Origin of the sequence: Paenibacillus sp. BGI2013 (assembly GCF_002843485.1) — a bacterium.
Classification (GTDB): domain Bacteria; phylum Bacillota; class Bacilli; order Paenibacillales; family Paenibacillaceae; genus Paenibacillus; species Paenibacillus amylolyticus.
Genome location: NZ_PJFA01000001.1, coordinates 692,056 through 749,726 on the forward strand (window position 1 = coordinate 692,056; position 57,671 = coordinate 749,726).

The 57,671-nt window shown below is 46.1% G+C and carries 52 protein-coding genes (2 of these 52 only partly in view); all 52 read left to right on the forward strand.

Annotated features, from left to right (window positions below; translation table 11 throughout):
- Window positions 1-288: the 3' portion of an RIP metalloprotease RseP gene (rseP, locus tag CXK86_RS03095; protein WP_076249806.1), read on the forward strand. 984 nt of this gene lie to the left of the window's left edge; the window shows 288 of its 1,272 coding nt (coding positions 985-1,272); the start codon falls outside the window, past its left edge; its stop codon occupies window positions 286-288.
- 62 nt (window positions 289-350) lie between these two features.
- Complete coding sequence (gene proS, locus CXK86_RS03100; RefSeq protein WP_036670387.1) at window positions 351-1,805, forward strand: proline--tRNA ligase; 1,455 nt, start codon at window positions 351-353, stop codon at window positions 1,803-1,805.
- A gap of 382 nt (window positions 1,806-2,187) precedes the next feature.
- Window positions 2,188-6,507 carry a PolC-type DNA polymerase III gene (locus CXK86_RS03105; RefSeq protein WP_076249805.1) on the forward strand — a complete coding sequence of 1,440 codons (4,320 nt, stop codon included), beginning with the start codon at window positions 2,188-2,190 and terminating at the stop codon, window positions 6,505-6,507.
- A 257-nt stretch (window positions 6,508-6,764) separates the two neighbouring features.
- Window positions 6,765-7,226 carry a ribosome maturation factor RimP gene (rimP, locus tag CXK86_RS03110; protein WP_036609311.1) on the forward strand — a complete coding sequence of 154 codons (462 nt, stop codon included), beginning with the start codon at window positions 6,765-6,767 and terminating at the stop codon, window positions 7,224-7,226.
- A gap of 123 nt (window positions 7,227-7,349) precedes the next feature.
- Complete coding sequence (nusA, locus tag CXK86_RS03115; RefSeq protein WP_036609309.1) at window positions 7,350-8,447, forward strand: transcription termination factor NusA; 1,098 nt, start codon at window positions 7,350-7,352, stop codon at window positions 8,445-8,447.
- A gap of 25 nt (window positions 8,448-8,472) precedes the next feature.
- Window positions 8,473-8,778 (forward strand): RNase P modulator RnpM, encoded by a 306-nt coding sequence (rnpM, locus tag CXK86_RS03120; RefSeq protein WP_036609307.1) that lies wholly within the window; start codon window positions 8,473-8,475, stop codon window positions 8,776-8,778.
- Entirely contained in the window at window positions 8,771-9,100 is a 330-nt protein-coding gene (locus CXK86_RS03125) for a L7Ae/L30e/S12e/Gadd45 family ribosomal protein (protein WP_017689142.1), read from the forward strand. Before rnpM ends, CXK86_RS03125 begins: the two co-directional genes overlap by 8 nt.
- Window positions 9,093-11,681, forward strand: coding sequence for a translation initiation factor IF-2 (gene infB, locus CXK86_RS03130; RefSeq protein WP_036609305.1), 2,589 nt, complete (start codon window positions 9,093-9,095; stop codon window positions 11,679-11,681). Before CXK86_RS03125 ends, infB begins: the two co-directional genes overlap by 8 nt.
- 25 nt (window positions 11,682-11,706) lie before the next feature.
- Entirely contained in the window at window positions 11,707-12,066 is a 360-nt protein-coding gene (gene rbfA, locus CXK86_RS03135) for a 30S ribosome-binding factor RbfA (protein ID WP_017689140.1), read from the forward strand.
- A 19-nt stretch (window positions 12,067-12,085) separates the two neighbouring features.
- Entirely contained in the window at window positions 12,086-13,063 is a 978-nt protein-coding gene (locus tag CXK86_RS03140) for a DHH family phosphoesterase (protein ID WP_076249804.1), read from the forward strand.
- Window positions 13,057-13,980 carry a tRNA pseudouridine(55) synthase TruB gene (gene truB / locus CXK86_RS03145; protein ID WP_076249803.1) on the forward strand — a complete coding sequence of 308 codons (924 nt, stop codon included), beginning with the start codon at window positions 13,057-13,059 and terminating at the stop codon, window positions 13,978-13,980. Before CXK86_RS03140 ends, truB begins: the two co-directional genes overlap by 7 nt.
- Before the next feature lie 70 nt (window positions 13,981-14,050).
- Window positions 14,051-14,989, forward strand: coding sequence for a bifunctional riboflavin kinase/FAD synthetase (locus CXK86_RS03150; RefSeq protein ID WP_036609299.1), 939 nt, complete (start codon window positions 14,051-14,053; stop codon window positions 14,987-14,989).
- A gap of 159 nt (window positions 14,990-15,148) precedes the next feature.
- On the forward strand, window positions 15,149-15,418 hold the full coding sequence (gene rpsO / locus CXK86_RS03155; RefSeq protein ID WP_017689136.1) for a 30S ribosomal protein S15: 270 nt from the start codon (window positions 15,149-15,151) through the stop codon (window positions 15,416-15,418).
- Window positions 15,419-15,677: 259 nt separating this feature from the next.
- The gene (pnp, locus tag CXK86_RS03160; protein ID WP_101313440.1) at window positions 15,678-17,780 is read left to right on the forward strand and encodes a polyribonucleotide nucleotidyltransferase; all 2,103 of its coding nucleotides are present in this window, start codon (window positions 15,678-15,680) and stop codon (window positions 17,778-17,780) included.
- A 175-nt stretch (window positions 17,781-17,955) separates the two neighbouring features.
- Window positions 17,956-18,951: a polysaccharide deacetylase family protein gene (locus tag CXK86_RS03165; protein ID WP_076249801.1), complete on the forward strand. Its 996-nt coding sequence runs from the start codon at window positions 17,956-17,958 to the stop codon at window positions 18,949-18,951.
- Window positions 18,952-19,050: 99 nt separating this feature from the next.
- Complete coding sequence (locus tag CXK86_RS03170; protein WP_076249800.1) at window positions 19,051-20,334, forward strand: M16 family metallopeptidase; 1,284 nt, start codon at window positions 19,051-19,053, stop codon at window positions 20,332-20,334.
- Window positions 20,294-20,740, forward strand: coding sequence for a dUTP diphosphatase (gene dut / locus CXK86_RS03175; RefSeq protein WP_179087829.1), 447 nt, complete (start codon window positions 20,294-20,296; stop codon window positions 20,738-20,740). Before CXK86_RS03170 ends, dut begins: the two co-directional genes overlap by 41 nt.
- A gap of 157 nt (window positions 20,741-20,897) precedes the next feature.
- A complete protein-coding gene (dpsA, locus tag CXK86_RS03180; protein WP_076249799.1) occupies window positions 20,898-21,797 on the forward strand; it encodes a dipicolinate synthase subunit DpsA in 900 nt (299 codons plus the stop codon).
- Complete coding sequence (locus tag CXK86_RS03185) at window positions 21,794-22,390, forward strand: dipicolinate synthase subunit B (RefSeq protein ID WP_062833836.1); 597 nt, start codon at window positions 21,794-21,796, stop codon at window positions 22,388-22,390. Before dpsA ends, CXK86_RS03185 begins: the two co-directional genes overlap by 4 nt.
- Window positions 22,391-22,767: 377 nt before the next feature.
- Window positions 22,768-23,988: an aspartate kinase gene (dapG, locus tag CXK86_RS03190; RefSeq protein WP_036670402.1), complete on the forward strand. Its 1,221-nt coding sequence runs from the start codon at window positions 22,768-22,770 to the stop codon at window positions 23,986-23,988.
- A 47-nt stretch (window positions 23,989-24,035) separates the two neighbouring features.
- Complete coding sequence (dapA, locus tag CXK86_RS03195) at window positions 24,036-24,914, forward strand: 4-hydroxy-tetrahydrodipicolinate synthase (protein ID WP_036670403.1); 879 nt, start codon at window positions 24,036-24,038, stop codon at window positions 24,912-24,914.
- Window positions 24,915-25,390: 476 nt separating this feature from the next.
- On the forward strand, window positions 25,391-27,070 hold the full coding sequence (locus CXK86_RS03200) for a ribonuclease J (RefSeq protein WP_036609284.1): 1,680 nt from the start codon (window positions 25,391-25,393) through the stop codon (window positions 27,068-27,070).
- Window positions 27,071-27,302: 232 nt separating this feature from the next.
- Window positions 27,303-28,064, forward strand: coding sequence for a ClpP family protease (locus tag CXK86_RS03205; RefSeq protein WP_036609439.1), 762 nt, complete (start codon window positions 27,303-27,305; stop codon window positions 28,062-28,064).
- Complete coding sequence (locus CXK86_RS03210) at window positions 28,061-28,291, forward strand: YlzJ-like family protein (RefSeq protein WP_017689125.1); 231 nt, start codon at window positions 28,061-28,063, stop codon at window positions 28,289-28,291. Before CXK86_RS03205 ends, CXK86_RS03210 begins: the two co-directional genes overlap by 4 nt.
- Before the next feature lie 90 nt (window positions 28,292-28,381).
- Window positions 28,382-31,120, forward strand: coding sequence for an FtsK/SpoIIIE family DNA translocase (locus tag CXK86_RS03215; protein ID WP_076249798.1), 2,739 nt, complete (start codon window positions 28,382-28,384; stop codon window positions 31,118-31,120).
- Window positions 31,121-31,315: 195 nt separating this feature from the next.
- Complete coding sequence (gene sleB, locus CXK86_RS03220; RefSeq protein ID WP_076249797.1) at window positions 31,316-32,143, forward strand: spore cortex-lytic enzyme; 828 nt, start codon at window positions 31,316-31,318, stop codon at window positions 32,141-32,143.
- Window positions 32,144-32,269: 126 nt separating this feature from the next.
- Complete coding sequence (gene yfmF, locus CXK86_RS03225) at window positions 32,270-33,550, forward strand: EF-P 5-aminopentanol modification-associated protein YfmF (protein WP_076249796.1); 1,281 nt, start codon at window positions 32,270-32,272, stop codon at window positions 33,548-33,550.
- Between the two features lie 3 nt (window positions 33,551-33,553).
- Complete coding sequence (gene yfmH, locus CXK86_RS03230; RefSeq protein ID WP_076249795.1) at window positions 33,554-34,834, forward strand: EF-P 5-aminopentanol modification-associated protein YfmH; 1,281 nt, start codon at window positions 33,554-33,556, stop codon at window positions 34,832-34,834.
- A 1-nt stretch (window position 34,835) separates the two neighbouring features.
- A complete protein-coding gene (gene ymfI / locus CXK86_RS03235; protein WP_076249794.1) occupies window positions 34,836-35,606 on the forward strand; it encodes an elongation factor P 5-aminopentanone reductase in 771 nt (256 codons plus the stop codon).
- A gap of 165 nt (window positions 35,607-35,771) precedes the next feature.
- Window positions 35,772-36,035, forward strand: a complete 264-nt coding sequence (locus CXK86_RS03240; protein WP_017689119.1) for a DUF3243 domain-containing protein — start codon at window positions 35,772-35,774, stop codon at window positions 36,033-36,035.
- A gap of 197 nt (window positions 36,036-36,232) precedes the next feature.
- On the forward strand, window positions 36,233-37,000 hold the full coding sequence (locus CXK86_RS03245) for a DUF3388 domain-containing protein (RefSeq protein WP_036609270.1): 768 nt from the start codon (window positions 36,233-36,235) through the stop codon (window positions 36,998-37,000).
- 66 nt (window positions 37,001-37,066) lie between these two features.
- Entirely contained in the window at window positions 37,067-38,113 is a 1,047-nt protein-coding gene (locus CXK86_RS03250; protein ID WP_076249793.1) for a helix-turn-helix domain-containing protein, read from the forward strand.
- A gap of 73 nt (window positions 38,114-38,186) precedes the next feature.
- On the forward strand, window positions 38,187-38,351 hold the full coding sequence (locus CXK86_RS31950) for a hypothetical protein (RefSeq protein WP_167350848.1): 165 nt from the start codon (window positions 38,187-38,189) through the stop codon (window positions 38,349-38,351).
- Window positions 38,352-38,506: 155 nt separating this feature from the next.
- On the forward strand, window positions 38,507-38,998 hold the full coding sequence (locus tag CXK86_RS03255; protein ID WP_036609266.1) for a YajQ family cyclic di-GMP-binding protein: 492 nt from the start codon (window positions 38,507-38,509) through the stop codon (window positions 38,996-38,998).
- Window positions 38,999-39,317: 319 nt separating this feature from the next.
- Window positions 39,318-39,905 (forward strand): CDP-diacylglycerol--glycerol-3-phosphate 3-phosphatidyltransferase, encoded by a 588-nt coding sequence (pgsA, locus tag CXK86_RS03260; RefSeq protein WP_017689114.1) that lies wholly within the window; start codon window positions 39,318-39,320, stop codon window positions 39,903-39,905.
- Window positions 39,906-40,012: 107 nt separating this feature from the next.
- Window positions 40,013-41,269: a competence/damage-inducible protein A gene (locus tag CXK86_RS03265; protein ID WP_076249792.1), complete on the forward strand. Its 1,257-nt coding sequence runs from the start codon at window positions 40,013-40,015 to the stop codon at window positions 41,267-41,269.
- A gap of 243 nt (window positions 41,270-41,512) precedes the next feature.
- Complete coding sequence (gene recA, locus CXK86_RS03270; RefSeq protein ID WP_036609261.1) at window positions 41,513-42,577, forward strand: recombinase RecA; 1,065 nt, start codon at window positions 41,513-41,515, stop codon at window positions 42,575-42,577.
- Window positions 42,578-42,860: 283 nt separating this feature from the next.
- Complete coding sequence (locus CXK86_RS03275) at window positions 42,861-43,598, forward strand: regulatory protein RecX (RefSeq protein WP_074094594.1); 738 nt, start codon at window positions 42,861-42,863, stop codon at window positions 43,596-43,598.
- 310 nt (window positions 43,599-43,908) lie between these two features.
- Window positions 43,909-45,450 (forward strand): ribonuclease Y, encoded by a 1,542-nt coding sequence (rny, locus tag CXK86_RS03280; protein WP_036670418.1) that lies wholly within the window; start codon window positions 43,909-43,911, stop codon window positions 45,448-45,450.
- A gap of 153 nt (window positions 45,451-45,603) precedes the next feature.
- Entirely contained in the window at window positions 45,604-46,398 is a 795-nt protein-coding gene (locus CXK86_RS03285) for a TIGR00282 family metallophosphoesterase (protein ID WP_101313441.1), read from the forward strand.
- A gap of 117 nt (window positions 46,399-46,515) precedes the next feature.
- Complete coding sequence (locus tag CXK86_RS03290) at window positions 46,516-46,776, forward strand: stage V sporulation protein S (RefSeq protein ID WP_007430104.1); 261 nt, start codon at window positions 46,516-46,518, stop codon at window positions 46,774-46,776.
- Window positions 46,777-46,860: 84 nt separating this feature from the next.
- On the forward strand, window positions 46,861-47,862 hold the full coding sequence (locus CXK86_RS03295) for a dipeptidase (RefSeq protein WP_370511404.1): 1,002 nt from the start codon (window positions 46,861-46,863) through the stop codon (window positions 47,860-47,862).
- Window positions 47,863-48,055: 193 nt separating this feature from the next.
- Window positions 48,056-48,628 carry a phosphate propanoyltransferase gene (pduL, locus tag CXK86_RS03300; protein ID WP_017689107.1) on the forward strand — a complete coding sequence of 191 codons (573 nt, stop codon included), beginning with the start codon at window positions 48,056-48,058 and terminating at the stop codon, window positions 48,626-48,628.
- Between the two features lie 312 nt (window positions 48,629-48,940).
- Complete coding sequence (miaB, locus tag CXK86_RS03305) at window positions 48,941-50,497, forward strand: tRNA (N6-isopentenyl adenosine(37)-C2)-methylthiotransferase MiaB (RefSeq protein WP_036609253.1); 1,557 nt, start codon at window positions 48,941-48,943, stop codon at window positions 50,495-50,497.
- Between the two features lie 302 nt (window positions 50,498-50,799).
- Entirely contained in the window at window positions 50,800-51,213 is a 414-nt protein-coding gene (locus CXK86_RS03310) for a YlbF/YmcA family competence regulator (RefSeq protein ID WP_197997748.1), read from the forward strand.
- 209 nt (window positions 51,214-51,422) lie between these two features.
- Window positions 51,423-51,827 (forward strand): PaaI family thioesterase, encoded by a 405-nt coding sequence (locus CXK86_RS03315; RefSeq protein ID WP_036609249.1) that lies wholly within the window; start codon window positions 51,423-51,425, stop codon window positions 51,825-51,827.
- 78 nt (window positions 51,828-51,905) lie between these two features.
- The gene (locus CXK86_RS03320; protein WP_036609248.1) at window positions 51,906-52,709 is read left to right on the forward strand and encodes an NUDIX hydrolase; all 804 of its coding nucleotides are present in this window, start codon (window positions 51,906-51,908) and stop codon (window positions 52,707-52,709) included.
- Window positions 52,710-52,776: 67 nt separating this feature from the next.
- Window positions 52,777-53,334, forward strand: coding sequence for a cysteine hydrolase family protein (locus tag CXK86_RS03325; protein ID WP_036670420.1), 558 nt, complete (start codon window positions 52,777-52,779; stop codon window positions 53,332-53,334).
- A gap of 197 nt (window positions 53,335-53,531) precedes the next feature.
- Window positions 53,532-54,986, forward strand: coding sequence for a nicotinate phosphoribosyltransferase (locus CXK86_RS03330; RefSeq protein ID WP_036609243.1), 1,455 nt, complete (start codon window positions 53,532-53,534; stop codon window positions 54,984-54,986).
- Between the two features lie 397 nt (window positions 54,987-55,383).
- Window positions 55,384-56,037: a hypothetical protein gene (locus tag CXK86_RS03335; RefSeq protein ID WP_036670421.1), complete on the forward strand. Its 654-nt coding sequence runs from the start codon at window positions 55,384-55,386 to the stop codon at window positions 56,035-56,037.
- 111 nt (window positions 56,038-56,148) lie between these two features.
- A complete protein-coding gene (locus CXK86_RS03340) occupies window positions 56,149-57,168 on the forward strand; it encodes an acrylyl-CoA reductase family protein (protein ID WP_036670422.1) in 1,020 nt (339 codons plus the stop codon).
- Window positions 57,169-57,242: 74 nt separating this feature from the next.
- Window positions 57,243-57,671 carry the 5' portion of a hypothetical protein gene (locus CXK86_RS03345; protein WP_076249791.1) on the forward strand. Its footprint extends 126 nt past the window's final position, so only the first 429 of its 555 coding nucleotides appear in the window; it begins with the start codon at window positions 57,243-57,245; its stop codon lies beyond the right edge, outside the window.

Below are 57,671 nucleotides of genomic sequence, written 5' to 3' on the forward strand. Positions count from 1 at the left end.
GGTGGTCCAGTTCGCACATTTGAAGTGACAGGACAAATTGCTAAACAAGGGATTGAGCAGTTAACGAGATGGGCAGCAATTTTGAGTCTATACCTTGGGATTTTCAACTTGCTACCAATACCTGCATTGGACGGCAGCCGTCTGGTATTTTTGGGAATTGAAGCGCTGCGCGGCAGACCTGTTGATCCCAATCGCGAAGGCATGGTGCATTTCGTCGGATTTGCGATGTTGTTTGTGTTGATGCTGGCAGTAACTTACAATGATATATTACGTTTAATTAACGGATAATTACGGTTGGACTACGCTCTGGACATTCAGAGATAGTCGTTATGGGAGGACGCTGGAGTCTTATGTCAAAGGAAAATGATAAACAGTTCGTGACTGAAATCACACCACAGGGTGAGGATTTCTCACGCTGGTACATTGATGTTATCAAAAAAGCTGATCTCATGGACTATGCACCCGTACGCGGTTGTATTGTGTTCAAACCAGACGGCTTTGAAATCTGGGAACATATTAAGGATGAGTTGGATCGTCGTTTCCGGGAAACGGGTCATCGCAATGCGTACTTCCCGATGTTCATTCCTGAGAGCTTCTTTCAAAAGGAAAAAGAGCACGTGGAAGGTTTTAACCCTGAATTACCATGGGTTACGGAAGCTGGCGGAGAGAAGCTGGAAGAACGTCTGGCAATCCGTCCTACATCCGAAACGATTATTGGTCACATGTATTCCAAGTGGATTCAGTCTTATCGGGATCTTCCGGTACTGATCAACCAGTGGGCTAACGTAGTTCGTTGGGAAAAAAGAACGTTGCCTTTCCTTCGCACAAGTGAGTTCCTGTGGCAGGAAGGTCATACAGCGCATGAGACGGAAGAAGAAGCACGTGAAGAAACGATGAAAATGCTTCAGATTTATCGTGAAGTGGTTGAGGAATACTTGGCTATTCCTGTAATTGTGGGTCAGAAAACCAAGTCCGAGAAGTTTGCGGGTGCGGTGGATACCTACTCGATCGAAGCCATGATGAAGGATGGACGTGCAGTACAAGCAGGTACATCTCACTACATGGGGACGAACTTTGCAAAAGCATTTGAAATCCAGTATCTTAGCCGGAATAATGTGCTGGAGCTGGCTTACACTACTTCATGGGGAGTAAGCACACGTTTGATCGGTGCATTAATTATGGTTCATGGAGATGACCGTGGTCTCGTACTTCCTCCTAAAGTCGCACCGACTCAAGTGGTCATGATTCCAATTGGACCTCCGAAAACACGTGATGCTGTTGTTGGGCGTGCAGATGAGTTGTTCACTGAGTTGAAAAAAGCTGGAGTCCGTGTGAAAATGGATGATCGCAGCGATGTTCGCCCAGGTTGGAAATTCAATGAATACGAGATGCGCGGTGTTCCGATTCGTCTAGAGATTGGTCCACGTGATATGGAAAATGGCGTTTGTGTACTCGTATCACGGATCACAGGTGAGAAGAAAGTGGTAGAACAAGCAAACCTGGTAGAAGAGATCCAGGCTATGCTGACACAGATCCAGGTAGATATGTTAGAGCGTGCTCGCACATTTATGTCGGATAACTTCTACTCCGTGGATACACTCGATGAGATGAAAGAACTGATGGAAAATAAACGCGGGTTTACACTGGCCGGATGGTGCGGTTCGGAAACTTGCGAAGATAAAGTAAGAGAAGTCACAGGTGCAACAAGCCGGAACATTCCGTTCCAGCCTGCGGAAGAAAAGCATACGTGCCTGGCTTGTGGTGAACAGGCAGAACACACGGTTGTGTTTGCAAGAGCATACTAAGTCAGGGTCACATGACTATATACATTGAACTAAACATTTACATGAGAACGTAGAGAACAGAAATAACCTGAAGAAGCGGAGCTAAAAGCTTTCTGAAAGAAAGCTACATCGGAAGCATACACTGCGCCTTTATCCCCGGATTTTCCCCTTTGTAAATGGGAATCAAAAAATCTGGGGGTAACAGCGATCGGAAGGTTGTTCTGTTATCGGAGTGGTAAGTGTAAATATCTTTTTGTTCAATGTATATAATGGCACGTACGGACTGTAAGAGTAATGAATGGAGAGCTTCTGTCGGATAAAATGAGTCGGTGCGAGTTCGGATCGGTGACATTTTTGAATGCAGGGGCTTTTCATGCTTTAAGGGGGTACAAGGAGGAACACGATGAGCGGATTCGAGGAGAAAAGAAAACGGTTTGAGTTGTTGATGAAACAGGCAGAGCTTCCGGCTGGTCTGTTAGAGCCCTATTTTTTGGATGGATGGATTGAACAAGTAGAGACCAATCGAAGTAATCGGGATTGGAATATTCTGATTGCAAAGGATACGTTGGTACCCGCTCCAATCTATCGCACATTTTGCCTGCATATCCAAGAGAAAATGAATCATATCGCCAAAATTTCATTTGGCTTCAAATACACGGACCAAGTACAAAATGGTGATATCGTCAGTGAATATTGGAATCTCTTTCTGGAGTGGGTTACCCGTGAGATTCCATCTGTAAATGGTTGGATGAACCGGACAACCTTTGAATGTGAAGAGGATCTCCTACAACTGACAATGAGTGATGCAACGTCGATGGAATTGGCTCGTAAGAAACAGATAGATCAGGCTATTACGAAATTCTATGAAAAATACTTTCATCTACCTCTTCGCATCAAGATGCAAGTGGGTGAAGTGGGAAGCAATAAAGAGGCCATGGAACAGTTCCAAGCCCAAAAACGTGTAGAAGAACTTGAGGTCATCGAGAAGATGATGAGTGAAGTGGACACAGAAATCCCGGTGGATGAGGAGCAGGGTGATCTGCGTTTGCAAATGGGTTATGACATCAAGGAACCTGCAGTACCTATGCAGGAAATCCAGGATGAAGAGAAAAAGGTCACGCTTCAAGGTTCGGTGTTTGGACTGGATCGTAAAGAACTGCGAAACGGAAATACGTTGTTTACCTTCTACCTGACCGACTTCACGGACTCCATGCAAATGAAGATGTTTGCCAAAACAAAAGAGGATGTTAAAATTCTCAGTTTGTTGGCTAACGGTAAATGGGTAAAAGTGCGTGGTCGTGTAGAATATGACCGGTTTATGCAAATTCCTGAACTGGCCATGATTCCATCGGATTTGATTGAAGTTAAAGCACCGCCGTCTCGCAAAGATAATGCACCAGAGAAACGGGTGGAGTTCCATTTGCACTCTACGATGAGTACGATGGATGCTGTAACTTCAATCGACAAATACGTGAAAATGGCAGCAGAGTGGGGACATAAGGCGATTGCAGTCACTGATCATGGTGGGGTGCAGGTATATCCCGAGGCTTCCAAGGCTGCTAAGAAAAACGGGATTAAAATGATCTACGGCCTCGAGGCCAATGTCGTGAATGACTCTGTTGCCGTTGTAATGGCTCCTCAGCCATTGGATCTCCAAACAGCAACATACATCGTATTTGATATCGAGACCACAGGTTTGTCGGTAACACAGAACAAAATCATTGAGATTGCAGCCGTGAAGATGCAAGATGGTAAAGAAATCGACCGGTTTGCAACGTTTGTGAATCCGCATGAACGCATTCCCTACAACATTCAGCAGTTGACCAATATTAATGATGACATGGTAAAAGACGCACCTGAGCTGGAGCCTGTCATTCGTGAGTTTGTGCAGTTTGCTGGTGATGGTGTGCTTGTTGCGCATAATGCACGTTTTGATATGGGCTTTATCCAGGCTTCGCTGAAGCAAATTGGAATGCCAGAGCTTCCTAACCCTGTCCTTGACACGTTGGAACTGGCGCGATTGTTATTTCCAAAAAATAAGAACCACCGTCTGAATACGATGGCAGATAAATATAAGGTTGGACTTGAAAGTCATCACCGTGCCATTGATGATACGATTGCACTCGCGGGTATACTGATCGGATTATTAAATGATGCTGCTCAGATGAAAGGGTTAACGAGGCTTGATCGCTTGAACGATTATGTAGGTGTCGACTTGTCGAATACAAGACCTTTCCATTGTGGAATCTATGCATTGAATGATGTCGGTAAGAAAAATCTATACAAGCTGGTATCTCTCTCTCATACGGAACATTTCAAGCGGGTACCGTGCATTCCCAAATCAAAACTGATTAATTTGCGTGAAGGGCTTGTTATTATATCGGGCTGTGAAAAAGGGGAGTTTTTCGAAGCGGTGCTTAACAAATCGCTCGAAGAAGCGGAAGAGATCGCTGAGTTCTATGACATACTGGAGATCCAACCACTTACCATGTATATGCATTTGGTGGATAAAGGGTTGGTGGCTACACCCGAAGAAATCAAAACAGCGATCCGTAAAGTCATCGATATAGGTGTAAAATTTAATAAACCAGTCATAGCCACAGGTAACGTGCACTATTTGGAACCGCGTGACAAGTTATATCGGGATATTACCATTCACGGAATTACAGGTTTTAGTCCACTCAAAGATCAACGTAAACCGGATGCACATTTCAGAACGACAGAGGAAATGCTGGAAGAGTTCCAGTTCCTGGGCCAAGATAAAGCTTACGAAGTCGTTGTTACAAATACGGTAGAGTTATCTGACCGCTTTGAGGAAATTAAGTTATTCCCGGACAAATTGTTTACTCCAATTCTGGAAGGTGCGGACGAAGAAATCCGTAATACCTGCTATGACACTGCCAAGTCTATCTATGGCGAGGAATTACCAGAAGTAATAGTTGCACGACTAGAGAAAGAGCTCATTCCAATTATTAAATACGGTTTTTCTGCCAACTATCTGATCTCGGAACGCTTGGTTAAAAAATCGAATCAGGATGGTTACCTCGTAGGTTCGCGGGGATCGGTTGGCTCCTCTGTTGTTGCTACATTCCTGGGTATATCCGAGGTTAATCCACTACCTGCTCATTATATTTGTGTGAATTCAGAATGCAAACACAGCGAGTGGTTCCTGGACGGCAGTGTTCGGAGTGGATTTGACCTTCCAGAGAAAGAGTGTCCGGATTGTGGTGGCACACTTAAAGGAGAAGGCCAGGATATTCCGTTTGAGACCTTCCTTGGATTTAAAGGAGATAAAGTTCCCGATATTGACTTGAACTTCTCTGGTGATTATCAGCCTCATGCTCATAACTATACGAAAGTACTATTTAGTGAGAAGAGTGTTTTCCGTGCGGGGACCATCGGTACGGTGGCTGAGAAAACAGCATTTGGTTTTGCCAAGAAGTACGAGGAACATCATCAGAAGAAATGGCGTGGAGCTGAATTGAATCGTTTGGCCTCTGGCTGTACTGGGGTGAAACGGAGTACTGGTCAGCATCCCGGTGGTATTGTCGTAGTACCTGATTATATCGAGGTCGAAGACGTTACACCTGTTCAGTTTCCGGCTGACGACGTTAATGCGGAGTGGAAAACGACACACTTTGATTATCATGCTTTTGAAGAAAACTTGCTGAAACTTGATATTCTGGGGCACGATGATCCAACTATGATGCGGATGTTGCAGGATTTGACAGGGGTCGATCCAACGACCATTCCGATGAATGATCCGAAAGTCATGAGCATGTTTAACTCAACCGAAGCTTTGGGTGTTACACCGGAACAGATTAGGTCGCCAGTCGCGACGTTTGGCGTGCCGGAGATGGGAACGAAGTTTGTACGTCAGATGCTTGTTGAATCCCAGCCGACGTCTTTTGCCGATTTACTGCAGATTTCCGGATTGTCCCATGGTACAGGGGTATGGCTTGGAAACGCTCAGGATCTGATTAAGAACGGAACGTGTAACATTAAGACGGTAATTGGTTGTCGGGATGATATCATGTTATTTCTGATCTATAAAACGGGAATGGACGCAAGTCTGGCATTTAAGATTACCGAGAGTGTTCGTAAAGGACGGGGTCTGCCACAGGAATGGATTGACGAGATGAAGAATTGTAAAGTGCCTCAATGGTACATTGATTCATGCCTCAAAATCCAGTACATGTTCCCGAAGGCTCACGCGGCCGCTTATGTTATTTCGGCAGTACGTACGGCGTTTTTCAAGCTGTATCATCCGATTGAATATTACGCAACTTACTTTACCGTTCGTGCGGATGAGATTGATATCGAACTGATGTGTCAGGGATATGACGCGATCTATCGCAAAATTACGGAAATTGAGCAATTAGGTTTCCAGGCACCTCCAAAAGAGAAAAACATGTTACCTGTCCTGGAAATGGGTCTGGAAATGGCAGCACGCGGATTCTCGCTGAAATCCATTGACTTATACCGTTCAGAAGCGACAAAGTTCATCGTTGACGGAAAAACACTAATCCCTCCATTTTCAGCTTTGGCAGGAATCGGGGATAATGCAGCTCGCAATATTGCTGCGGCAAGAGATCATGGTGAATTCCTGTCGGTGGAAGACTTCCAGCAGAAGTCGAAAGCAAGTAAGACCATTGTTGAACTCCTGTCGAATATGGGATGTTTCCGTGGCTTGCCAGAGAGCAATCAGCTTTCCCTTTTCTAGGATTGAATTTGGATCTAACCATAGCGATTGTTGAGGGAACGTAATTTTTCCTTCATTAGTAAGTAAACTGCCTGAAGCATCGCTTACTTGTCACTATTACCAGACTATGTTATAATTTTTGAAGTGAACGAGATAGTACGAATTTCTAAAGAGTGGGGAAACCCACTCTTTAGTCTTTGGTATACAAGAATCTTGGGTATTGAATAATCTGCCAGTGCTTTTTTTGCTGGTGTAACCTAAGTTGGAGGTTATTGGTTTTGAGCACAACGAACATTAAATCTACCGTGGAAGAAATGATCCAACCCTACTTGAACGAACAAGGCTTCGAGCTGGTTGACATCGAATACGTCAAAGAAGGCAGCAACTGGTTTTTACGGGTGTATGTCGACAAAGAGGGTGGCATCGACATCGACGATTGTGTCTTGATCAGCGAAAAGCTGAGCGCCAAGCTGGATGAGAACGATCCGATTCCAACCATCTATTTCCTTGAAGTGTCTTCTCCCGGTGCGGAGCGTCCACTGAAAAAACCTGAGGACGTTACCAAAGCTGTAGGCAAAAATGTTTTTGTTACAACCTACGAGCCGGTGAACGGATTGAAGGAATTTGAAGGCAAGCTGCTTTCCTTTGATGACGATGAACTCGTGATCGAAGCAGGCAAAAAACAGCATGCCATTTCTTATGATAAGGTTGCCAGTGCGCGCCTAGCTATTTTGTTTTAAGTGCCTTGTTCACTTTATTAATGAAAAAGACACATCTCACGATAACGGCAAGGTGCTCATGAGTTCAGAGCCTTTCGCCGTTTTACGTATGAGATGCCATGTTTGAAAGGGGGATCAACATTCATGAGTACGGATTTTATTGAAGCAATGAATGAATTGGAACGGGAAAAAGGGATCAGCAAGGATGTGCTGTTTGAAGCGATCGAGGCTGCACTAATTTCCAGCTACAAGCGGAATTTCAACACGGCCCAGAATGTGCGTGTTGACATGAACCGTAATACGGGAGTTATTCGGGTGTATGCCCGTAAATTGATCGTGGAAGAAGTCCTGGATTCACGTACCGAAATTTCATTGCCTGCTGCACGAGAAATCAACCCACACTTCCAGCTGGAAGATATTGCGGAGATTGAAGTTACGCCGCGTGATTTCGGACGTATCGCGGCACAAACTGCCAAACAGGTAGTGACCCAGCGGATTCGTGAAGCCGAACGCGGCCTGATCTACAACGCTTTCGTAGATAAGGAAGAAGATATCGTTACGGGAGTGGTGCAGCGTCAGGATTTGCGCAATATCTACATCGATCTGGGCAAAATCGAAGCGGCTTTACCGCTGACCGAATTGATGCCGAACGAGAAGTTTGTTCATGGTGACCGTATTAAGGCGTATATCACCAAGGTCGAGAATACGACGAAAGGGCCGCAAATCATTTTGTCCCGTACCCATCCGGGCCTCTTGAAACGTCTCTTTGAACTGGAAGTGCCTGAGATCTTTGACGGTGTAGTTGAAATTCGCTCCGTCGCTCGCGAAGCAGGGTTCCGCTCCAAGATTGCCGTTCATTCCCGCAACGAGGAAGTTGATCCAGTTGGATCTTGTGTAGGTCCTAGGGGAATGCGCGTGCAGACCATTGTGGGTGAGCTGCGCGGTGAAAAAATCGACATCGTTCGTTTCTCCGATCAGGTAGACGAATATGTTGCTAATGCACTGAGTCCTTCCAAAGTATTGGAAGTTCATGTATTTGAGGAAGAAAAGATGGCTCGGGTTATCGTTCCGGACTATCAACTGTCCCTCGCAATTGGTATCAAAGGCCAAAATGCCAGATTGGCAGCCAAATTAACCGGCTGGAAAATCGACATTAAGAGCGAGAGCCAGGCGGAACAGGAATTCGGCAGAGAAAAAGATTCTTCTTCTGAAATGCATCAGGATTCCGTCTCCGTCGACTAAAGTAAAGTACGGGGGGCGCTGACGTATGAAACCAAAAAAAGTGCCGCTGCGCAAATGTGTGGCATGCCAAGAAATGATGCCCAAAAAGCAGCTGATTCGCATTGTTAAAACGCCAGAGGATGAAGTGCTGATCGATTTGACTGGCAAAAAATCCGGACGTGGTGCCTATTTATGCGGCAAAGAGTCCTGTTTTAAGCTCGCACTCAAAAACCGGGCTTTGGATCGGGCGTTAAAAGGCAAAGTCTCACCTGAAATTTACGAGCAATTAGCAGCTGACTTCATCGCGGTTGAGGATGAATTCATAGCAGCACAGGAGCGTGAACATGACTAATATTAAAACGCTGTCTTATTTGGGACTCTCTATGCGTGCAGGTAAACTTGTAACAGGTGAAGAAATTGTACTTAAAGCGATCCGTTCTTCCGAAGCTAAAATGGTTATTGTTGCGGGTGACGCCTCAGCCAATACACAAAAGAAATTTCGCGATAAATGCGGAACTTATAAGGTTCCTCTGTTGATCGGATTTGACCGGGATAGTCTGGGTTCAAGTATCGGTAAAGACACGCGTGTTGTTCTTGCAGTAACGGATCGAGGGTTTGCAAAAATGATCTCCAAGCAAGTCGGTATAATGTCGGAGGTGGAGTATATTGAGTAAACAGGAAAACAAGGATAAATTGCGGGTTTATGAATATGCGAAGTCCCTTAATATGAGTAGTAAAGAAATTATAACCATTCTTAAAAAGCTGGAAATTCCCGTAAACAATCATATGAGTGTCATGGAGAATGGTTCAGTCGGTAAGGTGGAACAATTTTTTAAAGATATAAAATCCACTGCTGCTTCGAAACAAGGCAACGATGCAAAACCAGTTGCAACTTCGGCAGTACGTAGTGACAAACCAGTGGACAGCAACAAGCCGGCCGGCGGAGTGAACACGCCGATTAGCAGCAACCCATCCGGTAGTCCCGTACAAACAAAAATACAACAGGAAAAGCAGGTAGGTATGAACAATAGACCAAATTCCAACAATAACAATGGCACTCAAAGACCCAGCGGCCAAGACAGTCGCAACAGAACGAACTCTTCCCAAGGCTCAAGCCAAGGAGGACAATCAACTAACCGTCCAAGACCAGCTCAAGGTGGACAAAGCAGTACTGCATCCCGTCCGCAAGGAACGGGTGGTCAACGTCCGAATAACAGCGGTGGCGGTCAAGTAAGAACTTCAGGCCCTAACAGCGGTGGTAATACAGGTACTGCTGGCAACCGTAGCGGTGGCCAAGGTCAGAGCCAAGGACAAGGCCAACGTAGAAGCGGCCCAGGTGGTACTACTGGCAGCAACAACAATAGTGGTAACCGTTCGAACAGCGGTGGCGGTGGACGTCGTTATGATGACAACCGTGGCGGTAACTTCCGTGGTAACCGTGGTGGCAAGAACAACCGCAACAGAAATCAACAACAGTACCAACAACGTGAGAAAATTGATAACACACCTAAGAAAATCATCGTTCGTGGTGATATGACCGTTGGTGAAACAGCGAAGTTGCTCCATAAGGATGCTTCCGAAGTTATCAAAAAGCTCATCGCTATGGGTGTTATGGCAACAATCAACCAAGAGCTTGATATCGAAACGATCCTTCTGCTTTCAGGTGAATTCGGTGTTGAGGTTGAAGTGAAGATTGTGCTTGAAGATGACCGTTTCGAAACACTGGAAGAGAATGATGATGCTGCTGACTTGCAGGCTCGTCCACCAGTAGTTACGATCATGGGTCACGTTGACCATGGTAAAACTACTTTGCTGGATGCGATTCGTTCCACGAATGTATCCGATGGCGAAGCAGGCGGAATCACGCAACATATCGGTGCTTATCAAGTTGAAATTAACAACAAAAAAATCACGTTCCTGGATACTCCGGGTCACGAAGCGTTTACAGCGATGCGTGCACGTGGCGCACAAGTTACGGATATGACGATTATTGTCGTAGCTGCGGATGACGGTGTTATGCCACAGACCATTGAGGCGATTAACCATGCCAAAGCTGCTGGGCTACCAATCATCGTTGCTGTCAACAAAATTGACAAGCCGGGCGCTGATCCAGATAAAGTGAAACAAGAATTAACCAGCTATGAACTCGTTCCGGAAGAGTGGGGCGGAGATACCATCTTTGTTAACGTGTCAGCGAAACAAAGAATGGGTCTGGAAGGTCTGCTTGAAATGATTCTGCTCGTTGCAGAAGTGAATGAATACAAAGCGAACCCGGACAAACGTGCCCGTGGTACAGTGATTGAAGCCGAGCTGGATAAAGGACGTGGCCCAGTTGCACGTATCCTCGTACAGCACGGTACATTGAAAGTCGGCGATGCTTTCGTTGCAGGTAACTGCTTCGGTCGTGTTCGTGCGATGGTCAATGACAAAGGTCGCAAATTGAAAGAAGCTGGACCTTCAACACCTGTAGAAATCACAGGTCTGACTGAAGTTCCAGGTGCGGGAGATCCATTCATGGTGTTTGAAGATGAGCGCAAAGCGCGTTCCATCGCTGACAAACGTTCGATCACGCAACGTGAATCCGATCTGGGTACGCATACTCGTGTGACGTTGGATGATCTGTTCCAGCACATCAAAGATGGCGAGATCAAAGATCTGAACGTAATCATCAAAGGTGATGTACAAGGTTCGGTTGAAGCATTGAAAGGTTCCCTTGCGAAGATCGAAGTTGAAGGTGTACGCGTGAAAATTATTCATAGCGGCGCTGGTGCAATCACAGAATCCGACATCATTTTAGCTGCAGCATCCAATGCTATCGTGATCGGTTTCAACGTTCGTCCTGATAACCAGGCGAAATCAACTGCAGATCAAGAGCAAGTAGACATTCGTCTGCATCGCGTGATCTACAGTGTTATCGAAGAAATTGAACAAGCGATGAAAGGTATGCTTGATCCGATCTACAAAGAAAAAGTTATCGGTCATGCTGAAGTTCGGAGCACGTTCTCCATCAGTAAAGTGGGTACCATCGCTGGTTGTATGGTTACCTCGGGTAAAATTACGCGTTCTGCGGAAGCACGCCTGATTCGTGATGGCATTGTCCTTTACGAAGGTAAGCTGGATTCCCTGAAACGTTATAAAGATGATGCCAAAGAAGTAGCACAAGGTTACGAGTGCGGTATCACACTTGATAAATATAATGATCTCAAAGAAGGCGACGTTATCGAAGCTTTCATTATGGAGACAGTACAACGATAAGCAAGGAAGCATGAGGTGAACAACAATGGCTAAGATTCGTACAGGTAGAGTGGGCGAGCAGATCAAGAAAGAAATAAGTCTGCTCATCCAGTCTGAACTGAAAGATCCACGTATCGGCTTTATTACGGTAACGGGAGTCGAAGTGACAGGAGACTTGTCGCAAGCCAAAGTTTATCTGAGTGTCTTCGGTGAACAGGAACAAAAAGATAACACGCTGAAAGCTCTGGCAAAAGCAAATGGATTTTTGCGTTCGGAGCTGGGCAAACGTATCCGGTTCCGGCATGTTCCCGAGTTGATATTTAAGATTGACGAATCCATCGCTTATGGCAGCCGAATTGAGAAGCTGCTTGGCGATATTGGTTCCGACAAGAACGAATCCCAGTAACAGAATAGAGGAGACGGCAATGCACACTTATGAACAGGCGCTCCAGGCCGGAAAGCAATTTCTACTGGAGCATGATGATTACCTGGTCGTGTCGCATGTACAGCCGGACGGTGACGCAGTCAGCTCGACGGTAACGGTGGGCTGGCTGCTGTCATGTCTGGGTAAGACATTCACGATGATTAATGAAGGTGAAATCCCCGGGCGCATGCAATTTCTGTGGGAAGCAGGCAACATTGTGAACATGACCGAACAACCACCGCAGCGAAAATATAAAGCTGTTATCTGTGTGGATTGTGCAGACTTTGCCAGAGTAGGTTTGACACGTCATTATTTCGAAGATGATGCTGTTATCTTGAATATTGATCATCACCCTACAAATGACGGTTATGGTACAGTCAACATCATTAAGTCAGATGCTGCTGCTACGGCTGAAATCTTGTTCGATTTTCTTAACCTGTTCCAAGTAACATGGGATCAAGATGTTGCGACGGCAGTTTATACAGGATTGCTTACCGATACAGGTGGATTCCGCTATGCCAACACCAGCCCAAATGTAATGAAAACGGCCTCCAGACTGCTTGAACATGGCGTGAATGGACCCTATCTCGCCCAGACCTTGTTGGAGCAGGTGACTCTTCCGCAAGTTCGGATTTTGAATCAGGCACTATCAAGCCTGCAGATGACAGATGATGGAAAGATAGCCTGGGTTGTTATTACACCAGATGATATGGTGGCTTGTGGAGCAGCTAATGAAGATCTTGAAGGGGTAGTGAACTATCCACGCAACATTCAGGGCGTGGAAGTTGGTATCTTTTTCAAAGTCATCAACGAGAATGCAGTCAAGGTTTCTTTGCGTTCAGCTGGTAAGATTGATGTTGCTGCACTAGCACAGACCTTTGGCGGAGGCGGGCATGTGCTCGCAGCCGGATGTCGTCTGGAAGGCAGACTTGATGATATTGTCGCAAAAGTACTGAAGCAGGTGAATTCACAATGGTAAAGCCATTTGAAGGTGTACTTCCGGTATATAAACCGGCGGGTTTTACTTCTCATGATGTTGTAGCCAAAATGCGTCGCATTCTCAAAATGAAGCGCATTGGGCATACGGGCACACTTGACCCACAAGTTACAGGCGTTCTGCCGCTCTGTCTTGGACGGGCGACACGTGTGGTAGAGTACATGCAGGAGCTTCCGAAGGAATATCTGGCTACGCTCAGACTGGGACTGTCTACTGACACAGAGGATATGACAGGGGAAGTCATTGAGCGGGCTGAAACGACTGTGGAAGTAACACAGGAACAGGTTCAACAGGTGCTTGAGCAGTTTCTGGGCACGATCTCACAGGTACCACCCATGTATTCTGCCGTAAAGGTAGACGGCAAACGTCTTTATGAGCTTGCTCGTGAAGGTAAGACGGTAGAGCGTAAGAGCCGTGAGGTCACAATCTATGAGCTCGAACTTACTGGGATTGAGACTCAGGGTGAGACCACCGATATATCCTTCCGGGCCTTATGTTCAAAAGGAACTTATATTCGGACATTGTGTGTAGACATTGGTCGGCAACTCGGATATCCATCAACCATGGTTCAACTGGAGCGTACGATATCGGCAGGTATCTCTGCAGATCGTTGTCTTCGAATTGAAGAAGTGGAACAACTTATGGCTGACGGGACTTTGGCGGAGGCGCTGATTCCTGTTGACGAGGCTATTGCTTCAATTCCGGCCCATAAGGTTGGAGAAGAACTAACCAAAGGAGCACTGCAAGGTCAGAAACTGTCTGCGCGTCTTCTGGAACCGCCTGTGGAGCAACCTGGTTTGCTGCGGTTGTATGCTCAGGATGGTACGTTTCTGGGGATATTTGAGCGGGATGAACTAAAACCAACGGTGAGGGCAGTTAAAGTCTTTTTGCCGGAATAAAGAGGTTTCGGGCTTGGAGTTGTGGTGATGCTCTAGCTTGGCCTATCTAGTGAAATGCAGGTGAATGATTGTGAAAACCGTAATGCTAACCTATCCGCAGACGTTACATTCGACTGAGCTGAGCACACTGCCCCAAGTGCTTGCGATTGGTCAATTCGACGGACTGCATCTCGGACATGCAAGTGTCATTTTATCAGCTGTCCGCATTGCGCGGGAAACGGGCATGCAGGCAGCGGTCATGACCTTTCATCCACATCCGAAGGAAGTTATGCGCAAAGGGGATTACGAGGGTTATTTAACTCCCTTGAGAGATAAAGAAGAGATCTTGGCAGGAATGGGCGTTGATGTACTCTATGTGGTGGAGTTCAATGAAGATTTCTCACGGTTGACGCCGCAACAATTCGTACACGACTTGTTGATTCCTCTTCAGACGCGAACAGCGGTGGTGGGTTTTGACTTCCGTTTTGGTCACAAGGGTGCAGGGGATGAACAACTTCTTCGTACTTTGGGAGAAGGAGAGATGATGGTGGAAACCGTTCCTCCTTTCTTGTTAAATGGAGAAAAAGTGAGCAGTTCTCTCATTCGTGGCCTGTTGAAGCGTGGGGAGATGGATGAGGCCAGTCAGTGGCTTGGCCGACCTTACAGCATCAGAGGAACTGTCATTCACGGGGAGAAGCGTGGACGAACGATTGGATTTCCTACAGCCAACCTTGAACTCACAGATCATTACGTTACCCCGTCGAAGGGTGTTTACGCTGTTCGTGTGCAGTATGGCGGACAGGAACTGCCTGGCGTAATGAATCTCGGTGTGAAACCTACGTTTCACGAAAGCGGGATGAAACCTACGTTTGAAGTGCACCTGCTTGATTTTGATGGACACTTATATGACCAGGAACTAAAGGTTGAGCTCGTTCACTATATTCGTGCAGAACGAAAGTTTGACTCCATTGAGGCATTAATTAGCCAGATTCGTGAAGATGCATTAACTGCCGGCCGCCTGTTATCTTAAAGGTTCAGTATTAAATGCATGTTTACATTTACTTTAACTAGGCAATTATGATATACTGTACTACGTTGTCGATTGAGACAACATTAACCTTGGCTTGGTTGCTTGCTCTCACCGGCGGTGACGAGGCTAATGGCGATTATATTGAAGGAGGTGAACAGGATGGCATTGACTCAAGAACGTAAACAACAACTGATCGACGAGCACAAAACTCACGAGTCCGATACAGGATCTCCAGAGGTGCAAGTTGCTATCCTTACGGAAAACATCACAAGTTTGACAGACCACTTGCGTACGCATAAGAAAGACCACCACTCACGTCGTGGACTTTTGAAAATGGTAGGTCAACGTCGTAAGCTTTTGGCTTATGTGAAAAACAAAGATGTTAAACGTTACAGCGCACTGATCGAAAAACTCGGATTGCGTCGTTAATTATCGTACATGTTTTCAAAATCAACCTGGCTGTTATCCGTCATTCTTTTGTCTAAAAGGACAAGCGGAACTTACAGCCGGGTTGTTTTGTAGATGAACATGTTGCCATATATTTGTAGATGGGGCTCCGTGAGGAGCTTTTGTTGTGCAGGTTAGCATGTTGAAAGATCCATACATAGCTAATGAATGCATGACAAGCAGGAAATACTGTGAATATGCAGAATCCATTGAATTAGGAACGAATAAAAGGAGGGGTTTCATGGAACAGCGTGTTGAAATGCAGCTTGGTGGAAGAAAACTTACGCTTGAGACCGGGCGTTTGGCCAAGCAGGCTAATGCTGCCGTTAAGGTAACATACGGGGATACCGTGGTATTGTGTACCGTGACAGCATCAAGTGAGCCGAAAGATCTGGACTTTTTCCCATTAACGGTGAACTATGAAGAAAGATTGTACGCCGTAGGTAAAATCCCAGGAGGATTTATTAAACGTGAAGGCAGACCGAGTGAGAAAGCCATTCTTTCAAGCCGTCTGACAGACCGTCCAATTCGTCCTTTGTTCCCGGAAGGCTTCCGGAATGATGTACAAGTTTTGAATATCGTTATGAGTGTGGATCAGGATTGCGAACCGCAAATCGCTGCAATGATTGGTACATCGGCAGCATTGAGCATTTCGGATGTTCCATTCAGCGGACCGATTGGTGGCGTGAAAGTGGGACGTATTGATGGCGAGTTCATCATTAACCCAACGATTGCACAGCTTGAAGTCAGTGATATTGAACTGGTCGTTGCAGGAACCAAGGATGCCATCATGATGGTTGAGGCCGAAGCAAACGAAGTGCCGGAAGAAGTGATGCTCGAAGCAATCATGTTTGGACATGATGAGATCCAAAATATTATTGCTGTAATCGAACAACTTGTGCAAGTTGCTGGAAAAGAAAAAATGGCTGTTAAGTTGCGTACCGTTAATACTGAAGTTAACAGTAGCGTGCGTGAATTCGCCAGCGCTCGTCTGGTCGAAGCGGTTAAAATCGCCGAGAAACATGCTCGTCAAGATGCAATCGATGTAGTGAATGACGAAACCGTTGCTCACTTTGAAGAGAAATATATTGAAAGTCCGGAATTGTTCAAAGACGTGAAGGAAGTTCTGCACGATATCGTCAAAGAAGAAGTGCGTCGTCTGATCACGCATGATAAAGTTCGTCCGGATGGACGTGGACTTGCTGAAATTCGCCCAATTGAATGTGATACATCTCTGTTGCCACGTGCACATGGTACAGGACTGTTTACGCGTGGTCAAACGCAAGCACTTAGCGTTTGTACACTTGGTGCACTGGGTGATGTTCAGATTTTGGACGGAATCAGTCTTGAAGAAACGAAACGATTCATGCATCACTATAATTTCCCACCATTCAGCGTAGGCGAAGCGCGTCCATTGCGTGCTCCAGGCCGTCGCGAAATCGGACATGGTGCTCTGGGTGAGCGCGCGCTTTCCAAAGTGATTCCTTCCGAAACGGATTTCCCATACACGATTCGTTTGGTATCTGAAGTTCTTGAATCCAACGGCTCATCATCTCAGGCAAGTATCTGTGCCAGCACTTTAGCTATGATGGATGCAGGTGTACCAATCAAAGCTCCAGTTGCGGGTGTAGCTATGGGTCTGATCAAAGATGGAGATCATGTATCCATTCTGAGTGATATTCAAGGTATGGAAGATCACCTCGGTGACATGGACTTTAAAGTAGCTGGAACACCTGAAGGTGTAACTGCAATCCAAATGGACATCAAAATTGCTGGTATTAATCGTCAAATTTTGTCTGATGCATTGGCGCAAGCCAAAGAAGGCCGTATGCACATTTTGGGCAAAATGAACGAAATTTTGAAAACTCCACGTGAGCAGTTATCACAATATGCGCCTAAAATTACAACGATGCATATCAATCCGGACAAAATCCGTGATGTTATCGGTGCAGGTGGTAAAATCATCAATAAAATCATCGAAGAAACCGGTGTTAAAATTGATATTGAACAGGATGGACGTGTCTTTATCGCTTCTTCCAACCAGGAGATGAATGATAAAGCCAAAGCGATCATCGAAGGTATTGTGCGCGAAGTATTGGTCGGCGAGATTTATGTCGGCAAAGTAAAACGCGTAGAAAAATTCGGTGCATTTGTTGAAGTACTTCCGAACAAAGAAGGTCTGGTACACATCTCGCAACTGTCAACTGAACGTGTTGCCAAAGTGGAAGATGTTGTAGCTATCGGTGATTCCATTACGGTAAAAGTAACGGAAATTGACCCACAAGGTCGAATCAACTTGTCCCGTAAAGCAGTTTTGACTGCTGAAGCTCCGGCTCAATCCTAGGATACCGAAGCGACAGGTTATAAATGGATAGATTGAATGAAGAGACAGAATGTGAATTTCTGGCTCTTTTTTTAACGTTTAAATACGTAAAGCAAGGATGAAACCATGGCTCAGCATTCATATTTTTGCCCTTGTCCTCATATGATGGGGACAAAGACGGCGGGAGGATGGAGCTGTGGGAAACCAATCCAAAAAGCTGGCGGCTGTTCTGGCGGGTGTGACTGCGGTCATATTGATCGGACAAGTTGGCAGTGTACGTACATACATTACGGAGATCCGTGATGGGCCAGGTACGCAAAATGCTTTTGACATGTTTAAGGAGGCAACTGGAGAAGATGCGCTGTTGTCTGCGATTCGGGATAAAGCGGCTGAAACGAAAATTGCTCCGATAAATGCCAGAGTGGATCGGGTATGGAAAGCGATTCCTGGTTATAATGGCATGGAGATTGATGTGGAAGCGACATACCGTAAGGCGCTGAGTGGAACATTGAATACCAAAATAGCGTATGTCTACCGTCAGATTGAGCCGGAGATCCAGCTTAAGGATTTGGGTGCACATCCGATCTATCGGGGGAATGCAAACAAACCGATGGTTTCTTTTATGATTAATGTGGCCTGGGGGAACGAATACATTAAACCGATGCTGGATACGCTCGATGCCGAGAAAGTGAAGGCTACTTTTTTTCTGGATGGAAGTTGGTTAAGCAAAAATGTTGAACTGGCCAAAGAAATTCAGAAACGTGGGCATGAGATGTCCAACCATGCATATTCTCACCCTAATATGAGTCGATTGAGCGCAGAACGGGCTAAGCTGGAAATTAGCAAAACCCAGGATCTGCTCCATAAAACACTGGGCGTAGAAAATCGTTGGTTTGCTCCGCCTTCCGGTGACTTTAATCAGAAGACCGTTGACATTGCTTCATCCATGGGACTGAACACCGTGTTATGGACAGTAGATACTGTGGATTGGCGTAAGCCAAGCCCGGATGCCGTTGTTGCCAAAATTGCTAAAAATACCGAGGCTGGAACGTTAATTCTAATGCACCCTACAGCTGCTTCTTCGGGAGCTTTAAAGGGCATGATTCAATCCATACGGGCCAAAGGTCTGGTGCTCGGAACAGTAAGTGAGACGCTGTCTTCGGAACGTGTAAACACCTCTGCGGTTGAGTGAACGTTGTTTTTTTGTTAATATCAAACAGTTGGAACCAAATGTCGATTTCAATTTCAAGGTTGAGATCAAGGCAATTATAGAGATGTAGGAGGGCCAACCATGAAAAAAATTCAGCTGGGCAATGGCCTCAGAGTTGTCATGGAACAGATACCGACCTGCCGTTCTGTGTCTTTCGGAATATGGGTCAAGACAGGTTCGCGTAATGAGCAACCTGCAAGTAACGGAGTATCACATTTTATTGAACACATGTTATTCAAGGGAACAGATCGTTATGATGCCAAGGCGATTGCGGAGCAGTTCGATGCGATTGGTGGTAACGTGAATGCATTCACTTCCAAAGAATACACGTGTTATTATGCTAAAGTATTGGATGAGCACTTGCCGATTGCGGTTGATGTATTGTCTGATATGTTTTTCCGCTCCAAAATGGATGATGGTGAATTGATCAAGGAGAAAAACGTCATTCTGGAAGAAATCTCGATGTATGAAGATACGCCTGATGATATGGTTCATGATCTGATGGCCTTGGCCGCCTATGGTGAGCATCCACTCGCATACCCAATCCTGGGTACGGAAGAACGTCTCAAAGCGATGGATTCCAGCCATCTGCGTGCATATATGAAGGAGCACTACACGATTGAGAACACGGTCATTAGTATCGCGGGTAATATTGATGACAGTGTAATCGATCTGATGGAGAAGCATTTTGGTGCTTTTGATGTAAATGGAGTATCGGAAGCAGTCACGATGCCAGCCTTCCAAAGCGGACAGCTCTTTCACAAAAAGAAAACGGAACAGAATCATATCTGTATCTCGTTCCCGGGCTGTAAAATCGGAGATCCGCTGCAATTCGCTATGGTTGTTCTGAATAACGCCATTGGTGGAGGCATGAGCTCCCGGCTGTTCCAGGAAATTCGTGAGAAACGGGGTCTTGCGTACTCCGTGTATTCCTATCATAGCTCTCATGCGGACAGCGGACTTTTCACGATATACGCAGGTACAGCACCGAAACAGACCAAAGAAGTGCTCGATCTGACCAAAGAGGTTCTACGCGACTTGGCTGTAAACGGCTTGTCCGAAGATGAGCTTCGTAAAGGAAAAGAACAGCTGAAAGGTAGCTTGATTCTGAGCTTGGAAAGCACAGGCAGTCGCATGAATCGTCTGGGTAAAAACGAGCTCATGCTGGGCAGACACCATACGCTGGATGAAATGATCACCAAAATTGAGCAAGTTACCATGGACGATATTAACGCGGTAATTGATCTGATGTTTGCTGAACCTTTTGCACTTGCTATGGTTGGCGCTTCAGATAAAACGATCGCTGGATTGAGAAGGGATGATTTTGTTGTATTACGTTCAAATACAGAAACTGCCGGGCAATGAAGATATTAAACTGCCTCAAAAAATGTCGGAGCTGGCATCCGGCTTTGATGTAGTAGCTGCACTTCAGGAAGATGTTGTATTGCAGCCGGGTCAGCGTACGCTGATTCCTACCGGACTTGCGATGGCAATGCCAGCTGGATTGGAAGCGCAGATCCGTCCTCGGAGCGGACTGGCTTTCAAACATGGTATTACTTGCCTCAACACACCGGGGACCATTGATGCGGATTATCGCGGAGAAGTTAAAGTGCTGTTGATTAATCTGGGTCAGGAACCGTTCACGATTGTACGGGGAGAGCGCATTGCACAGATCGTCTTCCAGACCGTGCCTGCGGTTGAATTGACGGAAGTGAATGAACTTTCGGAAACGGTACGTGGCGAAGGCGGATTCGGTCATACCGGGAAATAAGCAGCGTAAATATACTCATTCTTTAGAGTCGTCCCTGACAGGGGCGGCTCTTTTTTACATTTGAGAAACGGACGGTGGAATGCAATTATTGTTTTCACCCCCCTGTGGGCCCCTGCATACGATAAGGCATACATGTGGTGAAAGGAGTGACGTCCCGATGCTGACCGGAGTCCGGATTGTAGTCCTGGGCGGTGATGCGCGGCAGCTTGAAGTCATTCAAAAGTGCGCTGAGCTGGATGCAACGGTAAGTGTGGTGGGTTTCGATAAAATAGAGCGTTCCATTCCAGGGATCGAGCACCAGGAACTGGAGGATGAAGTGTTTGCTTCCGCAGATGTACTCGTACTGCCTGTTGTCGGTTGCGATGAGCAGGGAAAAGTAAGTACTTCATTCAGTGACACACTGATCTATTTGAAAAAGGAACATATTGCAGCATTACCAGAGCATTGTATTGTGTTCACGGGTATGGCAAAGCCGTTCTTGCGCGAACTTTGTCTTGAAAATGGGCTGCGACTTGTTGAAGTACTTGATCGTGATGATATTGCACTTTATAACTCTATTCCAACAGCTGAAGGAGCCATCGCCATAGCTATTCGGGAGACGGACTTCACAATCCATGGTTCGGAATGCATTGTGCTTGGCATTGGTCGAACAGGATTCACAATGGCCAAAACACTGCAGGGACTTGGAGCAAATGTACGGGTGGGAATCAGGCGGGAAGAGGATGCTGCCCGCGCTACAATAATGGGCTGGAAGCCTTTCATGACAACGGATTTGGCCGCTCAGACCGGGGAAGTTGACTTGCTTTTTAATACGATACCGACTATGATAATCACAGCACAAATCCTGTCCAGAATGCCGCAAAAGGCTGTCATTATCGACCTCGCATCCGCTCCTGGCGGTTGTGATTTCAGGTATGCCGACAAACGCGGTATCAAAGCGCTACTTGCGCCAGGCCTCCCCGGCATTGTTGCTCCCAAAACGGCTGGCGGCATTATTGCCGACGCGTTGATCCGTTTGCTTTTGGAAGAACAGAACGCACGGGAGGTTAAATCATGAACTGGCAGGGAAAAACGGTAGGTTATGCAATTACGGGTTCTCATTGTACGTTTGAAGAGGTTATGCCGGTAATTAGCCGCTTCGTAGCTGAAGGTGCCAACGTCATTCCGATTATTTCGAATTCGGTTCTGACGACGGATACACGCTTTGGTACGGCGCAAAATTGGCAAAAACAGTTGAAAGATATAACAGGTAATGATATCATTTCTACAATTGTTGAAGCGGAGCCATTAGGGCCTTCCAAGCTGCTTGATGTGCTGGTTATTGCTCCATGCACAGGGAATACAACAAGTAAGCTGGCTAATGCGATGACCGACAGTCCAGTGCTAATGGCAGCCAAAGCGCAGATGCGCAATCAGCGTCCGCTTGTGCTCGCGATTTCCACGAATGACGGTCTGGGCTTGAATGCTGCGAATATCGCCAAATTGCTTGTGGCTAAATACTTGTATTTTGTGCCATTTGGGCAAGACGATCCAGTGAAAAAACCAAACTCGTTAGTCGCCAAAATGGAATTGATTCCAGAGGCTTGCTGGAGTGCTCTTGAGGGCAAACAGTTGCAGCCGATGATTGTGGAGCGTTCTTCACAGGCTTGATGGAACAATGATTTGGTGACAACGTTTATGCGCTTGGAGAAATGAAGAAGGGTTCGAGAGACAAAGAAAATCATGGGGGACAATATGCTGGATTGAACAGCTACTATGTCCACGTTCCTGTCTATAAGGCATTCCTGCTTGCGGGCAGTACAGGTTAAGCAAGCGGGAGAGGTCTATTGTGAATGTATGCATCATGACCTCGATAACAACCGCGACCTTTGATTTGCGATTGTCCCAGACAATTACAGAAAATAAGGAGCGGCATGGAATGCCGTATAAAATGCTGAAATTATCGCATCAGAACGCTCCCTAGAGTGATCCATTTGTTGATTTGACCCGTGTCCAGTCTTCTTGCGTACACAAATGGAGGAATAAAGATGCGTATCATGGTACAGAAATTCGGAGGCACGTCTCTCTCCACTGTTCAGGCGAGAGAGCATGTGCTCCGTCATGTTAAACGTGAACTTGAAGCAGGATTGAGTCTGGTCATCGTTGTGTCTGCGATGGGGCGCCGCGGCGAGCCATATGCGACCGATACGTTGCTGGACTGGGCTGCACAGAACGGAAACGCACTATCCGCACGCGAAAAGGATTTACTGCTGTGCTGTGGTGAAATCATATCGGCGACAACGTTGAGCAGTTTACTCGAACATGAAGGCATTCCAACTACAGTGCTGACCGGTGCACAAGCAGGTTTTGTGACGGACGACAATTTCGGGAATGCCCGGATATTGGATGTCCGTCCTGTTCGTGTGTTGGAGCAGCTTCAGCTTGGCCGTGTCGTTGTTGTAACCGGATTCCAGGGGCAGACAGAGAACGGAGACTTCACGACATTGGGTCGTGGGGGAAGCGATACGTCTGCTACAGCTCTCGGTGCAGCATTACGTGCTGAAATGGTGGATATCTACACAGATGTGAACGGGATACTCACCGCTGATCCGCGAATTGTTGAGGATGCACGTCCACTGACTGTTGTGAGTTATGCAGAGATCTGTAACATGGCCCACCACGGGGCCAAGGTAATCCATCCACGTGCGGTTGAGATTGCGATGCAATCCCAGATTCCAGTGCGGGTAAGATCTACTTTTGCAGACACGGAAGGAACGCTGGTTACGCATCCGGAAGGATTCCAGGATGTGCAGACAGGCATTGTTGACCGTTATGTAACAGGCATCGCCTACGTGAGCAATGTAACGCAAATTACGGTGGATGTGCCTGGTGGTGGTGCAGATCGATTGCAACTAAAAGTGTTCAAAACCATGGCTGAGAATTCAATCAGCGTTGATTTTATTAATGTTACCCCCTCGGGAGTTGTCTATACGGTTTTTGACAGTGATTCCGAGAAAGCCATACAGGTATTGCAGGAGATAGGTCTCAAGCCACAAAGCCTGTCCGGTTGTGCCAAAGTGTCCGTCATTGGCGGAGGCATTAATGGTGTACCTGGAATCATGGCTCGAATCGTGGAGTCCTTGACACTGGCAGACATTCAGATCCTGCAATCGGCAGATTCGAATACAACGATCTGGGTACTCGTAAAAAAAGAAGATATGGTTCAGGCCCTGAGGGCACTTCACGCCTCATTCGAACTTCATTTGTAAATAACTGAAGTCAGAGGAGCCAAACCTGTTTTGAAGGAGGAATCGAATTGGACTTTGGAAGATTGATTACAGCAATGGTCACTCCGTTCAATGAACAAGGAGAGATTCATTGGGAGGAAACGGCACGTCTAATCGACTATCTAATTGTAGATCAAAAGTCGGAGACGCTTGTGGTTTCTGGAACAACAGGGGAGTCTCCAACACTTAGTGATACTGAGAAAGTTCAATTATTCGAATTTGCAGTGAAACATGCGGCCGGTCGGTGCAAAATTATAGCCGGAACGGGAAGCAATAACACGGCACATTCCATCCATTTGACACAGGAAGCTGAACGTGCCGGAGTGGATGGCATTTTGTTGGTTGTTCCGTATTACAATAAACCTAGCCAAGAAGGTTTGTTCAAACATTTTGAAGCGATTGCAGGCTCCACCAAGCTGCCAATTATGCTCTACAACGTGCCTGGGCGTACAGTAACCAGCCTGTCAGCAGAGACAACGCTTCGTCTTGCACAGATTCCTAACATCGTCGCTACGAAGGAATGTGCGTCTATGGAGCAGGTTACGCTGATTGCAGCAAGTGCTCCAGAAAATTTCAGAGTTTATTCCGGTGATGATGCTTCAGGCTTACCAGCGATTGCGGTTGGAGCACATGGAATTGTCAGCGTGGCCAGTCATGTCGTAGGGGCAGAAATGAAGAAAATGATTGACGCCTTCTATGGCGGAGCACCTCTTCAGGCTGCTCAGATTCATCAGCAGTTGTTCCCGGTGTTCAAAGGCCTGTTTGAGTGTCCACAGCCTCTACCAAACCCCGTAGCGGTGAAATATGCGCTGACATTGCGTGGTCTAGACGTTGGTTCCGTACGGTTGCCACTTATTCCGCCAACGGAAGAGGAGCAGGTTTATATCAAAGGTTTGCTTAATTTGTAATCATTTTGGTTGTATATGGACTATTTTATTAATCATGGGAATATCCTTCAGATCAGCAAAAGAACCGCTCCTCTTCGTAGAGGCTGCGGTTCTTTTTTTTACGAGTAATGTGAGGTTTCTTTTCCACTGCTAAGGGGAAACCTACAGGTTAACGAGAGAGTGACTTGTTTTTTTTGTTTTTAATCATGTATAATGATGTCAAGTGACTGGGTGCGGTATTTTTTTGAAATTGAAAGCGACATCGCTTCGTGGTGTAGCTTTGCGGTGAAAAAGGAAGGAACGGCTAAGAGGGAATTTCAACTCCAACTTGTTGGTCAAAGGGAATAACTTCGAAGAACTTCTTCCAAATATCGTGAATAAAGGTGTTCTTTTGCATTCATCCCGATAGGTGGGTATGTGATGTATGGACTACTTTTCTTAACTTACAATAAATAATAAGGTACGACGTCCAACTACCATAGGAGGTTTAGATTCATTTGTCTAAGAAAAATAATAACGATAAACTGATGATTTTTGCTTTGGGCGGCGTAGGCGAGATTGGTAAAAATATGTACGTCATCCAATACGCCAACGACATTGTAGTCGTAGATGCTGGTCTTAAATTCCCGGAAGAAGATATGCTTGGTATTGATATTGTCATCCCTGACATTTCTTACCTGACTGAGAACCGTGACAAAGTAAGAGGAATCATCCTTACTCACGGACATGAGGATCACATTGGTGGTCTGCCATATGTTCTCAAACATCTGAATGTTCCTGTATACGGAACAAGACTTACGCTTGGACTTGTAGAAAACAAGTTGAAAGAAGCGAATTTGCTGGGTGATACAAAACGTATTCTGATTGATGCTGATTCCGAGATCCAACTTGGATCTGTTCTGAAAGCATCGTTCTTCGCTACTAACCATAGTATTCCGGATTCTGTTGGTGTATGTGTCGAAACACCGGAAGGTGCAGTTGTTCACACAGGTGACTTCAAATTCGACCATACTCCAGTCAATGGTCAATATGCAGATCTTCAGCGTATGGCACAGATCGGAACAAATGGCGTGTTAGCGCTGTTGTCCGATAGTACGAACGCTGAGAAACCTGGATTCACACCATCGGAGAAAAATGTGGGTATCGTGCTGGAAGATATCTTCCGTAAAGCAAGTCAACGTGTTGTTGTGGCGACATTTGCTTCCAACGTACACCGTATCCAACAGGTGATCAATGCAGCAGAAGTGACTGGACGTAAAGTTGCAGTTATCGGACGCAGCATGGTGAACGTGGTTGGTATTGCTTCAGAACTGGGTTATCTTGAGATTCCGGATGGCATGATCATTGAACCTGAAGAAGTAGGCAAGATGGCAGCTGATCGTGTCGTGATTCTCTGCACAGGAAGTCAAGGAGAGCCAATGTCAGCACTGACACGTATGGCTCGTTCCACGCACCGTAAAGTGGACATCCTGCCAGGTGACACCGTCATTATCGCAGCAACTCCGGTTCCAGGTAATGAGAAATATGTAGGCCGTACAATTGATGAACTGTTCCGTCTGGGTGCTAACGTGCATTACAGCGGTGCTAACAGTGGCGTCCACGTATCTGGTCACGGTAGCCAGGAAGAGCTGAAACTGATGCTCAACCTGATGAAACCGAAATTCTTCTTGCCGATTCACGGTGAATTCCGTATGCAGCGTCGCCACGCGGTTCTTGCTGAATCTGTAGGGGTAGAACCTGAGAACATTTTCATCACGGATATCGGTGAAGTGATTGAAATTCAAGGTGGAGCAGCACGTAGAGCAGGTAAAGTTACTGCAGGTAATGTGTTGATCGATGGCTTGGGTGTAGGCGATGTGGGTAACATTGTACTTCGTGACCGCAAATTGTTGTCACAAGATGGTATCCTTGTTGTTGTGGTAACACTCAGCAAACAGGATGGAAAAATTGTTTCCGGTCCTGACATCATCTCTCGCGGATTTGTGTATGTTCGTGAATCGGAAGGACTATTGGATGAGGCCAACCGGATCGTTAGCAGCACATTGCAGAAGTTGATGAGTGAGAACGTTAACGAGTGGGCTTCACTCAAAACAAATGTTAAAGATGCACTGGGACGCTTCCTGTATGAGCAAACTCGTCGTAGACCGATGATTTTGCCAATCATTATGGAAGTTTAAAATAGGCTAAACAAAAACATATATTCAGGCACACAGTCGCCCCTTCTCTACGAGTAATATTGGACGGTTCCTCGTAGAGAAGGGGCTTTTTTTGCGTTTTCAGGAAGATCTGCGATAAGTCAATATGTGAAGCAATTTGATGTAGCGGGTATAAGGCGGTTGGAAAAGTCCCCATACTAAGGAAATACATTAAATGTTTCTGGAGAAGGGGATTATTGAAATGAATGAACGTATGAATGACAAGCAGGCGTCAAGATCCAATCAACCGGAAGTTGAAGCGCCGGAAATTCCGATTCAGGAGGAAAAGGCCATCTCTCCCGTGACAGAGACTATTCAGCAATTTGGGCAGACACAGTCTCCTGCAGGTGAGTCGAATATTTTCTGCATGACCATTATTGGACAGGTCGAAGGGCATTTGATTTTGCCGCCACAAAACAAAACAACAAAGTATGAACATATCATTCCACAGCTGGTGGCCGCAGAACAAAATCAGCGTATTGAAGGTATACTGATCATTTTGAACACGGTAGGTGGAGATGTAGAGGCGGGTCTAGCCATTGCAGAGATGATTGCTTCTCTAAGCAAACCTACGGTGACTGTGGTCATTGGAGGCGGGCATAGCATTGGAGTACCGATTGCTGTAGCTTCAACATATTCCCTGATTGCCGGAAGTGCAACGATGACGATCCATCCGATTCGGATGAACGGCCTTGTCATTGGTGTACCTCAAACGTTTGAGTATATGGAGAAAATGCAGGAAAGGGTTGTTCGGTTCGTGACTTCTCATTCGAATATCTCTGAAGAGATGTTCAAAGAACTAATGTTTAAGACTGGTGAGTTGAATCGGGATATTGGTACAGCTGTAGGAAGCGCAGATGCAGTGAAACATGGATTAATGGATGCAGTGGGCGGGATTGGACAGGCTATTGCTCAGTTAAATCAGCTCATAGGAGACAAGAGACAGACTCTGCAAGCGGGAGGTTATACCCAATGACATTATATACAGTGATGCCCCCGGAACAACTCTGGTCGGGAATGTGGAAAGAGGGCGAAGATACGAGGGAGATCAAAATGAATGGTTTGTTAATGCAGGTAAGACCTGTTAATGACAATGAAGCCGTTATTGTTCGTTTGCTGGATTGTCCACTTGAAGCCTATCTCAATCCTGCCAATATGCCGGGTTCGACCATTCCGATTTCGGGTAACTTGGGATCAGCATAACGCGACGAATTCAGACAAATTGAGCAGAAAAAGAACATATGTACGGATTATATTTGTATGGTATAATATTCTTCTGGGGGTGACCTGATTTTGGCCAGAAGAAAAAAGAGGAAAAAAAAGGGCGCTGGTTTTAGTGGCGTTTTAAAATATGAAATTTACGGGATTGTGCTTATTACCCTTGCTGTCATAGCATTATCGGGTGAAGCCACCGTTGGACGTTCGCTTTCCAAGATGTTCGGACTGATGCTTGGTAAGTTTTATTTTGCGATTCCACTTGTTGGTATTTATTATGGTCTCATGGTGATGATTCACCGGAAATGGCCGAGTGGTTGGACCACACGCAAGACAGGACTTGTTTTGCTGGTCTTTGCCTTAACCTTGATGAGTACTGTCTCTGCAATGCACCAGAAGCTCATTCCGGTTGGTGCGCTTGAGCCTGGTGCTGTGATTACGCAGGTACATAATGATATGCAAACCGAGTTGCTAACCCCTGCTGTACCAGGTGAGAGGGACTCCATGCTTAACAAGGACATCAGCGGTGGTTATCTCGGAGCTGGGCAATTTGCTCTTTTCCTGTGGCTGTTCGGCAGTCTTGGGGCGAGACTCATCATGATTGTCATGTTTATCATCAGTTTTATGCTGATTACGAGTCTATCTTATGTGGATTTGATACGAATATTCCGAACAAAGATTTGGGATGCCGGGAGTTCGATGTACAAAAAGCTGGAGTCGAGACCCTCTGCACGTTCTGCTTCAACTTCTGATGCCAGAAAGAAAGGTAACGCCCGTAAAGTGGTACCTGTTCCTGTTGAAGATGACGAAGACGAGTATGAGGATGAATTAGAGGAACAGCATCTACCAAAACGAAACTCGCCCATATTCTTCCAACTTTTTGGGAAATGGGGAGCTAAACGGGAACAGGCGACATCAGGACGTGAAATGGATGAGGTCGATTCGGCAGAAACAGAACAGATTGTGTACCGCGCCGAACAAGATCACAATCTAGAGGCGTGGCAGGATGCAACCGAAGACGTAACTAACAAATCAGCTTCATCACGTGTTCCTGTTCAGGCTAAACCTAACTCAGCGCCGATCATTCGAGACTTTTTTGAGCATGTCAGAACAGAAGAGGCAAGCATTGAAGATGATCTGGACGATGCTTATCCTTTCCCGGATAATCTGGCCGATCCAAACGTAGTACAACAGGGCGAGCATACCATTAAAATAACGGATGAACTGGTAGAGACAGAGTGGTCTGCATCCGATGCAGGTACAAACGGGATGAATGCTGTGGATGAGATTCAGAGTGGAGAAGAAGTACCTAATGATGCAATGCAGGGAACAGATACTCCAACTCCTGAAGGGCAGGACACACAACCGGTGAAACCACCACCGCCACCTCCTAAGCCGTACAAGCTACCATCATTCCGTCTACTTGCCAAGCCAAACAATGGGGGCAAGGCGGGTGACCAGAAGGATTATATGCAAACAGCACGTAAGCTGGAAGCCACACTGGAAAGCTTCGGTGTTCGTGCCAAAGTACTTGAAGTGGTTCGTGGTCCTGCCGTTACAAGATATGAAATTCAACCTGACATTGGTGTCAAGGTCAGCAGAATTGTCAGCCTAACTGATGATATCGCGTTGGCTCTGGCGGCAAAAGATATTCGGATGGAAGCACCGATTCCCGGAAAGTCTGCTATTGGTATCGAAGTACCTAATGGTGAAGTATCGGTTGTAACGATGCGTGAAGTAATGGAGACAGCAACGTTCCAGGAGGCAGAATCCAAAGTGACCATTGCATTTGGCCGAGATATCTCGGGACAGACGATTATTGGTAACTTGGCTCGTATGCCCCATTTGTTGGTTGCGGGTGCTACAGGTTCCGGTAAGTCGGTGTGTATTAACGGAATTATTACCAGCATATTGTACAAAGCCAAGCCGGATGAAGTGAAGTTCCTGATGGTCGATCCCAAGATGGTTGAGTTGAACGTATATAACGGGATTCCCCATTTGCTGGCACCGGTAGTAACTGATCCTAAGAGAGCGTCACTTGCTCTCAAAAAGATTGTGGTTGAGATGGAGAAACGATATGAACTGTTCTCCAAATCAGGCACTCGTAACGTTGAAGGTTACAATAATCTGATGAAAGATAATCCTGCGGCTGTTCTGCCTTATATTGTTGTCATTGTGGATGAGCTTGCAGATCTCATGATGGTTGCAGCCGGAGATGTTGAAGATGCGATTGCGCGGCTTGCCCAGATGGCTCGTGCAGCCGGTATCCATCTGATTATTGCTACACAGCGGCCTTCTGTGGATGTTATTACTGGCGTAATCAAAGCCAACATACCTTCTCGTATCGCCTTCGGTGTATCCTCACAGGTGGACTCTCGAACCATTCTGGATATGGGTGGGGCCGAGAAACTGTTGGGTCGCGGAGACATGTTATTCATGCCAATGGGCGCATCGAAACCGGTTCGTGTACAAGGTGCTTTTATGAGTGATGAAGAAGTGGAAAATATTGTGAATTATGTACGTGGTCAAGGTGAAGCACAGTATGATGAGTCCCTTGTACCTGAGGTGGACGACTCTATCCAGGCTGAAGATGAAGTACAGGACGAGTTATACGAAAAGGCAGTACAGATTATTCTGGAGGCCAAGCAAGCGTCTGTTTCTCTGCTACAACGTCGAATGCGAGTAGGATACACCCGTGCCGCACGTTTGATTGACTCCATGGAATCCCGGGGCGTGATTGGTCCTTACGAGGGTAGCAAACCACGGGAAGTGTTGGTCTCGCTTGAAGAGTACCAACAAAACAAAATAAGCTCGTAGCTTGTAATGCACATGAATATTCAGGCGATTCGAGCCCTCAACCTTAATGGTTGGGGGCTTTTTTCATACAATTTGACTGAAGTTTTACCATGATGTCCAATGATCGGATGATTTGGTGCATAGGAAGCAAGCAGGCTTGTCATAATAACCTTAGCGATTCTGTTAATCCCACAAGAGAAAGGTAGAGCACAGTCGATGCGAAAAATGAACATATGGCTTTTCACTGCTATTTTGCTGATGTCCGCATTGGGAATCCGTTATTTGCTTCCTGAGAATGCAGCAACCGAAAGTTCGAATCAAAGCACATCACAAGATGAAGAGAAAGCCTTGCCTACTTTCAGCAGCAACGCTGTGAAATATGGAAGTTACGGTCAGGATGTATATGAGCTTCAGGGGCGTCTGAAGTACCTGGGATTTTACAATGGTAAAATCGACAGTAATTTTGGCAACAGCACACTGAAATCCGTCAAATGGTTTCAATCCGAGTTTGGCATGAAGGCAGATGGTGTGGTTGGAGCTGAGACCAAGCTCAAGCTGTACAATGCGTCAACCAAATGGTCGCCAACAGAGCCGCCGCTACACAAGGAATCCTCAGGTGGAGGTGGAGGTAGCAACAATACGGCAGATAAAGAGCAAGACAATATGGGATCTGCCAATGCCCTTGGTCTCTCAGAGAATGAACTCAAGATTATGGCTAACGCTGTATATGGTGAAGCCCGGGGTGAACCGTTTGAAGGTCAAGTCGCAGTAGCGGCAGTAATAATGAATCGCGTGAAATCACCAAGCTTTCCTAATACGCCTTCAGGCGTGATCTTTCAACCAGGTGCATTTACGGCTGTAGCGGACGGACAGATCTATTTGGAACCAAACGCACAAGCCAAAAAGGCAGTTGAGCAGGCCCTGAATGGATGGGATCCGTCCGGTGGATGTCTCTATTATTTTAACCCGAAGACAGCAACATCCAAATGGATCTGGACCCGCCCACAAGTGAAAACAATCGGACAGCATATCTTTTGTATGTGATGATGTTGGAAGCAACCAGAAGGCGTGACTTCGGTTGCTTCTTGCCTTTTGAATGGGTTAAAATGGTTGTTACGTTTAGCTTAATACGATTGCATGATAAATGACGCCGTAAAGGGGTTTTGACATTTGAATACATCAGGATTCGAACGAGGTAGCAAGAGACAGTTTCGTATACATGTGCTTCCCACTAAACGTTTTAAAACGTTTGCTATATCGTTATATGCAGGAGTTCCCTTACGGGAAGATACAGTAACCAAAGTAGCACTGACACCTTTTGTTCTGCGACGCGGCACGGAGACCTATCCGGAAACAACGCAATTCCGTGAGCAACTGGAGCATCTGTATGGAGCAGGTTTTGGTTTTGACGTTTATAAACGCGGGGATTACCAGATTGTACAGTTCCGAATGGATACCATTAATGATTCCTTTGTTGGAGGCGATGAGCAGCTACTCGATCGTTCATTTGCCTTCCTTGGAGAGGTTCTTACCCGACCTGCACAGGAGAATGGACATTTCAGGACGTCTTATGTACAAGCAGAGCGAGAGACTGTTCGTAAAAAGCTGGAGTCCATCGTGAATGATAAAATGCGCTATGCTGCTGAACGCAGTATCGAGGAAATGTGCAAGAACGAGCCATACCGTCTTCATCCATTGGGTGAGCGAAAGGATCTGCCTGGGATTGAGCCCGACACACTGACTGCGTCTTATCAGGAGTGGCTGCAGCAGGCGAGTATGGATCTGTACGTGGTAGGGGATACGACACTGGAGGAGGTCGAGAACCTTGTTCAGCGTCATTTCAATGTAGATCGAACGTCCTCCTCTGATTACCAGACACAGGCAGCGGTTCGAGGAGATAAGGAAGTGGAGACTGTTGTTGAGCGACTGAATGTGAGTCAGGGAAAACTCAATATGGGACTCCGTACATCTATCACTTATGGAGATCCACAGTATGCCGCAGCACTAATGTACAACGGGATTCTCGGTGGTTATCCTCATTCCAAACTGTTTGTCAATGTTCGTGAAAAAGAAAGCCTGGCGTATTACGCGTCATCGCGATATGACGGACATAAGGGCATTGCAACGATTCAATCCGGGATTGAAATCCCTAATTATGAGAAGGCTGTCACCATTATCAAGCAGCAGCTGGAAGAAATGAAAAGCGGTACAATCAGTGATCTGGAAATGTCTCAGACCAAAGCAATGATCCGTAACCTGCTTAAGGAAATGCAGGATTCTGCTTTTGAGATGATCGCTTATGACTTCAATCGACAGTTGTCTGGTAAAGAAAGAACGGCTGAAGAACTGTTGGCTCAGGTAGAACATATTAGCAAGGAAGATGTACGTGAGGCGGCAGAACAATTCCGTCTGGATACGATTTATTTCTTGCGGGACGAGAAGGAGGAATAATCGGTGGAGAGCATTCGGTATGAGCATTTGCAGGAGACACTATATTACGAAGTAATGGATAACGGACTGCATGTCTATATTTTGCCTAAACCGGGGTTCCAGAAAACGTATGCTACGTTTGCAACCAAGTATGGATCGGTGGATAATCATTTTCAGGTTGAGGGGCAGGAAGAAGTGAAGGTCCCGGATGGGATTGCTCATTTCCTGGAGCATAAAATGTTTGAAGAACCAACAGGCGATATTTTTGCAACATTTGCGTCTCACGGTGCCTCAGCTAATGCGTTTACGAGCTTTGATCAGACGGTTTATTTGTTTTCAGCGACTGAATATGTGAATGAAAATATACAAACATTAGTCAACTTTGTGCAAAATCCTTACTTCACGGATCAAAATGTGGAAAAGGAAAAAGGCATTATTGGACAGGAAATTGACATGTATGCTGATAATCCGGATTGGCGTGTTTATTTTGGATTGATCGAAGCCATGTATCAGAAACATCCGGTGCATATCGATATTGCAGGAACGGTGGAATCCATCCGTACGATTACCAAAGAGATGTTATATGAGTGTTATAACACCTTCTATCACCCGAGTAATATGCTCTTGTTTGTGGTGGGTGGTGTAGATCCACAAGAAGTCATTGATATGGTTCGATCGAACCAGGAGCAGAAGGATTATAAGCCACAGGGGAGCATTCAACGTTTCTTCGAACCGGAGCCTGAGCAGGTAGGAGAAGCCAGACGGGAAGCGAAACTGGCTGTTTCACTGCCCAAATGTCTGTTTGGATTCAAGGAGACGGACGTTGGACTTACCGGGGAACAATTGTTACGGCGAGATATGACAACGCAGCTGATGATGGACCTTTTGTTTGGCTCAAGCACACGATTATTTCAGAAGCTCTACGATGAAGATCTGATCTCGGACAGCTTTGGACATGAGTATAACAGTTCGCCGCAATATGCTTTTTCAGCCATTGGTGGTGATACAAAAGACCCGGATCAACTGCTCGCGCGTATACGTGAAGAAGTGGATGCCATTGTAGAAAAAGGGTTCGAATCCACGGATTTTGAACGTGCACGCAAAAAGAAAATAGGCGGATATTTGCGTATGCTCAATTCTCCGGAGAACATTGCGCATGAATTTACACGTCAGCAATTCCGTGGCGGTGATTTTTTCAATATGCTGCCGCTCTATGAATCGATTACACTGGAAGATGTAAATCTCAGACTGAGAGAGCATATTCGGTGGGATCATCTGGCTGTATCGCTAGTCGTGAGTCCGTGATATGGAGAGGGGAACGGGACAATTGAAGGCAATCGGGGAAATGACTGTACTGGTAACTGGCGCAAGCGGTGGCATCGGAGCGGCTATCGCAGAACGCTTTGCCAGAGTGGGAATGAATGTTGTTATACACTATATGAGATCGCATGAAGCAGCGAATGAAGCCGCCAGACGGTGCATGGAACAAGGCAGTGGAAAAATCATGACCGTGTCTGCGGATCTTCGCAGCCGGGAACAGATTGAGCGTATGCGTGAGAAGCTGGAGTCGCACAATCTCATGCCAGATATCCTTGTGAACAATGCAGGAATCTCGCACTATGGGATGTTGTCTGATGTTACAGAGGAGATCTGGGATGAAGTGATGGCGATTAACCTCAAAGGCACGTTTATGTGTACACAGGAAATGATGCCTCACATGATCTCCCAAAGGTACGGACGGATCATTAATGTATCGTCGATCTGGGGACTGTCTGGTGCTTCTTGTGAGGTGCTGTATTCCACAACCAAAGGTGGGGTGAATGCATTCACCAAAGCGCTTGCGAAAGAACTCGCACCTTCCGGAGTAACCGTAAATGCCGTTGCTCCTGGTGCCGTTCAAACATCCATGCTGAACCATCTGGATCAGAGTGAACTGAAGATGCTGGAAGAGGAAATTCCGGCAGGAAGACTTGCTCAACCTGATGAAATCTCATCATTGGTTTATTTTTTGGCCCTCCCTGAATCGGGTTATATCAATGGGCAGATCATCAGTCCAAATGGCGGTTGGTTAACGTAAAAAAAGCAAGAAAACTTGACTGGCTGTGAACGAACCAGGTGAAGGTTGCTGAGAAGCAGTCGTCTTTCCGGATTATTTTCAAAATGCTCGTATATAAAATGCCTCGAAAGCACATATTACAACTGTTGATTTTAAATCTCATGCGTCATCTAAGGAGGATTTATCATGTCAACAGAAAAAACAGTGCTCTCCAGTTTTGACACATGGAAGAAGTTCCTGGGTGACCGCGTACTGCAAGCAGAGAAGATGGGGATGAGTGAAGAAACCATCAACAAACTTGCGTATGAAATCGGCGACTTCCTTGATGAGAAAGTCGATCCGGCGAACCATTCCAACCGGGCATTGAAAGAGTTATGGGATGTCGGCGATGCTGATGAGCGTCGTACGATTGCGTGCCTGATGGTCAAATTGGCCAAACAAAACGCATAAGATTACAGATGAAGAGCTCCCGCAAGGGGGCTTTTCTCTAATGATTACAAACGGATTACAGAGCTGTTCTTGTAATTCATTTTCATTTTATATATCATTAACGTGACCCATTTTTAGAAGATGTCTCAGATTGTTGTCCAGTGGATATGTTCTGTTGCTGTCGAATAATGGGGAATAATGCATTACGGGGTGTTGAAATGGAATCTAAACAATGGTACATGGAATATAAAATACATAAGAACAGGCCCGGTTTGTTAGGCGATATTGCCTCTATGCTGGGGATGCTTGAAGTGAATATATTGACCATTAACGGTGTTGAAGGCAAAACTCGAGGCATGTTGCTTGAATCGGATGATGATGAAAAAATCCGTTTGCTTGGTGAAATGCTTGGCAAAGTAAACAGCATCACCGTATCGGCTTTGCGGCAACCTAAATTGGTGGATATTTTGGCCGTACGTCATGGCAGATACATTGACCGTGACTCGGATGATCGCAAGACATTTCGTTTCACACGAGATGAACTTGGGTTACTTGTGGACTTTTTGGGTGAAGTATTTAAGAGGGAAGGCAATCAGGTCATCGGTTTGCGCGGAATGCCTCGTGTTGGCAAAACGGAGTCTATTATTGCGGGCAGCGTATGTGCAATGAAGCGATGGACGTTTGTTTCCTCCACACTTCTTCGTCAGACGATAAGGAGTCAAATGTCCGAAGACGAATTGAACCCAAACAATGTCTTCATCATTGACGGAATTGTAAGTACGATTCGTTCCAGTGAGCGGCATTACAACCTGTTGCAGGATATTATGTCCATGCCTAGCACCAAAGTTATTGAACATCCGGATATTTTTGTACAGGAATCCGAATATGATTTTAATGATTTTGATATTATTATTGAATTGCGTAACATTCCCAATGAAGAGATTATTTATGATACGTTTACGGCTAGCTACACCGATGAATTGTAAGGAACCGTACGGAATCATGGAATAGATTAGCAACAACTCAAGAGATAAACATAAGGAGGAGATGGCATGTCTGAACTGGGTCAGCAGTTAAGGGAGGCCCGGCTGCAAAAAGGGATGAGTCTTGACGATGTACAGGAAATGACAAAAATTCGCAAGAGGTATCTGGAGGCCATAGAAGCAGGAGACTATAAAGTGCTGCCGGGTAGCTTCTATGTGCGTGCTTTCATCAAAACCTATGCGGAGACCGTGGGACTGAACCCTGATGAGCTGCTGGAGGGACACAAAAAAGACGTACCCGAAGAAGAGACGGAAGCAACGATGGAACCGGTTATTCAGAAGCGTTCCAGCCGTCCGGTTGAGCGTAGTAATCGGTGGATGTCTGTCGCGTTGATGTGGACATTCCCTGTTTTGATCGTAGTACTGTTGTATGTATACGTGGTGTATAACAATGGTGATGAATCAGATAATCCGGGTCTTGATCAGGTCAAAATTACAGACAGTCAACAACAGCCTGAGGACAAACCGGATCAACCTGCCGACAACGGACAGGCATCTAATCCGCCTGCGACAGACTCAGGTACTGACGGTACTGGTGAGGGCGACGCTGGCGGTAACGGTGGCGGTACAGACACGGAAGGACAGACGGACGGTCAAACTGATGGCCAAACGGACGGACAGACGGATGAAACTGAGGAAAAACCAACTGACAATTCACCGTCTAATGTGACTGTTGCAGAAGATGGGAAATCAGGGAATATTACGAACTTTAAAGTTAACGGTAGTGCAGGGCAACCTGTAACGGTTACGATCAAAGCAACAGGTAATAGCTGGCTGGAAGTGTATAAAGGCGAAAACTCCAGTGGAGAGAAGTTGGAGTATGGTAACACAGCCGAAGGTGACAGCTATACCTTTGAGTTGGATAGTGTAGGCATGTATATTAAGTCTGGTTACGCTGCAGCGACCACGATTGAAGTTGGCGGGCAAGTTGTAACGGATGGCAAGGCGACCAATCGGATCCGTTTGAAGCTTGGTGAAGACAGTAGTGGTACTACTTCCACAGGTGTTGAAAATGGATCAACGGATGGTACAGGAGGTACCACGGGTAGCGAATAACCGGGTCAACTGCAGGAGACAATAATCGTGTCTTAACTTGCAGTTAACTTTTGGTGAAGTGAGGTGGATGGCTGTGACAGTCAGCTGGATCGTAACAGGTTTAGGGATCATTGTCAGCCTCCTGGGTTATTACCTGACTCCAAGTGCTTGGGGTTACGGAATATTGGGTTTTGGACTTGCACATGTACTTTTGGGTGTGCTCGATATGTTCAGACAGCCCAACCGCAGCCGCTATTAGGTTGGAAGCTAAACCAGCGAGCATTTTTGGCAGCCACTTGAAGTGGAAGCCAAAAATGCTTTTTTCTTTGTGTAAAACAGCTTGAAATTAGACTTTTGCTTAAGGTATCCTCTATAATGTTACAGAACATACGATTAACTGAAAGGGTGACTGGTTTGAGCTCAGAAAATTCATTTGATATCGTGTCCAAAATGGACTTGCAAGAACTGACAAATGCCGTTACACAAACCGAGAAAGAAATTGGCGCTCGTTATGACTTCAAGGGCAGCAAGAGCAGCCTGAAACTGGATAAGGATGCGTTAACGATCGTATCTGATGATGAGACCAAACTCAAGGCTGTCATTGAAGTGCTGCAATCCAAAATGGCGAAGCGTGGTCTACCATTGAAAAACATTGATTACGCAAAGGTAGAGCCAGCGTCTTCTGGTACAGTCCGCCAGCGTTTGAATTTTAAACAGGGGATTGATCAGGACATCGCCAAGAAAATCAATATCCTGATTCGGGACTCCAAGATGAAGGTGAAGAGTCAGATTCAGGGAGATCAACTTCGGGTAACTGGTAAGAGTAAAAATGATTTGCAAGCTGTCATGCAGTTGCTAAATGGTGCTAACCTGCCTCTGGATTTGCAATATACAAATTTCAAGTAATAAGGCCTTTTTGTAGCAAAAGTGTTTTTTGACACGGTATTGGGCGTATATTATACTAAGTGTGCATTGCTGGCAGTCAAGCATCAAGTCCAGTCCTCATCGTTTGCTGACTTTGTGAAAAGCAGTACATCTTCTGGAAGTCACCGGAACGTTTAAAGCGTTTTGCTTTTGAGCGGTTGACTTTATTTTTTGCGTTTCTACATAGTGGGATCATGTTAATATGGATTGACATTGAAACTGTACATTTCATGTTCCGGATGATGATAACGGGATTATGATGATTGTTTGGAGTAATGGAGGATATGAGGGAGGGCGTCTTGTGAATTTACCCAACCGGATTACGCTTGCACGAATTTGCTTAATCCCTTTTTTGATGGTGTTCCTGCTCGTGGATTTTCCATTTTATCCAGAGCCGTTGCAGCTTGGAAGCTTGTCGCTTCCGTATAATCAACTGATTGCTGCTGTTATTTTTATCATCGCCGCAAGCACAGATGGAATTGACGGATACCTTGCGCGGAAAAATAACATGGTTACCAATCTGGGGAAACTGCTCGATCCACTCGCAGACAAGTTGCTGGTTACTGCAGTTTTGATCTCGCTTGTGGAGATGGGCAAGCTGGATTCCTGGATTGCAGTTGTGATTATTAGTCGTGAATTCGCAGTTACCGGCTTGCGTCAAATTGCATTGCTGGATGGTTCGGTTGTTGCCGCTAGTGCTTGGGGCAAGCTGAAGACTGTAGTGCAGATTGTGGCGATTGTGCTGTTGCTGTTGAACAATTTCCCGTTTTCATACACGGGTATTCACGTCGATATTATCGCGGTATGGGCAGCAGCGCTTATTACCATCTGGTCGGGTATCGATTACTTTATCAAAAACAAAAATTTGCTTCATTTAACAAAAGCATAATGGTTTGTTCTTAAATGGGTAATCATGAAGGAAGCATTGGGTCAGGGGCAATAGGAAATTATCCTATTGCCCTTTGATCACTCACCACGTGTACAGGAGGATGCTCAATGAAGGCAGAAATCATTGCAGTTGGCACAGAGCTACTGCTTGGACAAATCGTCAATACCAATGCCAGATACCTATCCCGTGAATTGGCTGCGATGGGGATCGATGTATATTTCCAAACGGTGGTTGGGGATAACCTGAACCGACTTAGTGAAGCTATTCGCATTGCGCAGAGCCGTGCAGACGTTATTTTATTTTCCGGTGGCATCGGACCTACCCAAGATGATCTGACCAAGGATGCGCTCGCAGCTGTTCTTAACCGGAAACTGCATACAGATCGAATGGCAATGGACAAAATTGAGAGCTTTTTCAGAGATCGTAATGTGGATATGACAGAGAATAACCGACGTCAGGCGATCGTTATTGATGGCGGAACACCTCTGGCCAATGAAACGGGCCTTGCGGCAGGAAATGCGATTTCTGACAATGACAAATATTATGTTGTGATGCCTGGACCACCTAAAGAGTTGATTCCAATGTTTGAACAGGAAGTCAAACCTTGGCTGTTCCAGCATGTACTCACAGAAGAGATGCCGATCTATTCCCGAATGCTCAAATTCGCAGGTATTGGTGAATCTGCTCTGGAAGATCGACTTCTGGATCTGATTGACGCGCAGACAGACCCTACGATTGCTCCTTACGCGAGCGAAGGCGAAGTTACGGTACGCGTCTCCACAAAGGCTGCGAGTGAGGGAGAGGCGAAGCTGAAGCTGGATGCGATGGAGGTTCAGATTCGGGAGCGTTTGACAGAACATCTCTACGCGAACGAGGATGTGCCTATAGAGTACACGATTGTAACCATGATGTCTGACATGGGGCTGACGCTCAGCGCTGCTGAGAGCTGTACAGGAGGGCTTGTCATGCAAAGTCTGACCTCTATACCCGGAAGTGCGTCAATGCTCAAAGGTGGAATTGTTTGTTACTCCAATGAAATTAAAGAAAAGCTGCTGAATGTGCCTCATGATTATCTGGAAGGTGAAGATGCACCTGGGGCGGTAAGTCCTGAGGTTGCAAAAGTGCTTGCTGAGCAGATTCGCATGATTGGCGATGCTGATTTTGGCTTGGCTGTTACCGGTGTAGCTGGACCGGGATATTCGGAACGCAAACCACCCGGACTTGTCTTCATCGCTCTTGCTGAACGTGGAAAAGAGACGGAAATTCATGAGCTGCGTATTAATGGTAATCGCGAGACGGTTCGCATTCGTTCAGCCAAAGCGATTCTCTATCGCTTATGGCAAAAACTTGTGGCGATGGATTGATTAGTTAATAGCTTCGATTGCATTTACAGTTCCAAGCAAGTATAATTAAGGAAGACGGAAGAACCGTAGAATTAGGCTTTACAGCCTTGTTTACGGTTCTTTTTTCTGTTTAATGGAAAGTTTCCTTGAGGAAGAGGCGCCTCGGCCTTTACAAAAAAAACGAATGTATGTTCGAAAAAAAGCTTGGCAAACGTGTTAAAACAAGGTATCATTATCTTATAAACAGTAAAGGGTGTGAGCTTATTGTCAGACCGTCGTGCCGCGCTTGATATGGCGCTCCGTCAAATAGAGAAGCAATTTGGTAAAGGATCCATCATGAAACTGGGTGAGTCCACTCATATGAATGTGGAAATTATTCCCAGCGGTTCCTTGGCTTTGGATATTGCATTAGGAACAGGCGGCTTGCCTAAAGGCCGTATTGTTGAAATATATGGACCTGAATCTTCTGGTAAAACAACCGTAGCATTGCATGCTATCGCTGAAGTACAAAGAGCGGGTGGACAAGCTGCATTTATCGATGCCGAGCATGCTCTTGACCCACAGTACGCAAGCAAACTTGGTGTTAATATTGATGAATTGCTTCTGTCTCAGCCAGATACGGGTGAGCAAGGGCTGGAAATTGCAGAAGCTCTTGTACGCAGTGGTGCAGTAGATATCGTCGTTATTGACTCTGTAGCCGCATTGGTTCCAAAAGCAGAGATTGAAGGCGAAATGGGCGATTCACACGTTGGTTTGCAAGCGCGTTTGATGTCTCAGGCGCTGCGTAAACTGTCTGGTGCAATCAGCAAATCCAAAACAATCGCAATTTTCATTAACCAGCTTCGTGAGAAAGTCGGCGTTATGTTTGGTAACCCGGAAACAACACCTGGTGGTCGTGCTCTGAAGTTTTATTCCACAGTACGTCTGGATGTGCGTCGTATTGAGAGTATCAAATCAGGCAATGACATGATTGGTAACCGTACTCGTATTAAAGTTGTGAAAAACAAAGTGGCACCTCCGTTTAAACAAGCGGAAGTGGATATCATGTATGGCGAGGGTATTTCGAGAGAAGGCAGTATCATTGACATTGGTACAGAGCTGGACATCGTTAATAAAAGTGGTGCTTGGTACTCCTACGAAGGCGAGCGTTTAGGACAAGGCCGTGAGAACGCAAAGCAGTTCATGAAAGAGCATAAAGATATTGCTGACATCATTGAACAAAAAATTCGTGTAGCCAGTAACTTGGTTACTGCAGTTCCTGCGCCAACGAGTGAAGAGCAACAAAAAGAAGCAGCAGAAGAACAAGAATTGTTTGAAATCAACGAGTAATCTCTCAAAACCTCTCTTGTAGGGAGGACCCTGAGGGTGTTCCCCACTGGACTCCGTAAACTTATCTGATTGAGCTTGGATCAATCTGGATAATGGATTGTAGTGGGAGTACTCGTGCTGTCTAACAGCCCCTGTCCCAATGGACAGGGGCTGTTAGCACGCTAACTGTGGAGTAAAGGCCGGGCAGAGTTCCCGGTCTTTTGTATTATTGGTGTTCTTTTGTCTTATGTGAAGATGTGCTTGGCGTAGTCAGAATGAAAATGTTATGAAAGGGGAGACCAGAATGGATCAACATGACGAGGATTTATATGAAGAAGCAGAACAGGACGGCCTATCCCAATTTCCGGACAACGAAGAACTTATTATTACACGTGTAGAACGAACGAAGAGCAGGCAAGCTCGTTATCGAATCACTTTTGGCATCCACTCCATTACGGTTCTTGAAGATGTGATGATTAAATACAGGATGACTCAAGGTAATACGTTTATGAAGAAGGATCTGGAAGATATCATTCTAGCTGATGAGCGACAGCGGACGTATGCACAGTCTCTGCGTTTTTTGGAGCATAAGCCACGTACGCGCCATGAATTAAGTCAGAAACTTCGTCAGAAGGAGTTTGCTGCACCTTTGATTGAAGAGGCGCTGGATCGGCTTGAGCGGGAGAACCTGGTGGATGACGATCTATTTGCGAAGGAATGGACAAGACAGCGTATGGAGGGCAAGCGGAAGGGAAAACTGTGGATAAGGCAAGAGCTGCGTCAAAAGGGCATTGCCAATGATCTCATTGTTGAGGCACTAGAAGGGATAAGTACAGATGCGGAATTTGAGACTGCTTTGAGTGCTGGACGAAAAAAATGGAATCAGGTCAAAGGGGACGTCAAAGAGAAGAAAAATAAAACGCTTCCCTTCCTAATGAGACGTGGTTTTTCAATGGATATGGTGCGCCGGGTCGTGAATTGTTTAATTGAAGAAGATGAGGCTGGGGACCCTGAAGATGACGAAGCGTTGTTATGGGATTAGCAGACTAGAGTCTCTATACTGCATTCTCTTGACAATTTCTTTCGTCAAATACTAAAATGGACATGAGTCTGTAAGAAATGGACAACCCTTTTTCCTTCCAAAAAAGCGGTTTCGGTTTCTTAAGATTTATACCATTCTTAATTATGGGTTCGCTGGAAACAGTGAATAGTACGTGGAAACATGTACATGTGAAATGAAAATCGGCGGGGGATCGCCGTGAGTATTCGTTATTCCCAAACATATGTAAGGTTTGAAAACTGCAAATTGACCCAAGGAATGCCTTGGAGGAACCAACGAGGAGGTGAACAGTATGGAAATTGCAATCACGATCGCTCTCGTTGCAGCCGCGCTATTCATTGGGTTCGGAGTAGGATATTTTATTCGCAAATCTCTTGCAGAGGCTAAAATCTCTAGTGCGGAACAAGCTGCCGTACAAATCGTGGAGAACGCGAAGAAAGAGGCAGAAGCACTGAAGAAAGAAACGGTGCTGGAGGCGAAGGATGAAATCCATCGCATTCGCGCTGAAGCTGAAAAAGACACTCGTGAACGTCGGAATGAAATTCAACGACAAGAAAGACGATTGTTGCAAAAAGAAGAGTCGCTGGATAAAAAATTGGAATCACTCGAACGTAAAGAAGAGCAAGTGGCTAACAAAGAGAAACGAATTGATGAGACTCAGCAGCAGATCGAAATGATTTACAAAAACCAGGTGACAGAGTTGGAACGTATATCCAACCTCACCATGGAAGACGCACGCAGTATCATACTGTCCAACGTAGAACAGGAAGTTCGTCATGAGACGGCTCAAATGATCAAGGACATTGAACAACAAGCGAAGGAAGAAGCGGACAAAAAGTCCCGCGAGATTATTACACTCGCCATCCAACGTTGTGCGGCTGACCACGTAGCGGAAACAACGGTATCTGTTGTTACCCTGCCAAATGAAGAAATGAAAGGCCGGATTATCGGTCGTGAAGGACGTAACATCCGTGCGCTTGAAACCCTTACAGGGATTGACCTCATTATCGATGATACGCCAGAAGCTGTTATTCTGTCGGGCTTTGACCCGATTCGCCGTGAAATCGCCCGTACTGCCCTGGAGAAACTGGTGGCTGATGGACGTATTCACCCGGCACGGATTGAAGAGATGGTTGAGAAATCCCGCAAAGAAGTGGATGAGCGCATCCGTGAATACGGTGAGCAAGCTACCTTTGAAGTGGGCGTGCATGGTCTGCATCCGGATCTGATCAAAATTTTGGGCCGGTTGAAGTTCCGTACAAGTTACGGTCAGAACGTCTTGAAACATTCCATGGAAGTCGCTTATCTGGCTGGACTGATGGCTGGCGAACTGGGAGAAGACGTAACTCTGGCAAGACGTGCAGGTCTATTGCATGACATCGGTAAAGCGCTGGATCACGAAGTGGAAGGATCACACGTCGAAATTGGCGTGGAACTGGCGAAGAAATACAAAGAACATCCGGTTGTAATCAACAGTATCGCGTCCCATCACGGAGATTGCGAAGCGACTTCGGTCATTGCCATGTTGGTTGGCGCAGCAGATGCGCTCTCCGCAGCAAGACCAGGCGCACGCCGCGAAACGCTGGAAACGTATATCAAACGACTGGAGAAGCTGGAAGAAATCTCAGAATCCTTCGAAGGTGTCGAGAAATCGTACGCCATTCAGGCCGGACGCGAAGTTCGCGTTATGGTACAGCCTGAGAAGATCGATGATGCTGAAGCATTCCGCTTAGCCCGTGACATCACGAAGATGATTGAGAATGAACTCGACTATCCGGGTCACATCAAAGTCACCGTCATCCGGGAAACCCGTGCGGTTGAATACGCAAAATAGAGCATTACGGAAAAGTGGCCGCAGTAGTGGGCCACTTTTCCTGTTGATAGCCTGTTAAAGGCAACTACACATCATGGAGCATGAGATAGAGTCCTGCAAAGGTTCAACATTTGAAGTAAGAGGACTTTGCAGGAATTGAGGAGGCAGTAATCAATGAAAGTTTTGTTTATTGGTGACATTGTAGGCAACGTGGGACGTAAGGCATTAAAGGAAAATTTACCGTATCTGAAATCGAAGTATAAGCCACATGTAGTGATTGTGAATGGTGAAAATGCGGCAGCAGGTCGCGGCATTACCGGCGCAATCGCAAATGAGTTTTTCAACTGGGGTGTACATGGTATTACACTTGGTAATCATACTTGGGACAATAAGGATATTTTTGATTTTATAGATGATGAGCCCCGCATGATTCGTCCAGCGAACTTTCCACCAGGCACACCAGGACGAGGGTACACGGTTGTCAAAGGCGAAGGGAAAGAGCTGGCGATTGTCAATCTTCAAGGAAGAACGTTCCTGCCTGCTCTGGATTGTCCATTCCGTGTAGCTGATGAAATTGTAGATGAGCTGCGCCAAGACCATAAATGTATTTTAGTTGATATGCATGCTGAAGCAACGTCAGAAAAGATTGCCATGGGATGGCATCTGGATGGACGTGCGTCTCTCGTTGTAGGTACACATACGCATGTACAGAGTAATGATGATCGGATTTTGCCTGGAGGAACAGCTTACTTGACGGATGCAGGCATGGTAGGGCCTCGTGACGGCATTTTGGGCATGGAGCGTGAGGCCGTGCTGCGTAAGTTCTACACCCAGCTACCTGTACGTTTTGTTGTAGATGATGGCAAATGGCACTTCCATGGTGTTTTTGTTGGAATTGATGAAGCCACAGGTGCGGCAACACGCATCGAAAAAATTCGTCTGATGGAGGACGAGTGGCGCATGGAATAGGGGTATTGTCCCAATTTGCAGGGAAACCCGTCTAAAAAGAAGGAATTTTTTTGCCTCCCGCGAATAACATCTAGTAAGTGGAAACAAACTTTCAACATTCCCAGGGAGGTACTTACCATGGATGTATTAAAAGTTTCAGCAAAGTCCAATCCTAATTCTGTAGCCGGCGCTCTTGCAGGGGTTCTTCGTGAACGTGGAAATGCTGAACTGCAGGCAATTGGAGCGGGAGCACTGAACCAAGCCATTAAAGCGGTAGCGATAGCCCGGGGATTTGTAGCACCAAGCGGAGTTGACCTGATTTGTATTCCAGCTTTTACAGACATTGTGATCGACGGCGAGGACCGAACGGCCATTAAGCTGATTGTGGAGCCCAGATAATACATGCAGTATGCATTGAACCTGTTTACGATGTAGACAGGTTTTTTTGCGTTTTTTGCAATCACATATTGAGGAGGGTTTAAGATGTCCATGTCTGATTGGCGTGTAGCTGATTTTCACTGTGATGCACTGAGCAAAATTTTGATGCAGCCTGCTCTTTCATTCCAAGATGCTCCACAACTGGATGTGAACTTGCAACGTTTGAAAGAGGGGAATGTAGGGTTGCAGGCGTTCGCGATCTATTTACCCGAAGTACTTGGCAGAGGCAAGTTTGAACATGTGATGGGGCAGTTGGAGATTTATCGTAGACGTGTGGAGAGAAGTCAGGAGCGGCCTGGCGGCACACAGACGTTGTTATGGCGTGAACAGGTGGCTCAGGTGGGGCAAACAGAGGGTCCGTGGGGGTTAATCACACTGGAGGGTGTGGATGGCCTGGAGGGCAACCTGTTCTATCTGGAGTTATGTTATCAGATGGGCGTTCGAATTATTGGACTAACGTGGAATTATGCCAATTGGGCGGCTGACGGAGTAATGGAGAAGCGTGGAGCAGGTCTGACCGAGAAGGGGAAGGAACTGGTGCGCCAGTGTAATGAAATCGGAATGCTGCTCGACGTGTCACATCTGACAGAGAAAGGGTTCTGGGAACTGGCTGACTTGAGTAAACGTCCTTTTATCGCCTCCCACTCCAACAGCTACAGCGTATGTCCCCATGTGCGTAATCTGAAAGATGATCAGATTCAGGCTATCATTGCCCGGGAAGGGCGGATTGGACTGACGTTTGTACCCTGGTTTGTAAAGCAGGAGGGTGTTGTACGTATAGAAGATCTGCTGCCTCATATTGAGGAGATCTGCTCTCTGGGCGGGCAACATCACCTGATGATGGGGTCTGATTTTGATGGGATTTCAACGTATATTCAGAAACTTGAACATTCAGGACATTATCCGAGACTGACGGAAATCCTGCTCAAGCATTATGATGAACATTTAGTGCGCGGCTGGTTGTGGGGGAATGCGATGAGTTATCTGGGGGAACACTTGCCAGAGAGCAATCCGAAGATGCAGATGAAGGGGAATTCCATGAAATAGTGAACTGGTGTGTGCGTTGAATGTGTTGAATTGAAACTTGTTTTCCAAATAAAGGAGGGGAATGATGGTGAAATAAGTGTATTTCATGAATTTTCACCAGTTCGTTTTCATTTCACTCCAAAAAGGGGTATAATACCATTGGATTGTTAAGAGCCTGAGTACAGGCCATAGATAAACAAGGAGTGAATTTACAATGAGTAAAACAGTACCTGTGGGCGTATCTGCCCGTCACATTCATGTATCCCAAGAGCACGTTGAAATTTTGTTTGGCAAAGGTTATGAACTGACTGAATTTAAACCTCTGTCCCAGCCTGGCCAATACGCTGCTAACGAAACTGTAGCGGTAATTGGTTCGAAAGGACAGTTTGATAAAGTGCGTATCCTTGGACCTGTTCGCCCTGAAACGCAACTGGAAATCTCCATGACAGATTCATTTGCGATTGGTGTTAAAGCACCTGTACGTGAATCTGGAAGCATTGAAGGTACACCAGGAATCACAATTAAAGGTCCTGCTGGCGAAGTAACGATTGATAAAGGTGTTATCGTTGCTGCTCGTCACATTCACTTCCATACTTCTGATGCTGCTAAATGGGGTATCGAGGACAAACAAATGTTGAAAGTTCGTCTGGGTGGAGATCGTGGTCTGGTACTGGAAAATGTACTGGCTCGTGTATCCGATTCTTTTGCACTGGACATGCATATTGATACAGATGAAGCTAACGCTGCTGGCGCTCGTAATGGCGACACTGCTGAAATCATCGATTAATTACATGTAATAGCCTCAGCCCCCAATTATGGCGGTCTGAATAACAGTTAAACCTGAGCACAGCCAACAGGGGCCGGTTATTACCAGCCCTGATGGCAAGGCTCAGGTTTTTGTGTTTTCTGAGTGTTCTTCTGAGCATGGCATGTTTCGGATTAGACGAAGGGAGATGCGCTTTGGATGTGGAACTACAGCCCAATTCATGCTATAATTTGCTGTAATGCTCTTTTAATGTTCCAAGCAAGATATTCATGTGGAACAGGGATGAATGAACGATTTTTTATTAATAGAGGCTGTAAGGAGTGACCGAAGGAAATGGCTAAAGACTCAAAAAAGGATTACTCCCAATATTTTGATTTCTCCGATGCCAAAGTAATTTCGCAAGATGAATTCAGCAAAAAGATAAGAATCCGGGGCCGTGAGATTAACATCAAATCGGAACCCAATCATCGTCAGGAGAAACAGCGGGGCAAGGAAGACGTCCAGGTGCTTTACGAAAATGCCGTTCCCGATGAGCTGAAAAACATAGGGAAAGGTAAACACTATATTGTATATACGTATGGATGTCAGATGAACGAGCATGACTCGGAGACCATCAAAGGACTCCTTGAGTCTATGGGATATCAGGCTACAGAGAATCGCAAAGAAGCTGATATTATTCTGCTCAATACGTGTGCCATACGAGAAAATGCGGAAGATAAAGTATTTGGTGAGCTCGGTCACCTCAAAACGCTAAAACTCGAACGTCCGGGATTGTTACTTGGCGTATGCGGTTGTATGTCCCAAGAAGAAGGCGTCGTCAACCGAATCATGCAGAAGCATGGCTTTGTGGATATGATCTTTGGTACACATAACGTGCATCGACTGCCACATCTAATCCAGGAAGCGTTGTTCAGCAAAGAAATGGTTGTTGAGGTATGGTCAAAGGAAGGCGACATTATTGAGAACCTGCCGAAGAAACGTGAGGGTATGCGCGGCTGGGTGAATATTATGTATGGCTGCGACAAGTTCTGTACATATTGCATCGTTCCGTTTACGCGGGGCAAAGAACGCAGCCGTCGTCCTGAAGATGTCATTGCCGAAGTTAGGGATTTGGCACGACAAGGCTTTAAGGAGATCACGCTGCTTGGTCAAAATGTGAATGCGTACGGCAAGGACTTCACCGACCTGAACTACAGTTTTGGTGACTTGATGGATGCCATTCGCCAAATTGATATTCCAAGAGTACGTTTTACAACCAGTCACCCACGTGACTTTGATGACCACTTGATTGAAGTGCTGGCCAAGGGCGGAAATCTGGTGGAGCACATTCATCTTCCGGTGCAATCTGGCAGTTCAGAAGTACTCAAACGTATGAGCCGCAAGTATAACCGGGAACACTATCTGAAGCTGGCTGACAAAATTAAAAAGGCCATCCCGGATGTTGTGTTGACAACGGATATTATTGTTGGTTTTCCGGGGGAAACGGAAGAACAGTTTGAAGATACACTTTCCCTTGTCCGTGAAGTAGGGTATGATTTTGCCTATACCTTTATTTATTCCCCGCGTGAAGGTACACCGGCTGCAGTGATGGAAGACAACGTACCGATGGAAGTGAAGAAGGAACGTTTGAAGCGCTTGAACGAAACGATCAACGAATACAGCCACCGAAGCAATGAAGAGCAACGCGGTAAAATCGTTGAAGTGCTCGTTGAAGGCGAGAGCAAACGGAATTCCGAAGTTCTGGCAGGACGTACACGCAGCAACAAGCTGGTGCATTTTGAAGGACCTAAAGATTTGATCGGTACTTTCGTACAAGTGGAAATCACCGATCCGATGACTTTTTATATTCGGGGCAACCTGCTCTCCGAGCCGGTAGCTGCCAATCAGTAATACACACACACAAATAAGATGAATGATTTTTTGCACTTAGCGGGGTTACGCCGAGCGTAGCGAAGGTGACGGAATCGATTCTGTAGAAGCGAAGCGTTCGCCTTTGTCTCCGAATATTAACCTTGAACAATCTCAATCGAAAAAATTCGGAGACAACAGCGATCAAAAGAACGATCCGACACCGCAGCGGTCACTCAGCAGTCAGCTGAACTTAGTGCAACAGTGAGTTTTCATCTTATATCATCTCATAGAATGGAGCGATTTCAGTGGCGCAGGAAGAAGTGCAGTACAACCATTATGGAATGCCAACCTACGATACGCGCAATCTGGTCATACGCGACGACATTATGGGAAAAGCCAAAGAATTGGCTGATATGCTCGGAACGAGTGAGGAAGTTAGACAGTTTCAACAGGCTGAAACCAAAATTCGGGATCATGAGCGCATCCAGCAGTTGATTGCAACGATCAAGAAAAAACAAAAAGAGATTGTTGCTTTTGAAAGCTTCAAAAATGTGGAGATGGTCAGCAAAATTGAACAGGAAATTGAAGATCTGCAAAGCGAACTGGACAGTATTCCATTGGTTACGGAATTCCAGCAGAGCCAGAGCGACATCAACTACTTACTTCAACTAGTGATCTCTGTAATCCGGGATACGGTTTCTGAAAAAGTAAACGTGGAGGCTGGAACGGATTCACCTCCGACCAGTTGCGGTTAAATGACGGAAGGGTGCGGACGCTGTCCGCGCCTTTTTTGACATTACATAACTGTTAACGTGGAGTGGCTATCGCCAAGTACTCGGAATATAATTCCAAGCAAAGCTCCACGCTGTGGGGTTATTTTGTGTGGCGTAGCTGATTTTTAATGATAAAGGCACATGACATCAAGAGAGCTTGATACGTACAGTGAATAAAGGAGAAATGAATAATGAGTATTTTGGACAAAATGGTGGAAGACGGAGACGGACGATTCTGGGGATTTCTAGGTTGTCGTTATATTAAAGGAGACGGAAAAGAAGTACAGATCGCGTTGACAGCAGGCGAACATCATACCAACTCCATGGGGATCATTCATGGGGGTGTATTGACTTCACTGATGGACCAGGCAATGGGTATGGTTGCAACAGCAGCAATGGAAGTGGATGGCTGTGTGACAACAAATCTGAACGTACATTTTCTTGCACCAATGAAACAAGGGGAATTAACGGTGACAGCTACGGTACTGCATCAAGCAGGACGCAGTGTTACGACTCAATCTGAGGTTCGTGATGCGTCGGGCACGTTGGGATGTATGGCTACGGCGACATTCCGCATAGCACGCCCGAGAACGTAACGCATGAATCCTGCGGTTGACAAAAGATATTATTATGTCATAATGAAATTATCAAAATGAAAATAGTCGGTGGTGCCCATGAGCGAAAACTACGAACACTTTAATGCAGAGAGCGACGAACAAGCAGCACGTGCTTATAGTTCCCAAAAATATCGTACCCCCGATGGTGTTCCTGCGGATATCGTTATGTTCACCTTAACCAAGCGGGAGCGCAAGACGGTGACGAAGACACTTCCCATTCGGGAACTGAAAGTGATGCTGATCAAGCGCAAAGGCTGGCCTTTTGCAGGCAGATGGGCATTACCCGGTGGATTTTGTCAGGAGAATGAATCCATCTACGGTGCAGCGAAGCGTGAGTTGATGGAAGAGACAGGTGTAGACGGTGGACATCTGGAATACTTGAATGTATACAGTCAGCCGGGTCGTGACCCGAGGGGCTGGATTATCTCACACGCATTTTTCGCGCTTGTAGAAGAATGGATGCTGGATCAACGCCAAGCGGCAGATGATGCTGAGGATGTTGGGTTGTTCACGATTCAGGAGGCGCTGCAAGAACTGGAACTGGCCTTTGATCACAGAACAATCATTGAAGATGCTTATCGACGTATTCAACAGCAGATGCTGGAAACGACGATTGCTCGTCAGTTCCTGCCACGTGATTTTACATTAAGTGAATTATATCAGGTTATTCAAAGTGTTGTACCGGATTTTGAAGAACCAAACTTCATTCGCAAGATTACGTCTACCCGCAGCCGTAAAGGCATTGTGGAAGAAGTAAGAGATGAAGAGGGGAACCTGGTGAGTTCCAACCAGTACTCGCAGCGTCCGGCGCAGTTATATCGTTTTACAGAACTCGTACCACGCCTGTCCATCTACACGTAATAAGGTGTAGATGTGTCAATCTGATTGAATCAGGATCAACCATTTCTGGGCTAAGGGAGTGTTGACGATGAAAGCACTGATTGTCATTGATTTTACGAAGGATTTTGTGACAGGTTCTTTGCCTGTAGGTCAGCCGGCAGTAGAGATCGAAGAGACAATTGCAGCTGTAACCGAGGCCTACTGTAAGAACAAACATGAGGTAATCATGGCTGTGGATCTACACGAAGAAAATGATCCGTATCACCCGGAGACTGTACTTTTCCCACCTCATAACATCAGAAATACGGAGGGAAGACAGTTATATGGTCGTCTTGCCCGAGTGATGGAAGAACGGAAAACAGATATACAGTGGATGGATAAGACGAGATATAGTGCATTCTGTGGGACCGATCTGGAACTCAGACTGCGTGCACGTGGTATTACGGATATTGCACTGATTGGGGTATGCACGGATATTTGCATATTGCATACCGCAGTGGACGCTTACAATAAAGGTTTTCATATTACGGTATACGAAGATGCCGTTGCCAGCTTCAATCCGGCAGGGCATGAGTGGGCACTTGGACATTTTCGTTCCAGCCTTGGTGCTTCGGTGGTTAAGGCGAGCGAGACAGTCTTGGCTTAATTTACTCCATAGTCATGTTTGGTTGACTCCATGTTAGGAACCGGATGAATGTGGTGAATGGTGTATAGAGTTTTTTACGGGAGACTTGTTTGTTTAATACGGATGAACAGAATCATGAAGAATGAGTCTCCATATGTTAACCCGTGTTCACAGATGAAATCTGGGGGCACGAGCGGAAGTCAGAGAGGATGAGACAAATGCAGACAACTAGCCTGGCTTTACATACGGATAAATATCAGATCAATATGATGTACGCCCATTGGGTGAATGGTACTCACAAGCGGAAGGCGGTATTTGAAGCCTATTTCCGTAAACTTCCTTTTGGTAACGGATATGCGGTATTTGCCGGATTGGAACGTATTGTGAACTATATCAGCCAGCTTCGGTTTACGATGGACGACATCAAATTTTTATCCAAACAAGAGGAAAATTACGATCCGGTCTTTCTGGAAGAGTTGCTCCAGTTTTCATTTCAGGGGACGATTCATTCCATGAAGGAGGGTGCAATTGTTTTCCCTGACGAACCGCTCATTCGGGTAGAAGGCTCCATTATGGAGACTCAATTGGTGGAGACGGCGATACTTAACTTCATGAATTATCAGACGTTGATTGCAACCAAGGCTTCGCGGATCAAACAGGTAGCACAACAGGATACGTTGCTCGAATTCGGCACACGGCGTGCGCAGGAAGCGGATGCTGCCATCTGGGGCGCACGTGCCTCGTATGTAGCAGGCTTCGATGCAACGTCTAATATGCTGGCCGGAGAGCGCTTCGGAATCCCAACAGCAGGTACTCATGCCCATTCCTGGGTACAGAGCTTTATGAGCGAACAGGAGGCGTTTGACGTGTATGCCAAAGTGTTGCCTGATCAGGTTACACTGTTGGTTGATACCTTTGACACATTGAACAGTGGAGTACCTCACGCCATCAAGACAGCCAAGAAGTTGGAGAGCCAAGGCAAAAAGATGAATGCCATTCGTCTCGACAGTGGTGACCTAGCGTACTTGTCGATTCAGGCACGTCAGATGTTGGATGAGGCTGGCTTGGATTATGTGAAAATTGTTGCATCTAATGATTTGGATGAAAACACGATTTTCAACCTAAAGGCTCAAGGAGCACGGATTGATACATGGGGTGTTGGTACACAGTTGATTACCGCTTCTGACCAGCCATCTTTGGGTGGAGTGTACAAATTGGTGGAGCGTGAAGTGGACGGTGCCATGCTGCCTACGATCAAAATATCTGCCAATCCTGAAAAGGTGTCCACTCCAGGTAAAAAGGAAGTGTTCCGGATCATTGATCCGAAACATGGCAAAGCGATTGCAGATTATATCTGCTATCCAGAGGAAGAGCAGCCGCTACAGGGCGGACCGCTCAAGCTGTTCAACCCGCTACACCCTTATCTGAAAAAGACGGTTACCCGCTACGAAGCGGTGAATATGCTGGAGCCAATCTTTGTGAATGGACGTAAAGTGTATGAACTGCCTAATTTGGATGAGATTCGGGCGTACCACCGGGAACAGATGAACCTCTTCTGGCCTGAATACCAACGGAAGCTCAACCCGGAGATCTACCGTGTGAACATCAGCCCTGCGGCATGGAATATGAAGCAGAAGCTCATTGCGGAACATGTGAAATCCACAGAGGAATAATTCACACATAAGAATTACAGAGAGGCATAACCAGTGAGGTATACTGGCTTATGCCTTTTTGATGCCTATAAAATGTATACGTTCTTAGCGGAGTTGAACAATTCGATGATCGCAAGAAGTAATTTCAGCTATACGCGTTCTGTCTTCTGTGAAAGTACGTCGACAGTTGATAGACGTTATTCTATATGATCCCGATGAGGTGGACCAGTGATGTAAGAAATCTCATGGACAGACTGCCATGGTAACAGGCTATACTGGAAATAGTCATGCCCAATTCAAGAGGTTGTAGGGGAAAAGTAGTAATTATTTCTCGGGAAAGCGCAGGAGCCGCCAAATTCTGCATCGCATTGTTTCAATCCCGTAGCTGTAGGGGATGAAAGTAAGAGGAGGTGCAGACATGAGATGGATATTAGGACTGGTCTGGATCGCTTTTATTGCCTATGCATTGTTGTTGGCACCGGGGCAGTCACCTGGAAGTGATCCGATATTCAAAGAACTGATTACAATGCAAAGCAAAGAGCCCTGGTTACTTACGGTATTTTCGTGGTTAGGTATTTTCCCGGCAGTTTATGCCTGTATGCTGTTAAGAACATCTGTGAAAGAACGAGGTGGCCGTGTACCGGCTTGGCCTTTTGTTATACTTTCTTTCGGATTGGGTGCTTTTACCCTTCTTCCCTATTATGCATGGTCATCATCCGCAAATAGAGCTTCGGGTTACGCAAACTTACATTTTGGTCGTCAGCGGGAGTCGGGAATTGGACGGGTAGCAGCCCACAAGCTGACGCATGTAGTCCTTCTGCTGTTAACGCTGGGGGCAGCATTCTATGCCGTGACGCAAGGTCATCCGGATGTATATATGGAAGCATTCAATCAATCTGCCTTTGTACATATCATGACGATTGATTTTGTACTGCTGACCTTACTTTCCATGATTGCGATATACAGGGATACTAAAGTGAGTCGACGTTCAGCAGCTTGGACCGCGGCAGGCATCATCCCTATTGTGGGTCCACTAATCTATCTGTTGACGCTCAGGAGAGACAGAGTTTGATCATCAATATTTGAAGAATTCCATAGGTAAACGGAGCCGTTAAGCCTGAATGCGAACAATTCATGTGCTTAATGGAAAAATATATAAAATCCAAAAGAGGAGTGGCTATAGATGATAAACCATTTTAACGCATATGTGGTCCGTAAAGAAGAACAGGGCGGAGTGAAAGCTGCTATAGAGCAATTGAAGAAGGAAGATCTGCCAAATGGAGATGTAACGGTACAGGTGCAGTATTCCAGTGTCAATTATAAAGACGGACTCGCTACCCTTGACAAAGGCGGTGTCGTTCGTGAGTACCCGATGGTACCGGGAATTGATCTGGCAGGAACGGTAGAGGAGTCGGTCAGTGGACGTTTTGCACCAGGAGATCGGGTTATCAGTACAGGATTTGAACCTGGCGTATCCCATTACGGAGGGTACAGCGAGTATGCTCGTCTGCGCAGTGAATGGCTGGTGCCTCTGCCACCGGGTCTCAATGAGAAAGAAGCCATGGCAATTGGAACTGCAGGTTTTACGGCTGCACTTTCGGTAGATGCGCTGTTACAGGCTGGAGTGACACCGGAGATGGGCAAGATTCTGGTTACGGGTGCAACGGGTGGTGTTGGCAGTATGGCAGTTGCCATTCTGGCGAAACTTGGTTTTGAAGTAACAGCCAGCACAGGCAAGAAGGATCAGGAGGAGTCATTGCTCCGAAACTTGGGCGCCTCAGAGGTTATTACTCGTGAAGAAGCTGATGCTCCAGCTAAAGGAGCCATGGGGAAACAGCTATGGGCGGGAGTTGTTGATCCAACAGGAGGACCGGCTCTTGCGGAGCGATTGAAACAGATTCAATACGGAGGTGCGGTAGCGGTATCCGGGTTAACTGGAGGCACAGCTTTTGAATCCACGGTACTTCCGTTTATTTTGCGTGGCATCCAGCTTGTTGGTATAGACTCTGTATATTGTCCGATGGAACGTCGGGAACGATTGTGGAAACTGCTCGGCGGAGAATGGAAACCAGAGCGCGCGCTGGAACTGGGAATCCGGGAGATCTCTCTAGATCAATTGCCTCTTACGCTGGAGACGATACTCCAAGGTGGTGCAGTGGGTCGTACGGTGGTCAATACAATATCAGATCTGCCATCCGCATAAGATTCTAAGTCCTTAGACATGCTAATTCTACCTGATTGGGTCACAGCACACGTGGCTGGAAAGGAAGGATTGGCATGTGGTTTGCTAGAAAAGGGCGAAGTCTGGTTGGAAAAACAATGAAGTCGGTACTTGTAAGTGGTGTGTTGATCACGAGTGTCTGGTCCCTGGCGGCTTGTTCGGCATCATCCATTGAGCAGGAGCGGAAGGTCTACACGCGCGAAGCGACGGATGAAGGAAATGTGCGGGCACAGAGTCAAGGACACGGATTAAACGGTGAATTGGTGAGTGAGATCAGTAAGAGTTTTGAAGCAAAAGGCATTCAACTTATGAATAACATGTCTGCCGATGACGACCATGGCGGGATCTCTTATATGTATTTGTTGAATGGAAGTGGCAGACACATCGTGAAAGTCCATATTTTCAGTGATGCGACAACCCGGGCGGCCAGCATGAAACAAATGTATAGTGAGAATCGTGATGAGGCTGTCTTGGAGAATGCGCTT

Excerpts from the sequence above, each read along its gene's own strand:
- proS (WP_036670387.1), top strand. The coding sequence starts at position 351 with ATGTCAAAGGAAAATGATAAACAGTTCGTGACTGAAATCACACCACAG.
- CXK86_RS03105 (WP_076249805.1), top strand. The coding sequence starts at position 2,188 with ATGAGCGGATTCGAGGAGAAAAGAAAACGGTTTGAGTTGTTGATGAAA.
- nusA (WP_036609309.1), top strand. The coding sequence starts at position 7,350 with ATGAGTACGGATTTTATTGAAGCAATGAATGAATTGGAACGGGAAAAA.
- rnpM (WP_036609307.1), top strand. The coding sequence starts at position 8,473 with ATGAAACCAAAAAAAGTGCCGCTGCGCAAATGTGTGGCATGCCAAGAA.
- CXK86_RS03125 (WP_017689142.1), top strand. The coding sequence starts at position 8,771 with ATGACTAATATTAAAACGCTGTCTTATTTGGGACTCTCTATGCGTGCA.
- rbfA (WP_017689140.1), top strand. The coding sequence starts at position 11,707 with ATGGCTAAGATTCGTACAGGTAGAGTGGGCGAGCAGATCAAGAAAGAA.
- CXK86_RS03140 (WP_076249804.1), top strand. The coding sequence starts at position 12,086 with ATGCACACTTATGAACAGGCGCTCCAGGCCGGAAAGCAATTTCTACTG.
- truB (WP_076249803.1), top strand. The coding sequence starts at position 13,057 with ATGGTAAAGCCATTTGAAGGTGTACTTCCGGTATATAAACCGGCGGGT.
- rpsO (WP_017689136.1), top strand. The coding sequence starts at position 15,149 with ATGGCATTGACTCAAGAACGTAAACAACAACTGATCGACGAGCACAAA.
- pnp (WP_101313440.1), top strand. The coding sequence starts at position 15,678 with ATGGAACAGCGTGTTGAAATGCAGCTTGGTGGAAGAAAACTTACGCTT.
- CXK86_RS03170 (WP_076249800.1), top strand. The coding sequence starts at position 19,051 with ATGAAAAAAATTCAGCTGGGCAATGGCCTCAGAGTTGTCATGGAACAG.
- dpsA (WP_076249799.1), top strand. The coding sequence starts at position 20,898 with ATGCTGACCGGAGTCCGGATTGTAGTCCTGGGCGGTGATGCGCGGCAG.
- CXK86_RS03185 (WP_062833836.1), top strand. The coding sequence starts at position 21,794 with ATGAACTGGCAGGGAAAAACGGTAGGTTATGCAATTACGGGTTCTCAT.
- dapG (WP_036670402.1), top strand. The coding sequence starts at position 22,768 with ATGCGTATCATGGTACAGAAATTCGGAGGCACGTCTCTCTCCACTGTT.
- CXK86_RS03205 (WP_036609439.1), top strand. The coding sequence starts at position 27,303 with ATGAATGACAAGCAGGCGTCAAGATCCAATCAACCGGAAGTTGAAGCG.
- CXK86_RS03210 (WP_017689125.1), top strand. The coding sequence starts at position 28,061 with ATGACATTATATACAGTGATGCCCCCGGAACAACTCTGGTCGGGAATG.
- sleB (WP_076249797.1), top strand. The coding sequence starts at position 31,316 with ATGCGAAAAATGAACATATGGCTTTTCACTGCTATTTTGCTGATGTCC.
- ymfI (WP_076249794.1), top strand. The coding sequence starts at position 34,836 with ATGGAGAGGGGAACGGGACAATTGAAGGCAATCGGGGAAATGACTGTA.
- CXK86_RS03240 (WP_017689119.1), top strand. The coding sequence starts at position 35,772 with ATGTCAACAGAAAAAACAGTGCTCTCCAGTTTTGACACATGGAAGAAG.
- CXK86_RS03245 (WP_036609270.1), top strand. The coding sequence starts at position 36,233 with ATGGAATCTAAACAATGGTACATGGAATATAAAATACATAAGAACAGG.
- CXK86_RS03250 (WP_076249793.1), top strand. The coding sequence starts at position 37,067 with ATGTCTGAACTGGGTCAGCAGTTAAGGGAGGCCCGGCTGCAAAAAGGG.
- CXK86_RS03265 (WP_076249792.1), top strand. The coding sequence starts at position 40,013 with ATGAAGGCAGAAATCATTGCAGTTGGCACAGAGCTACTGCTTGGACAA.
- CXK86_RS03275 (WP_074094594.1), top strand. The coding sequence starts at position 42,861 with ATGGATCAACATGACGAGGATTTATATGAAGAAGCAGAACAGGACGGC.
- rny (WP_036670418.1), top strand. The coding sequence starts at position 43,909 with ATGGAAATTGCAATCACGATCGCTCTCGTTGCAGCCGCGCTATTCATT.
- CXK86_RS03285 (WP_101313441.1), top strand. The coding sequence starts at position 45,604 with ATGAAAGTTTTGTTTATTGGTGACATTGTAGGCAACGTGGGACGTAAG.
- CXK86_RS03290 (WP_007430104.1), top strand. The coding sequence starts at position 46,516 with ATGGATGTATTAAAAGTTTCAGCAAAGTCCAATCCTAATTCTGTAGCC.
- CXK86_RS03295 (WP_370511404.1), top strand. The coding sequence starts at position 46,861 with ATGTCCATGTCTGATTGGCGTGTAGCTGATTTTCACTGTGATGCACTG.
- pduL (WP_017689107.1), top strand. The coding sequence starts at position 48,056 with ATGAGTAAAACAGTACCTGTGGGCGTATCTGCCCGTCACATTCATGTA.
- miaB (WP_036609253.1), top strand. The coding sequence starts at position 48,941 with ATGGCTAAAGACTCAAAAAAGGATTACTCCCAATATTTTGATTTCTCC.
- CXK86_RS03310 (WP_197997748.1), top strand. The coding sequence starts at position 50,800 with ATGCCAACCTACGATACGCGCAATCTGGTCATACGCGACGACATTATG.
- CXK86_RS03315 (WP_036609249.1), top strand. The coding sequence starts at position 51,423 with ATGAGTATTTTGGACAAAATGGTGGAAGACGGAGACGGACGATTCTGG.
- CXK86_RS03320 (WP_036609248.1), top strand. The coding sequence starts at position 51,906 with ATGAGCGAAAACTACGAACACTTTAATGCAGAGAGCGACGAACAAGCA.
- CXK86_RS03325 (WP_036670420.1), top strand. The coding sequence starts at position 52,777 with ATGAAAGCACTGATTGTCATTGATTTTACGAAGGATTTTGTGACAGGT.
- CXK86_RS03330 (WP_036609243.1), top strand. The coding sequence starts at position 53,532 with ATGCAGACAACTAGCCTGGCTTTACATACGGATAAATATCAGATCAAT.
- CXK86_RS03335 (WP_036670421.1), top strand. The coding sequence starts at position 55,384 with ATGAGATGGATATTAGGACTGGTCTGGATCGCTTTTATTGCCTATGCA.
- CXK86_RS03340 (WP_036670422.1), top strand. The coding sequence starts at position 56,149 with ATGATAAACCATTTTAACGCATATGTGGTCCGTAAAGAAGAACAGGGC.